The sequence below is a fragment of the Streptomyces sp. NPDC006207 genome (assembly GCF_040613835.1).
Lineage (GTDB): Bacteria > Actinomycetota > Actinomycetes > Streptomycetales > Streptomycetaceae > Actinacidiphila.
In genome coordinates, this window is record NZ_JBEXSX010000009.1 from 112,580 (window position 1) to 163,671 (window position 51,092).

The following is a 51,092-nucleotide window of genomic DNA, read 5'->3' on the forward strand; positions in this document are numbered from 1 at the left end:
CTCGCGGGCGTAGTCGTCGAGGGACGCGGTCAGGCACTCGGGGTCGAGGCCGTACCGGCCGGCGATCTCGGGGACGCGGGTCCACGCCCCATCGAGGAGCCGCCACTTCTCCACGCCGTCGGCGTCGACCGGCAGGGCGGTGTGGAGGGCTGCGGCCTGAATCTCGCGCGCCTTGGACCTCTCCGAACGGGGACAGGCCGGGGTGCGCTTCAGCTTCTCCCCCGCTGCGGACAGCGCGGCCCAGATCAGGCCGTCCGCTGCGGCGTACAGGGCCGTGTGGTCGGGGCGTGCGGCGGAGGCGGGGAGGTCTTCGGCGGGCTGGTTCGGCATGGTGTCGGGCTCGCTGGTGGTCTCGTCGACCGGCAGCTCCGGGTCGACGGGCTGCTCCTCCTCGGCGGCCTGCTCTTCCTCGCGCTCGGCCTTCTCCTCGTCGGAGGGGGCGTCGGAGTCGTCGAAGCCGGTCTCTCGGCGCAGCGCCTCGTCGGAGATGACCCCCCGGTCGTAGACCTGCAGCGCGGTCTCGGACCGGTTGGCGCGCACGCGCAGGGGGCTGCTGTCGTACCAGACGAGCCACCGGTGCCAGTCGTCGACGCCTTCGGCTTCCAGCAGGGGGCGGAGCCACTGCTGTGTCAGGGCGTAGGACATGGTGGCGAGCTTCGGTTCGATGCCGAGCCGGATCGCTTCTTCCGTGAGGCTCCAGGCACTCCAGTGGTTGACGTCGCCGAGGCCCAACAGGATCTCGGCGGGGATCTCCAGGCCGATCGCGAACCTGCGCACGGCTTCCTCGCGGAGCTTCAGCGCGAGGTCGTCGAAGTCCGATTCGAACGTGAGCAGCTTGAAGTCGCTGATGGACTCGGCGGGGACCTCCAGCACGATCGGCACCGTGGCGGCCGCGCTCTCGGGCTCCTTGATGGCGGTCTCGGCGACTGTCATCAGGATCTCGATCAGGTCGTCCTCGGCGTCGCCCTGGGTGGGGGCCGTCGGGAAGCGGGTGCCTTTGGGGACGAGGAGGAGCCCGCGCCCGGTCAACCGGGACCGGGCGATGGCTTTCACGGCGGCGTTCAGCAGCTGGAGCTCTTCCAGCAGATCCAGCGAGGACCGCACCGGGGAGTCGGCTTCGATGGCCCGCTCCGGGTCGGACTCCCACACGCGGATCGCCAGCGGGGCATCCGAGTCGAGGCTCTCGGGGTCGCCTTCGGGGATGGCGACCTCTTCGCCGTCGATGTCGGCGATGAGCTTCCCGGACTGCTGGCGGACCTCACGCACCGACAGGACCCGCCAGTCGTGGCCGTCTTCGGGGCTGTCGGGGCTGAGGACGTCCCCGTTGGGGCGGACCACGATCCAGCCTTCGCCGGCCACCGTGAGGTGTCGTCCGAACTGGCCGAGCATCTTGGCCTGGCCGTCGGGCCCGCCGGCGATCTGGGTGACGATGTCGGTCGCGGCGTGCCCGTCGGGGGCGCGCTCAATGGTGCCGTCGTCGGCACGGCGGGCCGCGTACAGGAGGGCGCCGGACATGGCGCTTCCGATCCAGTTCGCGGCGAACCGGACCTCGGGCACGGCGTGGTACATCTGCCAGGCCCGGACCTGCCAGGACTGGTCCGGGGTGAAGTTCTTCCCTCGGATCTTGCGGGCGGTGTAGCGGGCGGCGGCCGCGGTCAGGGATGCGGTCACGGCGCCACCCGGCCCATCGTGTCGTCGACCCGGTTCATCAGCACCGCTGCGCCTGCGACGGCCAGCCACTCGATGCCGTGGACGAGGAGCGGCGCATCGTCGAACCGGCCCGTCGCGAGGAGGTAGGTGGCGAGGAGCGCGCCCGCGACCCACCAGCCGGTGCAGTACACGCAGGAGATCAGGGTGATGACGAACGTGCGGGGCTTGGAGTGGGGCCGGTCCAGATGCCAGGCGAACACCTTGTCGCGGGCCGGGTCGAGGATGGCGTCGTGGACGAGCAGCTGGGTGCCGCGGTAGCCCGCGAGCCCCAGCAGGGCGAGTTCAACGGGACCGATCAAGGTTCGCCCCTCTGGTGAAGATCCTCCGGATGTCGGCGGACATCATAGGGCGCGTCCCGATCCGGGCGTTGTGAACAGAATCCGCAGGTCAGGCCCACTATTTCCGATCACGACGGATTGAGGGCGCTACGGGGCGGGTTGTGTAGGCTGCTCGCTCCGGGGGCCGGCGGCATTGCTATGCCGGCGCGGGGGATGTGTGCACCCCGCAGCCGTCGGCCCTCCTCCCCCTCTACGCCGCAGGCCCCCACCGCTCGCACGGTGGGGGCCTGCGTCATGGCGGAGGGCTCGGTGCGGTGAGCCCGCTCACTCCACGACCAGCCTGCGGCCGCCCTCGAGTCGCCGCACCCTGGGACGGCCGGGCGGGTGACCGGGCCGAGCCGTCACGATCCGATCCTCCGCCCGTACGCGGACGCCGCCGCGCCGGGCTGCCTGCCGAACTGGGCCGGCTGGGGCGCGGTCGGCAGCGGGGCGTGGACGATGGCGCCCTTGTTGACCTCGGGGATCAGGCCGTACACCAGGACACAGGAGGCGTCGATGCGGCCGGGCGAGTCCGGGTCGGTTGGCTGCCAGGAACTCCACTCCCCCTCCAGGTCGACGAACGCGCCGCGTAGCCGGACCCTGTCTTCCACCATCTGCTGGGCGATCGGCTCGGCGCGGAGCAGCTTTCCCTGCTTGGCGTGCACGGGGTCGATTAGCGGCATCAGCTGCTTCTTCGGGATGCGGCCCTCGTTCTGCAGGGCCTCCCAGGCCGTGGCGATGGCGAGGGTGCACATGTCGCGGCCGAAGTTCCACTCGACGTAGATCACGGCGGCGTTCGTCTGGTGGGCGAGGAGGCAGGCACGGCGGGACCACTCGGCCGACGACATCGCGGCCGACACGTCGTGCGTGATCCACACACGGTTGTCCTCGCCGAGGAACCCGCCGATGACACCGGCGACGTCGCGGCCGCCGCCGGACGGGTCGATCGACACGGCGATCTTCTGCGGCTCCACCACGGTGATGCCGTCGCGGATCGCGCGCAGCAGGTCCCGGGAGACCAGGGCGCCCTCGGACGGCTGCGGGTCGCCCTGCGACAGGGCGTGCCAGTCACGGACGCTGGAACCGGCCTTGTCGGCCGCCCACCACGCCATCAGCCGCTTCCGGTCCCGGGTGGGGATCTTCGGGTGCGTCAGCGGGTCACCGTCACGCCGGCCGAGCGGATCCGGACCGAACTTGCTGGGGTTGGCGATGGCCGGGAGGTGGACGACCTTCCACTTGCCGCCGTCCTCAATGCGGCCGTCCTCCGCGAGCCGGCGCCCGGCGAAGTCATCAGGGTGCCATCGCGTCTGGATCGCGACCACAGCGTGGCGGTCGGGCTGGAGACGCTTCAGCGCAGCCGACGACCACCAGTCGTGGACGCGTTCGCGCATCTTCTTCGACTCGGCCTCGGCGCGGTCCTTGTGCGGGTCGTCGACGACTAGCAGGTTGACGTCGAAGCCGGTCAGCGAGCCGCCGAGCGGCACCGAGCGGACGCCACCGCCCTGGTTCGTGTCGTAGTCCTGCGCGGCCTCCGAGCCGGCCAGCAGCGACAGCCCGTACTCGCCGCCGTACTCGTTGATGTACTGCCGGATCGCCTTACCCCGGCGCAGCGCCAGGTCATCCGAGTACGAGGCGACGGCCACACGGTCCTCGCCGTGGAGCAGCAGCCACCAGAACGGGAACCACTCCGCCACAGTGGTCGACTTCCCGACCTGCGCCGGGGTGTAGATCAGCAGCCGGTCGTACTCGCCGCGCTCCAGCCCAACGAGCGCGTTGCTGATGACCTTCAGGTGCGGGCGCATCCGGTACCCGGCGTCGAGTCCCCGCGCGAGCGTCGCGGGGTCCTTCAGCAGGTCCTGGGCCGCGGCCGCCTTGGCAGCATGGAGCCGCTGGAACACCGCGCCGTCGTCGAGGTGGTCCAGCTCGCCGGATGCGTGCAGGGTGGTCACTCGTCACCGCTGCGCTCGTCCGGCGCGGGCTCGCCCTCCTCGCCGGCCTCGTCCTCGCCCGCCTCGGCGCCCTCGTCGTCGCCCTCGTCGTCCAGCGGGTACGTCTCCTCACCGTCGTCCTCGTCGTCGGTGCCGTCCATCGCGCGAGCGCGCCGGGCGACGGTCGCCGCCAGCTCGGCCAGGCGGACGCGCCGCTGCTCCGGGGGCATCGCCGCGAACTCCTGGACCTGGACGGCGAGCGGGTCGCCGCCGGGGCCGGTGACCGCGATCGTCTCGGTCGGGTCGCCGAACAGGTTCCGCCGCAGCCGCATGGTCGTCTCGACGAACTTGGTGAACTCGCCGATCGTCATGTTGGCGGCCTGCTGCTGCACATGGGGCAGGGCCTGGCCGACCATGCCCGTCATGATGCGGAGGATCTTCGCGTCGTCGCGGGCGGCCTTGCGGCGCTCTTCCTCGATCTCGGCGGTGTACTGGCGCTGCTGGTGGGCGTCCCAGGCGCTGGCCCTGTCCTGCCAGCGGTACTGCGCTGCCAGGGCTCGTACATGGCTGTACGAAAGTGCAAGGCCGTCTGACGCTTTTGCAAGGGTCCGTGTGAGGCCGAGGTCGCGGAAGGCGAGGAAGCGTTGGTGGCGCTTGGCGGACTCTCCGGGCTGTCGTTCCCAGGGGTCGATGGCGGGGTCGAGGGTGATGCGTTCGGTCATGGTGGTCACGGTCCTGACGTGCAGGTGCGCGGGTTCTGTGGGGGGTTGTCCCCACGCCTTCCTGTGCCGGGGTGGTGTTGGTCGTGTCCGGTTCCGGTGTGTGGGGAAGGCGTGGGGGCTGGGTCAGGCGTGGGCGGGCTCAGCTTGCTCGGCTCGCTCGGCTTCCTCTGCTGCTTGTGCGACTTCGCGACGGGCGATGTCGGTGAGGAGCGCGACCATGGTGGTGAAGTTGCGGACTTCCTTGCACCGGCCGTAGGCGTAGACCGCGGCGGCGAACTCTTCGAATTGGTCGACCGAGGCGACGCCGACCACGTCTGTGCCGGAGGCGATGGCGGTGATGGCGGTCTTGAAGTCCTCCATCTGGTGGGGCAGGAACATGAGGGTGCAGGAGCGCCAGTCGAATTCGCCGTGCGGGATGGCCAGCTTGGTGTCGTCGGGTTCGACGGTGGGGAGCTGGGACTCGTCGAGGCCGGTGGCGATCAGGTCGTCCACGTTGTCGATCATTGCGACGAGCGTTGCGAGGACGTCCTTATCGGGGTTGCCGTGCAGCTCGTTGTGCGCGATCTGCTTGGCGATGACCTCGGAGCGGCGCATGCGGCGGGCGTCGACGATGACGGGGATGCGGGGCAGGCCGGCGGCGCGTGCGGCGCGGGAGCGGTGGTGTCCGGAGATCACCTCGATCGGGCCGGTCAGTCCGGGCTGGTGGCAGTAGGGCAGGGATTCGAGGGCGCCGCGCTTGCGGATGTTGCCGGTGAGCCGCTCGAAGTGCCGGGGCTGCATGACCTGCGCGTTGATGTCCTGCTCTCGCAGCGTGGTGACGTCGACCCACTTGATGTAGAGGTCTTCGCCGATCTGCATGACGTCCTGCGGCGGGTTCTCCGTGCCCCATTCGAGGCGGCCGTCCGTGACGCGGCCCCCGGCCGGCTCCTCCTCGGAGGAGGCCGGGGCGTCGGCGGGCGCGTCCTGGTTCTCCGGCGCAGGGGTGTCGGCGGGCGCGTCCGGGTCCTGGGGGGTCTCGGGCGCCGGGGCCTGGTCCTCGGCGGCCGGGGTGGTCACTTCTTCGCCTTGCTGCGGCTTGCGCGCCATGACTTCTCCTTCTCCAGGAACTTCGTGAGGGTGGTGGGGATGCTGTCGTCGCCCCATCCGGCGCTGTACGACAGCTTGTAGCCGTCCGGGTGCTTGTCGCGGGCGTCGAGCGTCATCAGCCCGCGCAGGCCCTTCGCCTCGGGGTGGCGGGTGTACTCGACGGTGACCAGGCCGTGCGATGCGGCCAGCAGGATCTCCGAGGCGCCGGTGAACACGTGCCGGGCGGTGTCGCGGCGCAGCGCGAGCATCGTTGCCAGGCGGGTCAGCCGCAGCTCGTGGTGCGGGGCGCCGAACGCGAACCGCATCAGCAGGTGGTTCGTGTACTTCGTGGCCCCCGGGTACGGGCGGGTCATCGTCTCGGCGCCGTAGCCGAGGACGCCGGCCACGTAGCCGTCGACGATGACGAGCATGTTGTACGAGCCCGGGGCCGCCGCGAGGCGGTGCATCCACAGGTCGCGGTAGTAGTCGACCTCGGTGCCCTTTGCCGCGACGACCTCCAGGCGGGACCTGTCGGTGACCTGGTGGTCCGGGGGGATGATCGGTAGGGAGGTAGGGCCGGTCGACCGGGCCTGCCCCAAGGCGATCTTGGGGCCTCCGGTGAGCTTGAAAATCTCCTCGGGCCGGTTGCTGATGACGTAGGCGCGGGCGACGTCGCCCAGCGGGTGCGCGAACACCGGGGTGGGGTGGGCGGCGATGCCGCTGCGTTCCTCCTGGAGGAACATCAGCAGGGCGGCTTTGCCCTCCATGTGGTCGGCGAGCCGCTTCATGTCGACCTCGGGGTCGAAGATCGAATAGGGCGGCTCGGACCATTCGACGCGGCCGCCGGTGTCAAAGAACTTCTCGAAGCCCGCCCGGTACGTCGGGGGCGCCGCGATGATGATCGACCCGGGGTCGTCTTCCACCTCGGCGATGTGGTCCCACATGCACTTCGGCGTGAACTTCACGCCCTTGAGGCGTTCGGCGAGCGACGACAGCGAATCGATCAGCCGCTTCTTGTGGTCGGCCTCGCGCTCGACGAGGTCGGTGACGAGGTTCAGCCAGTAATCGGCCTCGCCCTTGGCCTGCATGCGCGCCAGCCAGTGGACGTACAGGAGGTGGGCGGCCTGCTCGACGATCGGCGCGTCGGGGATCTCGACGGGCTCGCCGTCCAAGGTCATGCCGAGGTCGGCCAGGTCGCCGCCTGACACGCAGGTGCCGACGATGCCGGTGTAGAGAGTGACGTCGCTGGTCTCCATGCACGACGGCGGGATGCCCGCGTTCGCGGCGACGAGGGCGGCGGCGAACGAGCCCACCCCCACCTCGACGTAGCGGCGGTACTTGTCGCGGGGGAGCTTGTTGAAGACCTGCCGGTAGAAGGCACGGTCTGGGGCTGAGGAGTTACCGGCGAAGAGCACGCCGGGCTGGGCAAAGCCTGCGGGCATGGGGGTCCCCAGGGGGAGTCAGCGGTCGCTCGGCCCACAACCAGCAGCGTTCGGGGGGACAGGGTAGCCGCTGGGCCGATCAACGAAGCCGGCCCCGCTCGGTGTGACCGAGCGGGGCCGGGTGCGGACCGCGGAGGAGGACTCGAACCTCCAGCCTCCGGCTACGAGAACCGGTGCTCGATCCAATCGAGCTGCCCGCGGAGGGTGCGCGGTGGAATGCTAGCACTTCGCCGGTTTCGTCCCCTGGGCCGTGCCGATGGCCGGGGAGCGGGCGCGCCCCGGCCATCGGCTGGTGGTGATCGGTCGTCAGAACAGCGTCGGCTCGTCCGGCGCGTCGTCCTTCGCCGGCGGGGCCGTCTTGCGCCGCTTCGGGGCCGTGCCGTCGGGGTCGGGGAGTTCGGGGACGTCCCATCCGAACCGCTGCCCGAACCACTCGGCCGCCCACTGCCTGTGGCAGGCCTCGCCCCCGTTGACGTCCTCGAAGCACATCAGGACGCCGGGGGTGTCGGGGTGGCCGTCGGCGACCTCGCGGAGGGCGATCAGGATGTCGTCCTCGAAGGCCCGGAGCCGTTCGCGGTAGACGCGGCGCTCGATCGGCACGTTGTCGATGTTCTTGTACGGGGGCCGAAACAGCTCGTGGGGGGCGAGGACGCTGATGCTGATGTACGGGTAGCGGACGAACCTGGGCTTGCCCACGGTGATCCCGAGCGGCAGGTAACCCGCCTCCTGGCGCCAGTTCTGGTACCGGCTCGTTGCGAGCTGGAGCGGCTGGGGGACGTCGATCCGTTCGGTCGGGGCCTCGGGGGTGTCCATGTCGATCACGGCTGGTTCTCCTTGGGTGGTGGTGGGTTCGGGTGGGCCCCCCGGGGGCCGCGGCTGTCGGGCCGGGCCCCCGGGGGGAGTCTGTGGGGTCATGCGGCCGGGGCCTCGGCTTCGGCGTCGGGGGCCTCGGCTTCGGCGTCGGGGGCGACGCGGAGGGCGCTGGCCTGCACCGAGGCCATCGCGGCGGCCTGGCGGATGTTGTTGGACGCCTTGGCGGCCACGGTCTTGAGGTGGTCGATGCGCATCCGATTGCCGGGGATCCCGCCGTGCGCCCCGGCGAGGAGGAGCGCCAGCTCGGCCGGGTCCATCGCGGCGATCTCGGTGAGGATCTCGCCGGCGTCGGACAGCTTGTGGATCTTCTTGACGAGCTTCTGGCGGTCGGTGGCGATGCGCTCGCGCTCGTCGACCGGGAGGTCGAGGTGGGCGAACATGCCCTCTTGGCTGCCGCTGTCGCCGGTCTCGTGGACCTCTTCGGCGAGGACGAACATGCTGCCCTGGGTGGCCTGCCGCTGCTCTTCGTTCCTGCACATCTGGCAGAACGCCTCGGCGTCCCGGATGGTGGTGAAGAGGCCGCGGGCCCAGCGGGCGAGGAACGCGTTCTGGTTGTCGCCGGACAGCTGGGAGACGTACCAGGCGAGGCCGACCGGGATGTGGTTCTTGAGCAGCGCCTCTTGCATGGCCGGGGTGAGCTTGAGGAGGGACAGGCGCAGATCCACATGATTCCAGGACTTGCCGACCCGCCTGGCGACCTCTTCGGGGGTGTAGCCGTGTTCGGCGATCAGCTCCTGGAAGGCCTGCGCTTCTTCGAGGGGGGTCATGTCGGCGCGGCCGACGTTCTCGGCGACCTGGCGGGCGAACGTCTCGCCACGGTCGGTGAGGTCGCGGAGGACCATGGCGTGCATCTCGGTGAGGCCGGCCATCTGGGCGGCCCGCCACCTGCGCTCGCCCATGACGATGCTGTACCGGCCCTGGCCCTCGTGGCGGACGGTGATCGCCTGGAGCTGGCCGAGCTCCTTCATGGAGTCGCAGAGTTCCTGCAGCTTCTCGGGGTCGAAGTTCTTGCGGGGCTGGCCCGGGTCGGGGGTGATGCGGTCGATGGGGATGGTGCGCTGGCTCACCCGCCCGCCGACGGGCGCCGTCTCGGCCGGGGCCGGGGCCGTCGCTTCGGGCTTCTTCGCCGGGGCCGCCTTCTTCGCGGGCGCCGCCTTCTTGGCCGGGGCGTCGGCCTTCTTGGCGGGCGCCTTCTTCGCCGGCGCCGCCTTCTTGGGCGCCGGGGCCTTCTTCGCGGTCTTCGGGGCCTTGGGGGCGGGCGCCTTCTTCGCGGTCTCGGTGGCCTCGGCAGTGGCGGTGGCGGTGGTGGCGGTCATGGGCTTGCCTCCCGGTTTGTGGTGGTTGGTTGAGCTACCTTCATCCTTGTCCAAACCCACTTGGATACCCTCGGGATCCAAGTGGGATTGGTCAAGGAATCGTCAAGGAAACCGCAGGTCAGAGGCCCTGCGGGGCCGGAAGCTGCAACCGGCGGTGCCGGACGGCGTCCGCGGTCCGGCCCATGTCGGCGGCCAACTCCTCGTCGGACTTGCCCCAGTGGTCGAGCAGCCACCGGTCCTCGCCCGGCGTCCAGCGGAACCCCCGGCCCGTGGCGAGGTGCCGCCGGGCCCAGGCGAGTCCATCGGTCGCGGGCTGCCGGGCGGCCCGCAGGTCGGGCAGGCACTGCGTCAGCACGTGCTCCACGCCCCGCGCCTGGGCCACGAACCATGACCACTGCGTGCCGCCCTGCCAAGGCCGCTCCGGCGAGATCACCGCGCCGCACTCCCAGACCGACAGCAGCCACCGGCAGAGCGCTTCACCGTCGGCCCCGGCGTCCTGGCTGATCCTGATCTTGTAGCGGTCGCCTTGCATCTGGATGGCCGCGCCGCCGTCGATGAGACCCGCGGTGTAGGCGATGGACCGGGTGGGCGGGAGTGCGAAGTGTGCGTACATCAGCTCCCCTTCGGGCTGTGGTGGTTGGTTGATCTGCATTCATCGTTCCGCCGACCCTCCCGGCCAACCTCCCCAGCCAAGGGGATTTGGGCAAGGGATCGTCAAGGAGCCCGCAGGTCAGGCGAGGAACAGTGCGCCCTGTGTCGGCTCGGCGGCCGGTGCGGGCCGGGTCTGGTCGCGGTGGGCGAGGTGGTCGGCCACGCTCCACCCGGTCCACTCCCACTCGGGGAGCAGGGTGCGCCGTCCGGCGCCCACATACTGACGGAACGTCGTGACCCCGGCGGCGACGGCCGCGGCGCGGATCGGGGAGCTGTCGGGCCGCAGGCGGTCGGGGCGGACGCGGTGGACCGTGCCGTCCAGGTGCAGCCACACCTCGCAGGCCGTGGCGTCGAGGGCGGTCAGCATCGCCAGCTGGTGGATGTCGCCCCATCCGGCGTGGAGTCCACCCGGGCTGACCCAGACCCACGTGCCCGGGGCGACGTCGCCGGGTCCGGCCGGTGTGTGCGCGTAGGGCGGGCACTGCTGGCGGCGCCGGCGGGGCTTGTCCGGGTAGAAGTGCGACGGCGGGTAGTGCGGGGCGCGGCCCCGGGCGGCGTCGGCGGCCCGGGCGGCGACGCCTTCGGCGGGGGTGTGGCAGCGGGGGCCGGGGTGCCAGTGCCGGGGGCCGCGTCGTTCCCACCAGGTGCGGGTGCCGCAGGTGCACGTGCCGGGTGTCAGGTGCTCGGCTGCGGTCTCGCATGGCCAGGGGGTGCCGCACTGGCGGCACTGCCACTCGGGCTCGGTGACGTGGGGCAGGTGGGCGTCGGGCATGCGGATCGGGCGGGGCTGCCAGGGCTCGGCCATCATCGGGCTCCTCTCGCGTGGTGGTGTGGTGGACTGGGGCGGGGGCCGGGGAGCGCTGCCTGCTCCCCGGCCCTCGCGGTCCCGCTACTGGATGACCTGGGCGCCGCGTTCGAGCAGAGCGAGGGCGTCGCCGAGGTTGCTCGCGCCGCACACGAACCCGCCGGGCAGGTCGAGCGCGCCGTGCTCGGCGGGGACGATGGCGGTGCGTCGGCCCGCTTCCCGCGCGGCGCGGACGGCGGCGGGCACGTCGCCGCTGGGCCGGACCGTGCCGTCGAGGCCGAGTTCGCCGACGATGGCCACGTACTCCAGCGCTGCCGCCGGGACGTAGCCGGCCGCGGCGAGCGCCGCGCAGGCGACGGCCAGGTCACCGGCCGCGTTCTGTCCTGCCCAGCCCGTACGGACCGTCAGGGCGCCGACCGGCCACTGGATTCCGGAGTTCGCGATGGCCGCCCTGATCCGGTCGCGGGTCTCGCGCGCTGGTGCCCCTGCTGCGTCGGCGATGACGAGCTCGGCCGGGCCGGGCTCGAAGGTGCCGTGCACCTCGTGCAGGGTGCCGCCGACGAGCGTCGCGGCGCGGGCCTCGCCTGCCTGCGTTCCGGCCTCCACCGTCCCGGCGGGGCCGAGGCAGTCGGTGTTGCTGTCGTCGGTGAGCCCGTAGTCGGCGAGGCCGGACCGCTGGCCGAGTTCGGCGAGGAGGGTGGTGACGGCCTCGCGGGCGGTGGCGGCCCACACGGTTTCGATGGCGCCGAGCGCGTCGGCCGCGTCGACCCCCAGCTCTTCCAGGATGCGGGTCCGCTTGTCCGGGTCGGTGGGGGCGGGGGCGATGTCCCACAGGGTGTAGCCGGTCCCCCGGTTCACTCCGGCGATGATGTACTCGCGGCGCTCCCGGGCGTCCGGGGTGCCGGGGAGTTCGAGGTCGTACACATCGTCGTAGGCGTCGGGGTTCGTCCACCCGGCGTCCTCGAGCGCCGTCTCGTGGGCGCCCAGTTCGAGGATGTCCCGCATGACGTCGGCGATGTCCTCGGCGATGGCGTCGGGGAGTCCGGCGCCCGCGCTGGCCGGCGCGTACCAGAGGGCGGAGCGGTCGGCGTCTCGGATGGTGCGCAGCTCGCCGTCGGTGGTGTCGACGCTGATGGTGGTGGCCGCCGGGAAGTGGGGGCGGATGAGGGTGGCGGCGAAGGCTGCGGCGGCGGCCACGGCCGCGCGGCGTCCGTTCTTGGCGTCGGCGTAGGCGTCGTTGAAGGCGTCGGCTGCGGTCGTGCGGGCGGGGGTCGTGGCGGTGTCGGTCATCGTGGGCCTCTCCTTGCTGGGTGGGGGGCCCGCCCCGGGCGGGGCGGGCCCGTTGGGGGGCGGGTTAGATCAGGCCGCCGGTGCGGTCGAGGAAGCGGCGGGCCGCCTCCCGCTCGTTGCGGGCGATGTCGTTGCTGATGGCGGAGGTGGAGGTGGACTCGCCGTACTCCAGCAGCCGCTTGGTCAACATCTGGCGGATCTTGGTGACGGCCTCGGTCACGTCCTCGCCCTTGTCGAGGCGGTCGATCAGGTTCCGCCAGTTCGCCGCGTCGGCCTGCTTCTCGATGACGCCTTCGAGGAGGTAGGAGTCGATGGGCTTGCCGGCGGTCAGCGCCTTGGCCAGCCGGGTGCGGGCGGCCTCTTCGGCGTCGATGGCGTTCTCGGCGAAGATGCGGAGGCCGTGGGCGAGCTGCTCGGGGGTGAGGGTGGTGGCCATGGTGCTGTCTCCCTTGGAGGTGGTGGTTTGTGGTGTTGTGTTCTACATTCATCATTCTCCAAACCCACTTGGATACCCTCGTTATCCATGTGAATTTGGTCAAGGAATCGTCAAGGTGGCCGGGTTGACCTGGGCGTTCCCATCGGGCCGGTGACGAGCCGTCAGGAGGCAGGGAGGGCCTGGGAAAGGTCCCGGCCCCTCGCGCGGCGGTCAGTCGCCGGCGGCCGCGGTGCGGTGCTGGGCGATGCGGGCGGCCACGGCCGCGACGACGGCCCGGGTGTCGGCGCGCAGGTCGGTGTCGCGCGAGCGGTAGATCTCTTCGTGCTCGCCGCTGTAGCCGCCGTCGGGGTAGAAGCAGGCCAGCCAGCCGTGGTGGTCGCCGACCGGGTACGCGACTTCGTTCTCGCGCGGGCCGCCCTCGGCGCCGTTGATCCAGATCGCTGCGTCTCCTCCGAGGTCCATGGCGAGCCATCCCCCGCTGCTGTCGCCGTCGCCCCGCGCGGCGAAGCCGGCGATCCGCAGCTCCCGGTACAGGTAGCTCGCGGCCGTCCCGGGGCGGTGGTCGCCGTACCGGGCCATGTCGGTGGCGAGCAGCAGCTGCTTCACGTCGTCGGTGAGGGCCGTGTCGGTGAGGTCGATGAACGCGCCGCCGTTGAGGCTGTGGTCCCACTCGGCTCCGGCGTACGAGGCGGGGTCGTCGAGCCACATCGGCGCGCCCTCGGAGGTCAGTGCGCTGAGGTCCGGCACGTTCCACGCCCAGGTGCCGGTCCCGCTGGGGAAGCGGTCGTGGGGGACCGTCACGGAGAAGACGGCCCGGCCGTCGGGGTCGTCGAGGACTGCGGCGATCTCGCGGACCATGGCGTCGACGGCGGCCGGGCTGAACCGCATCGTCCAGTCGTCGAGCTCTCCGGTGATCTCAAGGCCGCTGCCGTCGGCGCGGCGGAGGCGGACCCGCATCCACTTGTCGTCCTCGTACACGGTGTTGAAGCCGGCCACGAGGATTCCGGCGGCCTGGGTGAGGGCGGGCATGCCGATGAGGCGCATAGCTGTCTCCTTCGGGAGGGAGGGGGAGGTGGGTGCCGGGGGCGGGCGGTCGCCCGCCCCCGGCGGTGGGGGGTCAGGCGGCGGTGCCGAACCGGTCCTGCGGGGCGTGGCGGTCGATGTCTTCGCCGGTGATGCACTCGACGAGGGCGCAGAGGATGACCTCGGCGGCGGGCGGGGTGACGGCGTTGCCGTACTGGCGGACGCGGTCCCGCTTGGAGCCGAGGACCACGTAGTCGTCGGCGAAGGCCATGGCCCTGCCGATCTCGTGGGGCTGGAGCATCCGGAACAGGACGTCGTCGACCTTGACGGGGCCGGAGACCAGCGCGTACCGGTCGCGGGTGGTCAGGGCGCCGACGGGCTCACCAACGGGGCGGGCCTGGCCGTTGCCGTAGTACGGGACGAGGAGGTGCTGCCAGGTCAGGAGCGACTGGGGGCTCGTCGTGGTCATCGTGCGGAGCGGCTCGTCGACTGTCGTGCAGTGCTCGCCGCCCGCGCCCTTGCTGCCGTTGTTCCGCATGACCATGGCGGGCGTGATGAGGCCGTGGTGGTTGCCGGATGCGGTGACGGTGCACAGGGGGTCGGCGACCGATCGGGCGGTGCTGGCGCCGCCCCGGATCTCGGCCACGAAGGGCAGCCAGGCAAGCCCGGCTTCGGCCCGCGCGGTCTGGGTGCCCATGGGCAGGTACGCGCTCTTGCCGATCTTTCCGTCGCGGCCGTCGCACGGGACGATCAGGGGCGGTACGGCGAGGGCGTCGTTCTCGCGGGTCGTGCGGGTCGGCATCGGCCCGGCCAGGCTGGAAGCGTCGTCCCGCCAGGTGCCGCCGGTGGGCACGACCATCGGCTGAGCGAACTTCTCCAAGCCCGCTTCGATGCGGCGGATCGTCTTCTCCGCGAGCGGGGTGTCACGGTCGCCGATGCGGGTCCCGGCGATGCTCCAGTCGATGGCGACGGCCGCGGGAAGCGTCTCGGGCTCCACGATCTGGTTGCGGCATTTCACCTGCGGGCACCGGTACACGTACTGGGAGCCGTACCGGCCCATGTCGGCGCCGTCCTTCTTGAAGACCTGCACCGCGGACACCCAGGCGTCGCAGCCGGTGCAGTACGCCTTGGGGCGGAGCCACTTGTTCCAGTCGGGGGTGCGGCCGAGGCTCTTGTGCCAGTACGCCACGTACAGGCGGTCTCGGGACTGCGGGGCGCGGTGGACGCTGCGCGGGTCGGCGTGCATCGAGTTCAGGGCGATGACCCGCACGTGATAGCCGAGCTTCTTGATCTCGCCGATCCAGCGGTCCCACTCGTCCCACGCCCGGACGTCGACCACGTTCTCGACGCACCCAGCCTTGACCAGCCCACCGCGCTCCTGGACCCCTCGCAGGTAGAGCGGGATTTCCTCCATGAGAGCGCGCGACTCGGACTCTTCCCGGGTGACGTCGCTGTCCCTCTCTTCGTCGGCCGTCTGGAACTTCTGGGCCTCCATCTCGGCGTACAGGTCGAGGAGATCGCCCTGCAGTGCCTTCGCGAAGTTCCGCGCCTTCCCCTGGGCGATGCTCCACTTGGTGCACTCCGGGCTGCCCCAGTGGAGGTCTGTGACCGGCCAGGCCCACACGGGGGCCTTGCGGATGTCGCCCATGTAGTGGGCCACGCCGGGGAAGTTCCGCTGGTGGGACTCGATCGCCCGCTTCCAGTGGTTCGCCGCCCGGGTCACCTTGAGGCCGGGCACCTTCTCGGCGGCCTGGCTGGAGCCGCCTGCGCCGCAGAACCAGTCCTGTACTGAAAGGAATTCGCCGTCGTGTCGGTAGGCCACTGTTCTGCTCCTTGCTTGCGGTTGAGGGAGGGGAGGTCAGGCGCAGGGCTGGGCGGATTCGGTCCAGCGCAGGTAGCGGCCGGTCGCCGCGAAGTGGGCGCGGCTGGCCTCGGAGTCGAGGTCGTAGTCGCCGAGGGCGCCCTGACTCGGGTCGCACCCGCAGTCGCACGGCTTCTTGGCCGGCTGGGTGTCGCGGGTCAGGTCGCAGTTCCCGCACTGCGTCTCGTGCCAGTCCTGGTCGAAGCCGCAGGCGCACCACCAGCCGGCGAAGGACCAGGCCCAGGACCCGCCGCCGATGTCGTAGAGGCCACGGCTGTCCGGCTGGACGATGTCGGTGACCGCCTCGGGGCCCTCGTCGAAGTACCTCCAGCTGACGATCAGGACGACCGCCCGCGGCTGGCCCTCGCTGTCGGTGCCGCCGTCGATGACGTGCACGGTGTCGTAGGCGTCGCGGCCGAGCTGGGCGGCCACCTCCTGCGTGCGGGCGGCGAGCTGGCGGACGGCGTCCAGCGCGAAGTGCGGGTGGAGGAAGCCGTTCCACCGGTGCGCGGGGTCGACCTGGGCCTCGAAGGGGCCAAGCAGGTCGTCGATGCCGACTCGGGTGGCGATGCGGCCGGTGCGGGTCATGCGCGGTGCCTTTCTGCTGGTGCGGTTGAGGGGGTGCGGGGCGGGCCGGGAGCCCGCCCCGCGCGGGTCGTAGTGGGTACCCACTACGCGGCGAACAGGTCCAGCTGCCGGGGCTGGGCCTGGTGCCATCCGTGGTGGTGGAGCGGGCTGTCGGGGCCGGTGGCCAGGACGCAGAGCACGGTGCGCATGTGAGTGCCGGAGGACTCGAACGCCCTGTCGGGCAGCTTGATCAGTTCGCCGTCGGCTTCTTTGACCAGCTCGCGGAACCGCTCGGTGGGGCGGTCGCTGTTGTACGTGACGTACTCGGGGAGTACGGAGACGAGGAGGGCGTCCGGGCCCATGAAGCCGATGGCGTGGTTGAGGTGGTCGAGGGCCTTGCCGAACGGGGGGTTCATCAGGACCCGGCGGAACCCGGTCTCGTAGTCGAGCGGGTCGATGGTGAGGAAGTCCCGGTGCAGGACCTGGCGGGCGGCGCCCTGTTCGCGCAGGAGATGGGCGCGGCGCTCATCGATCTCGACGCAGTCGACGATGGCGCCTCGTCCGGCGGCCGGTCCGGCGACCGCCCCGGCCCCGGCGGAGGGTTCGAGGACGGTCATGCCGGTGCGGATGCTCGCGATCTCCAGCATCTGGTCGACGACGGCCGGCGGGGTGGGGTACCACCCCTGGTCGAAGCGCGAGGGGAACTCGCCGATCATGAGGGCCTGCCGCACGAAGTCCTCGATGGGGAACGGGAAGACGTGGGCGCGGACCTTCTTGCGGCCGTCCCATTTCCCGCCGAAAGCCTTCAGGATGTGATTCAGGCGCTTGTAGGTGAGGTCGTCGAGGGTGAACGGGATCCGCACCCTGTCGCCCGTGATTTCGGTCCGGCGGTCGGTGAGGACGGCGAGGACGTCGCTGGGGATCTGCATCGGAGGCTCCTTCGTGGTCGAGGGGTGGGGCGCACCGCACTTGCCGTGGTGCGCCCCGGGGCGGGTGGGGTCAGGCGATCCGGGTGTAGGTGCGGCGCCAGGCCCGGAGGCGGTCGGAGTGGAGGGCGGGCCGCTCCCAGCGGAGGGCGATGACGTTGGGGTCGAACTGGCTGACCTGGTCGTAGGCGACCTGGAGGACGGTCGTGATCTCGTCTCGCAGCTCGCTGCCGGGGATCTCGCGTTCCTGGTCGTCGGTGGTGCCGTCGGCCCGCACGATGCGGGTGGCCGCGCGGTAGCGGGCGGTCTCGTCGATGAGGAGCCGGCGGACGGTGTCCGCGATCTGGTCGTAGAACTGGTCGAGGGTGACGGGGCGGGCGATGGTGGCTCGCATGCGGACTCCTTTGTGCTCTTGGGGTTTGGGTGGTTTGTGGTGCTACTTCATTCATTCCGCCGGTCGTCGTGGGTACCCACTACGCAGCCGGTGGTTACCCGGTTGTCACAGTTGGGACGGTTTCGCCGGGCTGCTGGGCGGCGGCCTCGGCCCGCTTCTGGGCCATCTCTTCGGCGCCGATGCGGCCGGTGACGCCGTCGTACGGGAGGCGGGCGTCCCAGGAGTACTGCCGCGTGGCCTGGGTGATGATCTTCCGCGGGTCGGGGCCGCCGGGCACGGTCAGGGTCTTGGTGTTGACCCGCAGGACCTCGTACCAGCGGCCGCCCACGCGGACGAAGTCGCCCTTCGTGAAGTCGCCCTTGCCCCAGACCTTGAAGCCCTCTTCCACGGCCTGGTCGACGATGGCCTGCCAGTACGCGATCTGTTCGGTGTACTCCGCGTGCCGCCGCTCCAGCTCCTCGATGTAGGAGGGGGCGGCGTTGACCTCGCGGGCCCGCTGCTGCTCGCGCTCGTTGCCCCGGACGTCGGCCTGCAGCTTCTCGATGCGGCGCAGGGTGCGGGCCGGGTTGGTGCGGTGCTGCTCGTAGTGGGCGGAGGCGTCCGCGCGGCCCTGGAGGTAATCGGCCTTCTTCTGGCCGTCGATGGAGCGGCGGGCGAGGGTGTCCATGCGGGCGAGGTCCCGGCGGTGCCGCCCCTCGGAGTGGTGGCCGACCTTGATGGGTTCACCCTGGAGGACCTGGCCGAGTCGCCTCCCGGCCGCCCAGTCGGCTTCGGACTGGGAGGCGGCCCGGCCGGCTCGCTCGCCGAACGAGAGCGCCCGGTCGACGGCCCGCTCGTTCCGCTCCTCTTCGGCCTCGGCGAAGCTGCGGGCCTGGGTCTCGTCGATCTCGACGGTGACGGTGTGCCCGGCCGCCTTGAGGGCGTCGCGGGCCGAGTCGATCCGCCACGTCTGGGCGCGCTTGTCGCGGGAGTGCGGGAGGTAGATCTGCCCGAGCGTCCGCGAGTACCGGAAGCCGTACGGGCTCATCAGCTGATAGACGCCGTCGCCCTTGCTGGACCCGTCGACGAGCGTGCCTTCGGCGCGGGTGTGGTTGATCGTGATGTCGGCCATGGGTGGGTGCCTTCCTGGTGGGGTGAGGTGGGGTCTGGGGGCTACCGGGCGTCTTCGATGTGGTCTTCGGGGATACGGAGGAACCGGGCCAGGTCGCCGCGGGTCATGGCGCGGTCCGACACGTACAGGGAGTCGTCGGACAGGCCGGTGATCTCGAAGCCGTCGTCGAAGAGGTCGACGGCGGCGGTCTCGCAGGTGATGGCGGCCCGCATGGCGGTGGCCAGTACTGCCTCGCCGCTGAGCGGCGGGGGCTCGGGCAGCTTGCCCGCCATGTCCGCGTGGACCAGGTCGTCGACCCGCTTTGCGAGGGCCTGCTGCCGGGGGGTCATGTCGAGGTGGTCGAAGAAGGTGGCGACGCGCAGGGCGCGCAGCAGCTCCTCCAGCTCGTCGGCGGTGAAGTGGTGGGCGATGGGTCCGGGCTTGCGGGCCATGGGTGTCCCTTCGGGGGTGGAGGAGGGGCGGCGGGGCCGGGTGGCCCCGCTGGCGGGGGGTCAGGTGGTGGGGGTAGCCGCGTGGCGGGCGTCGAAGGCGGCCAGGTATTCGTCCATCTCGGCCTTGCCCGCGACCTGCAGTGCGGCGAGGTTCGCCGGGGTCGGGTTCGCGCGGTAGGCGGCCTCTGCGGCCTGGCGGGCGGTGGTGGCGGGGGTCTGGGTGCGGGTCATGGCGCGCTCTCTTCCTTCGTCGTGGGTTGAGGGGGGAGGCCGGCGGGCCCGGGTGGGCCCGCCGGGGTGGGTCAGAGGACCCGGGTTGCGGCCATGGCCGCCTCGACGATTCCGATCGTCTGGGCCGGGGTGGCCGTGATGCCGACGAATTCGACGCCGCCCCATCCGTCCCGGTGGGTGACCGTCGCCGGGCCGCTGCCGGTGGGGAGCTGGACCGTCCAGGTGTAGGAGCCGTGCCGGACTTCGGTGACCGGGCCGAGGTTGGTGACCCTCCAGCTGGTGGCGCGGGCGGCCTCGGCGAACACCGCGTCGGTGGTGGCGGTGGTGATGGTGGCCGTCATGGCGGGCTCCCTGGGGGTTGGTGGTTTGTGGTGTGTTGTTCTACTTTCATCCTTCCTGACCCACCGTTAGCCAACCTCGTTTGGCTAAAGAGTTTCCGGGAATTTCAGGCCGCTGACCTGGGGCGATGCCCCACGCGGCTGCCTTGCGTGGGGCGTTCGCTCAGCTCGCTGCGGGCTGCGCGTACTTCTGGGTCGCGGCGAGGAAGTCGCGGATGCCCTCCTGGACCATGAGGCCGTCCGCGACGCCCACCAGGTTGCCGGCGGGCCCGGGGGTGCCGTCCACGAGCCGGTCGGTCAGCGCCGACCGCACCTCGGCCAGCGTCTCGAAGAGATCCACGTTCGCGGCCGCGGCGAGGAGCCTGCGCCACGGCAGGGCGTTGGCGGTGACGCGCATCAGGCGCGTGATCTCGTCGGCGCCGATGACGCGGTCTTCGCTCATCAGGACCGAGGCGATCCGGGCCCGCTCGAACTGCTCGGCCCGCAGCGCCCGGTGGGCGAGGTCGAGGAGGCCGCGCTTGCGGGGGTCGGTCTCGACGTCCGGCGCGGGCGCCTCGTCCACGAAGGCCTGCCCGCTCGGGTTGATCACGAGCGGCTGGCCCTGCGCCAGCGAGTACGAGAAGTCTCGCGTGGTCCAGCCGTGGTTCTCCAGGGCCCACATGGTCTGGACCCAGACCTCGTTGGTGCCGTCGGGGTTGAGGACGCGCAGGTTCTTGCGGGGGCCGAACTCGCGGACGGTGACGCCGCCAGCGGCGATGAGGCGGAGCGCTTCGAGCTGGAGGGTGTTCGGGCGGATCACGTCGGTTCTCCTTGGATCGGGTTCTGCTGGGGTGGGAGGGCCGCCCGCCCGGTGCGGGCGGCCCGGGGTGGTCAGGCGGTGGCGGGGGCGCCGGCCTCGATGTCCATGCCGTCGGTCACGTTGATGAAGCGGCGGAGGCCCATGTCCTCGTGGTGGCGGGCCGCGTTGGTGACCTGGCCGGTGCTCATCGAGAACCCGTAGTGGAGCAGGGCCTCCAGCGCCTCGGCCCGCTGCCTGTCCAGGCCGTCACGGACGCCGTGCCGCTCGATGCGCACCATCAGCTCCCGCCACGGCTTGGCCTGGCCGTCGGCGGCCAGTACGGCGTCCATGAGGCCGTCGACCGGGGAGCCGGGGATCGTGAGTGCGTCGGTCAGGGCCTTGCGGGCGGACTCGGCCTTGGCGAAGGCGCCGTTGGCGCGGGCGGTGAGCTTGGTGAGGGCGGTGGTGGCGTCCATGGCGGGCTCCCTGGGGGTTGGTGGTTTGTGGTGGGTTGTTCTACTTTCATCCTTCCTGACCCACCGTTAGCCAACCTTGTTTGGGTAAAAGATTTCGGGGAATTTCCCGCCTCTGACCTGCGGCGATTCCCCCCGGGGGTCACGTCCGCTGGCCGGGCTCGTGGGTACCCACTACGATCGGGGCGTGGACAGCACACCCCAACTCCCCGAGCCGTTCCGCGCGCTGGCCGACCTGGCGGCCGGGCCGGTCACCATCGACCACGCCAAGGCCCTGACGGACGCCCTCCTGGCGATCCCCGACCTGCAGCGCTGGCTCCGCGCCCAGCGGCAGCAGACGGTGCGGTCCCTCCTGGACGAGGGCCGCACCCGCGACGAGATCGCCCCCCACCTCCAGGTCACCCCGCAGCGGGTCGCCGACATCGCGGCCGGCCACCGAAGCACGTCGGCGCCGCGCCAGAACTGACGGCCTCACGGGCGGACGCCCCACCCGGTCCGGGTGGGGCGCCGTCGTCTCCTGGGTGACTAACACCCACATACCCCGTTGCGGGACGGGACCTGGAAACACCCCATACAGGTCCGGGAGAGCACCGCCGCCGCCTCCTTCCGGTTCTCCTCCCGACCACGTTCGGCCTTCGCCTTCTCCGTCCGGGCGTAGTCCTCACCGGCCTGGGCCATGTACCGGTCGATCTCCCTCTGCTCGGTCGTCCACCGGTCCAGACTCTCCTCCCGTCGTTGGGCCGGAGTGAGGGTCGCCAACCTCGCCTCCTCGACCCGGAGGCGGGCCTGCTCCTCCACCAGGGAGTCGAAGAACTCCGGGGACATGGTCGGGGGACGGTGGGTGAGGTCGAGGTCGAGGATTTCCGAGGAGATGTAACGGTCCATGACGTCCTCCGTGGTGGTGGTTGGTGGTGGAGTGTCGCTCCTCATTCATGCCTGACCCACCTCTGACCAACCTCGTTTGGGTAAAGAGTTTTGGGGCCCTGACCTGCACGGACACCGTCCGGACACGGCCCCCGCCGGACGTCCGGACAGTGTCCGGACACGAGGAGGGCCCGCCTCGGCGGGTGCCGGGCGGGCCCTTCGGCCTGCTGGTCAGGCGGTGGCGTCCACCAGCTGCTGGCGGAGGTCGTCGACGTCGGCGTATTCGATCTCGGTCGACACCGACGAGTGCTTGCCCTCTTCGTCGTCCCATGCCTGGTCGTAGACCGGCTGGTCGGTGCGGAGGAGCAGGTCGCCGTCGTCGGGGGTGACGACGAGCCTCCCGGTGCGGGAGGTGCCCGCCCACGCCTGCCAGGCGTTGTGTCCGGTGACCTGGTCGAGAGCCGCCAGGATGAGGGGGGCGTGGTCGGCGGGGACGCGCAGGGCGTGGGCGTCGACGCGGCGCGCGGCGAACCCCTCGGTGGGCCCGTGGGCGGTCAGGTAGAAGGACTCTCGCCGGACCTCGGTGCGGTACGGGCCCATGGCGGGCGTGGGTTCCTGGATCGCTCCCATCGGCGGGGCTCCTTTTGCTCGGGCTGGCGTGGCCAGGCTAGTGGTGGTGGGTGACAGCGGTCGGGACTCCGCCGAACAGGCCGAGCTGTTCGGGGCCCAGGATGATGTGCTCGGCGGGGGTGCGGTCCTCGGCGATCGGGCTGCGCCAGTCGTCGAACGTGAGCGGGGGCGGCGGGGGCGGGGGGTTCTCGGCGTCGGCGCGCAGCTCGTCGACGAGCTCGGCGGGGATGCGGTGCTCGGCGATCTGCTCGGCGGTGGGCACCCACCCGGCCGGGCGTCGGGCGGTCGGGTTGCGGATGCCCTCGGCCTGCACCCACACCGCGCGCAGCCGGTCCTCGCGCGCTTCAGCGGCCTGGCGCAGCTCGAAGGCCGCGCGCCAGATGTCGTGAGCGGCGCGCCGCAGGGCGTCGTCCTTCCTGGCTTCGTGCGCCCGGCGGGCGGCCTCTTCGCCGCCGAGGAGCGGGCGCAGCGGTTCGGCCTCCGCCTTCTCGTCCTTCTCGGCCGGGGTGGGCTTGTGCCGGGCCCAGACGAGCAGTGCCCGCCGGCCGTCGGCGGTGGCTTCCACGCGGCGCCGTCCGTTGACGTCGGGGGCGCTCGAGGACAGGAGGCCTGCGGTGACGAGCGGGGGGAGGAGGTGAGCGGCGATGCGGTAGCCGTCGCGGCCGGGGATGGGCACGTGGCGGACGGTGCCGTCGGGGTCGATGCGGACCTGGCCGGCCCACGCCCAGGCGGCGAGGGCTGCCTGGCGCCGGGACCAGCCGAGCCCTTCGGCCTGGCGCTGCTGACGGTAGCGCTCACGCCAGTCGTCGGCGGGCTCGGCGGCCGTCGGGGCGACGTCCTCGGTGGGCTCGGGCTCGGGCGCGGGCTCCGGGGTGGGCTCGGGCGCGGGCTCCGGGGTGGGCTCGGGCGCGGGCTCCGGGGTGGGCTCGGTGGGGGCCGGGGGCGGGGTCTGGCGGGCGCGGTCGCACGGGCCGTTGGTGATGATGACCATGGGGCGCCCGCTGGTGCTGTAGGTGACCGAGACGCGGAAGGCCCACCCGGCCTCGGCGGCCAGGCGCTCGATCTCGTCCGCGTGCTGGGCGGCGACCTCGTCGCCGTGGCGGGAGAGGAGGAGGACGGTGGTCGCGTTGCGCTCGCCGTTCCGGTACTCGCCGACCACCTTGAAGTCGCGGCCGGTGCCCTGGGCGAGGCCGAGGCCGCGGAGGACGCGGGCGATGGCTACGGAGGGGGTGCGGGCAGGAGGGAGGGCCATCGTGCGTCCTTTCAGGGGGTTTGGTACTACTTCCTTCATTCCGAGGTGAGCCCTAGTCCAACCTCGTTTGGCTAAGAAAGGCCGGGGGATTTCCAGCCGTTGAGCAGACCGGTCACCCCCCGGCGCGGCGGGGTGAGGTCAGGCGAACCGGGCGGCCGGGCGGGTCAGGCCCGTGACGAACGCTCCGGTGACCTCGCGGAGGTGGTTGCGGGCGCGGACCATCCGGGCCTCTTTCGGGTCGTCGCCGGCGGCCGCGGTCATGCCGCAGGTGCAGTAGGTCAGGCCGCGGTCCGGGTGAGGGGTTCGCGGCCGGTGGTGGTAGGCGAGCAGGCCGAGGCGGGCCGCGAGGGTGAGGCGGACCCGGCCGCCGGGGGCGTCGGTGACCATGCCGAGCTTGTGGAGGGTGAGGCCGGTGACGGCCTCGATGCCGTCCTCGCCGATGATGACGACTCGCCTGCTGCGGGGGCTCTCCCAGCGGGACCGGGAGTGGGCGTCGATGGTCTCCAGGTCGTGGCGGACGGTGCCGCCTCGGAGGACCGAGGTCAGCAGCTCGGTCGGGGTGAGGCGGATCGAGCGCTCCACGGTGTCGACCTGGCCGTCACCGGGGCCGAACTGGAGGCGGGTCCAGGAGATGAGGGCGCCGCCGTCGCGCCGGGCTTCGATGTGGAGGCCGCGGCGGTGGCTGCGGGCGAGCAGGGTCAGTGCGTGCGCCTCGCTGGCGGTTCCGGTGGTGGTGCCGCCCGCGTGGGTGATCGTCTCGTGGAACATCGGGTCCTCCTCGTTGGTCTGGTGGCTGGTCAGGCGGTGGGCTGGAAGCGGTCGGTGGCGACGTCTTCGGTGAGCCGGTCGAACTTGCGGTGGAGGGCGAGGAGCGCGGTGGCGACGAAGCGGACGCTGCTGTCGGTGTCGCTGTCGAACGCGTCGTGCAGGACGGTCGCGATGCGCGCCCGGAGGTCCTGGTCCTGCCAGCGGTGGGCGGGGCGGGCGGGGTTGAGGTCGGGCAGCTCGGGCACGCGGCCGGTGATCGTGGCGGTGATGTACTCCAGCGCCGTGGCGGAGATGTCGTCGCTGTCCTCGGCGATCTCTCCGGCCTCGTGCAGGGCGGCCGCCGCGGCGTCGGGCATGTCGGTGGCGGGCGGTGCCGCCTCGAGGACCGTCGCCGCGGTGTCGAGGAGCGCGGCGATCTCGCGGGGCTCGGGGCGGCTGGTGCGGAGGGCGTTGTGGGCGAGGAGGACGTGGGCGAAGGCGCGGGCGAGGCGGGCGGCTCGCTGCTGGGGGGTGTAGGTGCTGGTCATGTCCGGTCCTTCCGTGGGGCGGTAGGGCCGGGCGGTCGCCCGGCCCCGAGGGGTCAGGCGACCGCGGCGATGCGGACCGCGATCGCGTGATAGCAGGCGTACGGGCGGGTCTTGAGGCCGGCCGGGCAGTTGCACTGGCCGGTGGCCGCCGTGCGGTAGGTCTTGGAGCCGTCGGAGGAGACGACTTCGAAGACCCGCTTGGCGCGGAGGGGGAGGACGCCGCCCTGCTCCAGCAGCTCGACGGCCTTGGCGACCAGGTGCGGCTTGTAGGGGGCGACGACCTCGGAGCGGCTGGCCTTGCGGATGCGGGTGCGGCATTTCGGGCCGTACCCGTCGGGGCTCGGGCAGCGGAGGAGGCGGTTGCACCGGCGGCACCGGGTGGTCTCGGTGGTGGTGTTCTGGGTGCCGTCCATGGCTGCCGCCCTTCGCTGACCTGGTGTTTTGTGGTTTGGTGTGACACCTCATTCATTGACCAAATGCCGTTGGATACCCTCGTTAGCCAAAGGGATTTGGTCAAATGATCGTCAAGCGGGGGCGGGCGGGAAGAGGCCGGACAGCAGGACGCCCCGCCTGCGGCAAGTGCAGGCGGGGCGTCGTCTTGGGGGACGTCAGTCCGCGGGGCGCTGGGCGAAGACGCAGATCCCGCTACCCGTCGGGCGGGTGACGGTCCATCCGGCCATCGTGAGCTTGTCCGCGAGGATAGCCAGCGACGGGCCGTGCCAGCCGTGATCGGCGGACACGGCGCGCCCTGCCTCGATCCAGTAGGCGGCGACCCGGCCGAGGCCGCGGGGTTCGATCAGGTAGCCGTGCAGCTCGGGGTCGGCCTGGTGAGGTTCCGTCACCTCGGTGTCGTCGGCCACGACCGCCGGGCGCAGGGGGCGCAGGGCCTCGCGGGCGGCGTCGATGTCCGGGTGTGCGGCGTGCCGGGGGGCGACGCCCTCGGCGGTCGCCGGCCGCCCGGGGACGACGGCTTCGACGACGGGGCGGGCCTTGATCTGCCGGAGGTCGGGGGCGTGGATGTCGCGCTCCACGGTGACGACGTCCCAGGTGGCGTCTCCGAGGGGCAGGGCCACCTTCCACGGCGAGCGGTAGGTCTTGGTGCGGTCGGCGTCGGTGACGCCGTGGACTTCGGCCCACCAGTCGCACTGGCCGGTCTCTCGGGCCCCGGTGACGCCGGTGTCGTTCACGGTGAGGCGGGCGCCGAAGGCGTGGAGGACGTCGCCCTTGAGGACGTCGGTCCGGGGGATGGAGAGGGTGAGGCGTTCGGTGCCGCTCTTGGCGATGACCTCGGCGTACAGGGGGTCGGCCTGCTCCAGGTACCGCAGGGCCTCGGTCAGCTCGCGCAGCGCCTCGGCCCATACCGGGTCGTTCGGGTCAGGGCTGGTGCGGACGCGGACGGCGGACAGGGTGGCGACCCGGCGGGCCTCGGGGATGCGGGAGGTGTCGACGCGCTGCACCGTGGCCGGGTCGACCATGCCGCCGCCGTCGACGATGACCGCGGTCGGCTGTCCCTTCGCCCGGTACATGCCCTTCACGGTGCGGGCGGCGCCGTCGGGGCAGATGACGCGGTCACCGGCGGCGAACTCGGGGGCGGTGGCGGCCAGGAGCGGGCCGGACAGCTTGCACCGGCGCGGTGCGACGTCCGCCCGGTACTCGGCCGCTGCCTTCTCGGCCTCGGCGAGCGTGGCGTACGTGCCGATCAGGCTGGACTTGAGCGGGCACTTGCAGTTGATGTGGACCGTGGCGAGGGGGCCGGTGTTCCGGAAGGCGCGGACGGCGACCCGGATGACGTCGCCGGCGGCCGGGGCTTCGTCGGCCTCGGCGGGCTCGTCGGCCGCCGCGGGCTCCTCGACCAGGTCGGTGATGCCGGGGTGGACGGGGTAGCCGAGTTCGCGGGCGATCTTGGCGGCCCGGGCCGCGGCCTCCGCGTACTTGCCGTCCCGGTAGTCGCCGACGGGAGTGGTGAGGGCGTGGAACTCGCCGTGCTCCTCCGTGATCGAGTGCGGCCAGGCCTCCACGAGGAAGCCGACCACCTGCTCCTCTTCGACGACCAGCACGTCACCGTCGTTGATGTCCTCCCGGCACTGGGTGGCGTCGTAGGCCGTCGCGGAGTCCCAGAAGCGGTGGATGCCGCTGGCGCGCTCGGCGTCGACCTGCTCGAAGAGGTCGGCGAGGCCGGCGGCCGCTGCGGTCTGGGGGGTGCTGTTGGGGTCGATCACGGTAACTCCCTTTTTGTGGTGAAGTGTTACACATTCATCATTCTCCAAACCACCTTGGATACCCTCGTTACGCAAATGAATTTGGGGAAATTTCGACCGCCTCACCTGCATAAACAGCCGCGCCGCCTTCCTGTCCAAGTCGGCTTGTGCAACCATTTCGGTATGAGCGACGAGTACAGGCCCAGCGAAGAACTCCTGGCAGACGTCCGCGCCTGGGAGGAGTCGGTCAGGGAGGAAAGGCGGCTGCGTCAGGCCATGCGCAAACGCATCGCCGACGAGCTCAAGGCGACGGGCGTCACCAACAGGACCATCGCCCAGCACCTGCCGATGACCGAGGAGAACGTCCGCCTCATCGCCCGCGAGTACGACGTCCCCCACCTCCGCACGCCCAAGGACCCGGAGACGGCCAGCGGCTGACGACACCCCAGGCAGCAGGAAGGCCCGCGCACCCCAGGTGCGCGGGCCTTCGTCGTGCGCGGGTCAGAACCGGATCAGGCACGCCACGACGAGCACGACCGCCAGGACCACGGCGGCGATGCGCTGCTCGCGCGGGAGGTCGAGGAGGCTCATCCGCTGCGGGGCGATGACGTGCTCGCCGTCCGGGATGTGGCCGCCGTGGAACAGGTCGCGGTGGCTGCTGCGGTGCTGGTTCAGCTCGTGGCGGCTGTGGGCCGCCGGGGACGTCGTGCGGCACTGGTCGCACCGGTAGCGGTACATGGCGGTCCTCCTCGTCCTCGTCTGTCCTACTTATGGTGGCGGATCCGCCAGGCATTCGGACCCCGTTCGGGGTCAGGAACGATGCTGAAATCCTGTTCGGACCGCTCCCCGCTCCGCTCTCCGCCCCGCTCCCCGCGACCGGAGAGCGGCGGAGAGTTTGCAGGTCGGCGCCGGTCTCCGCCGCGCGGAGACCGCGAGGGGGCCTCTTCTGGGCCTCCCTCGGGGGAGGGGAGTGGAGGGAGGTCTTTCCGGTGTACTCCCTGCCTCCCCGCAACCCCCCTCGCGCGGAACTTCCTGGAGGGGTTGAAGCCGGCCGCGATGAGGTGCTTACGGAGCTGCTCGTCGGTGGCTTTCTGCAGCCCGGGGAAGCGGGCCCGCATGGCCGGTCGGAGGTCCTGCAGATGCACCCCGTTCTCGGTCCCGATCTCGGCCCGGATCAGGGCCGTCAGCAGGTCCTCTTCCGGGGTCTCGGCGGAGGCCTCTTCCTCCTCCCCGTCGACGTCGTCGGCGGGGGTCTCCTCGTCGGCCTCTTCGGGGTCCGGCCGCTCCGCCTTCCCCTTCCCCTTGCCCTTGCCCTTGCCCTTGCCGCGCTGGCGGCCGCGTTCGGCTTCGGCGGCGGCCCACCGGTCGGCGAGTGCCGCGCCGAGGATCCAGGCCACGGCGAGGCCGAGCAGGGCGCGGAGCGGCCACAGGGCGACCGCGCGCCACAGGCAGTAGCCGACGACGACCGCTCCCCCGAGCCGGTAGACGAGTGAGCCGCCGCTCTTGCCGCGCGTGCCGGTGAGCCAGCCGACGACCAGCTGCAGCAGAACGCCGCTCCCGTTGGGGAAGCGGCGCAGGAGGGCGGCGAGGCCGCGGCCCGCCGCACGGGCGGGACGGCGGCTGACGTCTATGCCGAGCTGAGCCATCTCGCCGGCGGCGCCGCGCGGGTCAAGGTAGGGACGGAGGTCGGGCATGGTGAACGCCCGCCCGGGCGCGGCCTCCTCCCCCGCGTCGTCGACCAGGTCGTGCTCCTGGTCCTCGACGTCGACCAGCTGCTCCCCCGGAGGCTCGTCGCCGCCGGGGTCGGGCACGGCGTGGAGGGCGCTCATGCCGCGCTCTGGGCGATGTCGTGGATGCGGTCGGCGAGGATGCCCCACGCTCCCCCGGCCCCGGCCGCGACGTACCAGAACGCGATGCCCATGATGCTGATGCCGCGCAGCGTCAGCTTCTTCCACAGGATGATGATGACCATGGTGAGGGCGAGGGCGGGCATCGTCAGGCCGGGCATGATGCCCTGCGTCAGGCCGATGCCGTCGCCGACGAGGTCGGAGACGAACGAGAACGGCGGCCCGGCTGCCTTGAAGGCGCTGCCCGCCACCATGCTCAGGACGAGGCACGCGCCCCACGGGAGCGGCTTGAGCCGGCCGCCGGGCTGGGTGCCGAGGAGCAGCAGCGCGGACAGGGCGAGGGCGACGCCGACGGTGCCGAGCGATCCGAGGAAGCTGTTCACGGGCTTGTTCCGTTCCGGGAGGGGCGGTCAGGTGGGGTCGCCGTAGAGCAGGACGCCGACGACGAGGGATGCGGCGGGCACGCGCAGGAGGAGGGCGAGGCCGGGCCACCAGCCGCGGGTGCGCCAGTCCACCCAGGCGATCCCAGCGGCGACGGCGTACCAGAACAGGCAGTTCGGGTCGGCCCATGAGCTGCTGGTGGCGACCAGGTACGCGGTCTCTGCGGTGAAGAACTGAGGCAGACCGAAGGCGAAGCCCAGCGCGAGCGCGCCGCCGTTGTAGATGGCCCACCGGTGGTGTCCGGACATCGTCCGGACCGACATGAGCAGCGACTTGCGGCGCTTCGGGACGCCGGGGGCGGCGAACGGCGGGCGGCGCTGCGGACGTGCCCGCCGCGGCTCCTCCTCGTCCTCGTCGTCGTCCTCGTCGTCGCCCTCCTCCGCCGTCTTCGTCTTCTTGACGGTCCGGGTCTTCGGGCGGCGGGCGGTCCGCTTCGGCTCGTCCTCGCCGTCCTCTTCCTCTTCCTCCTCGTCCTCGGTGTCCGTGTCCGTGTCCGGACGCCGTGTCCGTGGGCGCCGGACAGGCCGCCTGCGCTTCGGCTCCTCCCCCGGCTCCTCCTCTTCGGGCTCGCCGTCCGGGTCTTCCTCATCGCCGTCCGTCGTCGGCTTGGTCTTGCCGAGGATCCAGAGCGGCGGCGGGTGCGGCCACCGGCGGGGCTGCGGCGTGCGCTCCTCGGTCTCCTCCTCCGCGTCGCCGGTCGGCGTGTAGCCGACGCCGAAGTGACGGAGGATCATGCCGATGCGCCGCTCGTCGGCGCCGGGCTCGGTGGTGGTCATCGGGTCACGTCCGTTCGCGGCGGGAGCTTGCGCAGGGCAAGCTCGGTGAGGTGGCGTCGGCTGCTGCGGCCGTGGGGGCGGCCGAGGCGCCGCATGACGTCGCAGGCGCGGTCGGCGGACACGATGCGGACGCCCCGGAACGACAGCTGCTTGTCGGCGACCCGGGCGCCCTGGACGACGACCAGGGGCACCACGGGGACGCCGAGGGCGCGGGCGACGGCGGCGGCCTCGTGGGCGAGGGCGTCGAGCCGGCCGGTGACGATCCGGCCGCCGTGCATCAGGTGCTCACCGGAGACGTAGACCGGGAACCGGGCGTCCCAGCGCTTCGTGTCCGGCAGGATCACCGTGCCCGTGGGGCTGATGGCGAGGTGGTCGACGTTGGCGCGGCCGGTCGGCAGCGCCCGGTCGTGGAGGACCGTCCAGCCGTGGATGCGCAGCCGGTTGATCTGGCGGGCGGTGCGCCGCTCCCCTTCGGCGCCCGCGTCGTAGCGGCGGGCCAGGTGCTCGGCGCGGGTGCTGATGCCGAGGAGCGTGGCGAGCCGTACGGCCGGGGTGCGGAGCTGGCGGGCGCGGGCGGCGGCCGACGCCCCCGCACCACCGCGGTGCTGGAGGCGCCGGTACGCCCACACGGCCAGGCCGGCGAGGACGAGGAGCGTGACGAGGCTCATCAGGCGCGCCGCCTGTTCTTCTGCGGGTTCTCCTGGCGGTGCCGGGTCCGGATCACGGTTCCGGCGAGCTTGCTGTCGTCGCGGTCAGGGTGGGCGGCCCGCACGCGCTCGATCAGGTCCTCGTCGCTGATGTCCTTGTCCTTGGCGAGTTCGGACCGGATGGTGGCCGCGATGGACCCGCCGACCGGCGCGACGGGCGGCACCGGCGTGGGCGGCTCCTCGGCCGTGTCCGGCGCGGTGTCCTCGTCGTGTCCGGACACTGTCCGTGCAGGCTCCGGCGCCGTGGGCGCGGGCTGTCCGGACGGGTCCGGGTCCGGGCGTCCGGACGTGTCCGCGACGTGTCCGGGCACCTCGACGGCCGGGAGCGGCTGCGCGGGCACGCTGAGGATCTCGGCGGCCGTCGACGCCTGCGGCCCGTATACCGCCTCCGCGTATCGCCGGTGCTTGTCGAGGCGGCGGAGCTGTCCTGCCACGGCGAACGTCGCGGCGATCTTCTCCCGCTGGCGGCTCATCCAGAACCGCGTACCTTCGCTGAGCGGCACCGCGTACGTGCGCAGGACCATCCACCACAGGCCCTTCGACAGCAGCGGCACCGCGGCCGCCACGCCACCGGCCGCCCATTGCTCCATGACGCCGCCGAACGCGACGATCGAGCCCATCGAGATGCCCAGCGCCACCCAGCCGACGTTGCGGACCACGCGGGCCCGCTTCGTGTCCCACCGCTCAACGTGCTCCATGCCGATGCTGGCGAGCCAGGCCAGGTCAAAGACCAATGCCACGGTGTAGGCCACGGCGCTGTGCACGACCCGGTGCAGGAGGCCACCGACGGCGGCCGTGGTGCCCGCGATGGCCAGCACCGTCACGCCGACCGCGACCCCGGTCACGCCGCGCACGATGATGTCGTCCCAGTCGCGCGGCGGCACCGGCTCCCAGGTGTCGTACGGCACCTGGCGGGTCTCGGGCACGCCGTTGATCACCGTCGTTTCCTCGCGGTGCCGCGTGACGGGGCGGTACTTCACTCCAGGAATGCGCGGCTGCTGCGGGTCGGGGGTCTCGGTCACGGGTCTCGCCTCTCAACTCGGCGGGGAACGTCACAGGGGCCGGGCCCGCAGGGAAGTCGGGCCCGGCCCAGCGGGACGGGGATTGGTCAGCCTCGGCGGCGGCCTCGTCGGCGGCCGGTCCGCTCGTCTTCGCGTTCGCGGTCTTCCCATGCCTGGCCCTCGCGGGCCGCCTTGGTCGCGCCACCGTTGCGGTGGAACCAACTCCGCTTCTTCGATGCGGGGTCCGGCTCGCCTCGCAGGCTCCAGGTCACGACCGGCCACCTCCCGCCAGGGCGACGGCCACGGCCTCGTTCACGTCGGGACGGCCCTTCGCGCGGGCAATGCCCTCGTCGTACTCGGTGCGGCGGGATGCGCGTTCGGCCGGCGTGCCGTAGTCGGCACGGGCCTGGCGGTGCAGCTCGGCGACCCGCTCCTCGGCGGTCGGCCGGGCCATCACGCCGCCACCTTCGTCTCGGGCGAACGGCGCGGGCCGGGGATCCGGTGCCTGGGGATCGCTGGCGCGTTGTCGTCCCACTCGCCGACGACGAACGGCAGTTCACCGGCCCCGCACTGGGGGCCAGGGAAGGTCAGATCAGTAAGGTGCACTGTGTCAGCTCCTGTGTCAGCAGGTGTCTGGCTGGCCCCGGTCGGTGTGTGAGAGCCCGACCGGGGCCGACTTGTACGCACGAGACCGCTGGGAGGTGGCCCCGTAGTACCAACCCTAGGGATTGTCCATACAAGAGGCAAGCCCTAGGGTTGGTGTTGCTCGGCCACGCTCTCGTGTCGAGAAGGGAGAGCGGACGTTGGCGAGCGAGCCTGAGGAGGTGAGAAGGCTGCGGGAAGCCATCGAGGCGTTCGCTGCCATGGAGGACGACGCCGAGTGCACAGCCGCCGTGTCCCAGGCCCTTCGGGACTGGCCGGACCTTCATGCGCGACTGCGGGAGCTACGTCAGGCCCGAGTGAACGCCCTTCGGCAGGACGAGAAGAAGACGTGGCCAGAGATCGCCGCCATCATCGGCGGGGTCACCCCGGAGCGCGCCCAGCAGATCAGCAAGGGGCTGAGCGGGGCCCAGCGAAAGAAGAACCAGCGGGCCACAGACGAGCGCCCCGAATGAGGGCGGCCGGGCGGCAGTGGCCTTTGCCGCCCGGCCCCGGGGTTGCCCTCAACCGTGGCGGGATCGTACAGGATTGCGGCTTTCGGGACGTTTGCGCTGGTCCGAACGGGGTGCGGCCCCCGCCGGGTGACTGGCGGGGGCCGCTGTGATGAGCTCACGGCCTGACCGTAGGGCCGTGGTGGTCCGGCGGGGTGGGGTGCCGGGCCTGCCTGGTGGATCCAGGTCGAGGGTAGCAGGGAGCGTTCAGCCGTATGCCGAGAGTGACGATCCGGTCGGCTGTCAGTGCCCGGGGTTAGGGTGCGCGGCATGGCCACTCCCACGCCCCAACCTCCGAGGATCGCGAACGGCTCGTGCCGGAAGTGCTTCGAGCCGTGCTGCCGCTACGGGCCTGGTGGCAATCCGTTGTGCGACTCGTGCCTGCAGCAGCAGATGGAGCTGTGGGGGCCGGGTGTCCGGTTGGCCGGGCGCGGGCCTGCGGTGCCGATCGGGGGGTAACCCACACGAGGGGTCCGCGACGGACGGGGTTGGCTGTGCCCTCTCCCCCGCCCTACAGTCGAACGCGTGAGCGATTGGCGTGATGCGGTGGAGGTGCCGCCCCGGCGACCCGGGGACGGCGCCGAGCCGGTCGCCGTCACCGAGGCGTACCCGGAACACAACCGCCCCCGGGTCAAGCTGCAGATCGCCGGGCACCCGTACCGGGCCATCGCCGCCGAGCGCCGTGAGCACCCGGACGGACGGGTCGCGCTCCACCTGACGCTCTGGCCGGCCCTGCCCGACGGCCGCCGCCGCGCCTGGTTCTACTGGGACGACGCCGGGATGCGCATGGAATCCCGCGCGGTGAGCCCGGTCGAGGAGCAGCTCCTCGACGGCGACGTGGTGCGCGTCCATCACGAGGACCTGCCGACGGGCGTGCCGGGCGCGGACGTCGAGGCGTACCCGTCGGACCGGCGGCCGCGGGTGGAGGTGCGGGTCGGCGGCCAGTGGCACCAGGCGACCGTCTTCGTGAAGTTCCGGCACGCCGACGGACGGGTCACGCTGCTCATGCGGGTGTGCTTCCTCGAGGCCGACGGGTGGCCGGTGCACTACTGGCGGCGCTACTGGTGGTCGTCGGAGGCGATCCGCGTACCGGGCCAGCCGTCGGCGGAGCCGGCCGGTCGGGAGCCGGCGGCTGCGGGGTGGAAGCTCGCGCACGTGCCGGTGGACGGTGGGCGCGGCGTCCTGCACCGGGCACGCTGCAGGCTGGCCTCGGGTGGGACGCTCAACCGGCAGGAGGCGCTGGTGGCGCTGGAGGTGGACATCGTCTCGCCGTGCGAGGAGTGCCGCCCCGAGGCGGAGCTCCGGGCGGGCTAGTCCACCGTGCACCGCCCTGCCCCGCATCCCACGCTGTCGGTATGCGCGCGATCTGGACCGGCTACGTGACCTTCGGCCTGGTCAGCCTGCCCGTGCACCTCTACTCGGCAACCGACGAGCACGGCACCGGGTTCCACCAGGTTCATGCGCGCGACGGCTCCAGAATCAGGCACCGGAGGGTGTGTGAGAGCGAGGACGTCGAGGTCCCGCAGTCGGAGATCGCGCGAGGGTGGGAGCGGCCGGACGGCCGGACCGTCGTGCTCCTCGATGAGGACCTGGCCGCGCTCCCCCTTCCGACGAAGCGCACCGTCGACGTCTTGGGCTTCGTCGACGAGCGCGACGTCGACCCGGTCCTCTACTCCAAGCCGTACTGGGTCGGCGCGGCCGGCGAGCAGGGGCAGCGGCCGTACGCGCTGCTGGTGGAGGCCCTGGCGCGGCACGGCACCGTGGCGGTCGCAAAGGTGACGCTCCGAACCCGGGAGCGGCTGGCGGTGCTGCGGCCCCGGCACGGGATGCTCGTGCTCCACACGCTGCTGTGGCCGGAGGAGATCCGCGAACCCGGCGACCTGTCCAGCACGGCGCCGGTGACGGATCGGGAGCTGGAGCTTGCCGAGCTGCTGATGGACCAGCTCGCCGGGGTCGAGATCGCCGAGCTGCACGACGAGTACGCGGCGGCGCTGGAGCAGCTGGTGGTCGCGAAGATGACGGGGGCGGGGCTGGAGGAGCCGGAGGAGCCGGTGCCGGCCGTGGACCTGATGGCGGCGCTGGAGGCCAGCATCCGGGAAGCCGGAAGCCGCTGACCGCGCGCCTGCTGCGCGCTCTGCGGGCATGCGATCGAGCGCTGCCTCCTTCGTGCGGTCCGGGGCGATTCCTCCGCGTCTGCCGGGCTGGCGCCGTTAGGTTCTGCGCTCCCAGAACCACCAGAAAGGCACCACCAGATGCGTACCCGGCTTGCCCTCGCCACCGTGGCCCTGGCCGCTGCGGCGGCCCTCACCGCCTGCTCATCCGACGACGGATCGACGTCGGCGGCGAACGACTCCACCGCGGCAGCGAAGGCTTCGGCTGCCGCGTCGGCGCAGGCGGAGGCTGCGGGCCCCATCGATCACGTGAAGATCGTGAAGACCGGGGTCGAGGATCACGCCAGGGGCGACAACTCCTATGTCGTCCACTACACGATCACGAACCGGGGCGCGGAGACCGCCGACTACTTCGTGAGCCTGGACTTCTTGGACAAGGACGGCGACACGCTCGGCGGGACTGGCGTGACGGCCAACAAGCTCGGCGTCGGAAAGGTCCACACCGGCGACACGACCCCGCTGGAAGTCGAGATCACGAACGGCAAGATCTCCGACATCAAGTCGGTGAAGGTCGTGTCTGTGGAGCGGACTCCGAGCGCCGGCTGACCCGGCGACGGGCTGCGGCCCCCACCTGTGCCGGGTGGGGGCCGCTGTCGTGTCCGGGGTCAGGGCAGGCGGGGCGGGGCAATGCTGGTGGCGGCCGGGCCAGGCTTGATCGCGTCGGCGGTCTTGCGCTCCAGGAGGAGCGTCGCGGCGTCGGGGGCGAGGCAGGTGTTCAGAGAGCAAGTGACATATCCGCCGTCGCCGAGGAACAGCGTGGCGCCGCCGCAGGCCGGGCATCGGCCCTGCACGCGCTGGAAGGCGGTGCCGCCCCGGCTGTCGCTGTTGGCGGCGAGGAGTGCCCGCCACCGGTCGACGGTCCGTACGGAGACGTGTCCGGTCTGCTTGCAGGGTTCGCCGGGGTGGGTGTCGTGGGTGAACTCGCGCAGGACCTCGTCCACGACCGTGGCGAGGGTGGCGGCGCGGCCGCGGTGGTGGGCGATGCGGTCGGCGACCGCGCGGCCGAGGTCGGCGTCTTCGTCGGCCGGGTGGCCGTCGGCGGCGAGGACCTGGCGGACGGCGCCGAGGCCGGCGCGGGCCGTTTCGGCGCGGTCCCACGCCTTGCCCCACGCGCTGATGGCCAGGTGCTGGACGTCGGCGGGCAGGACGGTGCCGAGCCAGCCGACCAGGTCCTCCACGTCGACGCGGTCCAGCTCGGGCACCGCCGTGACCTGCGGGGCTCCGTCGGGGTGGACGACTTCCGGGGCCGGGTCGGGCGGCTCGTCCACCTGGTGCCAGCACTCGCTGGGGTAGTGCCCGGTGGAGGACTGGCAGTCGTCGCACTGCTTGCACCAGCCGCGCGAGCTGTGGTCCCAGTGGTCGTGCCCGCACCGGCACAGGTGGTCGCACGCGTCGTCGGCGGGGGTGTCGGCAATCTCGAATGCGGCATCGATCGCGGCCCGCACTTCGGCACGGCGCTCCCCCTGTCCGGACACTGTCCGGCCGGTGTCCGCGTGTCCGGACGCGGTGTCCGTGCTGGCCGGGGGCGGCGCGACGGGTGCGTGCTCGTTGCGGGCGAGCGGTGTCCGGACACCGTCCGGGGACACCAGGACAGCAACGCCGGACGGTCCGGACACGCCTGTCCGGGTGTCCTGCGCGGCCTGCAACGTGGCCTGGGCGCACCGGTACCAACGCACGTCGTCTTCGGGGTCGTACTGCCAGGGGCGGCCGGCGGGCGCGGCCACGATCGACCAGCCGTAGGCGACGCCGCGCCCGTCGGCGTGAAGGGAGAGGGCCAGGCCGTGGGGGTGGAACACGGTGCGATTGATCAGCCACAGCATGCCGCTGTCGCAGAGCTGCTTGAAGGCCAGGGCTTGGGTGGGGGTGGTCATGATCCGTCCAGGTGGGCTGCGAGGGCGAGGAGGAGGCCGATGCCGGCCAGGACGACAAGGGAGCGCCACCAGGCGCGCCAGGCGGCCCTCACGGGGCGGCCTCGGCCGGCTCGGGCAGCACGCTGCCGGTCGACGGCTCCTCGTCGGGCTGCGACACCGGAGGCTCGGACCGGGGGACCATGTGGAAGCGCTCCAGCAGCCCGAGGGCGATGGCCTCGAAGTGATGGGACGGCACCTTTGCGATCGCGAACTGCAGGGCGTGCACGACCTGGTCGACGCGGAGCTGCTGGACGTCGGCGGCCAGGGCCTCGTCCCACGCGTAGTCGCAGCGCAGGCACTCGCGCTCAAGCCGTTCGGGCAGCGGGCCCTGCTGGATTCCGCTGTCGCGCCGGATGAGCATGTGGGAGGCCAGGGCCCGCCGGTAGCGCGTGATGGCTTCGGTGTACGCGCACTTGGGGCACACGGTGTCGTTGCCGGAGTACGGCGGCAGCGCCGCCGGGACGACCGTGTCGGTGGTGGTGGTCATGGAGCCTCTCCTTGAGGTCGGTGCCCGGCCGCCGTGGTGACGGCCGGGCGGGGGGGTGGTCAGTGGCGGGGCGGTGCGGCCCAGTCGGGGTTGAAGCGCGGCGCGGGGGCGCGGCGGGCGTCGGCTCGCCAGGACCGGACGTTGGCCAGGGAACGGCGCGGGTGGAACGTCCAGGCGTGGGCGAGGGCGACGAGGACGACCAGCGCGGCGAGCGGCGTCAGGGGCGACCACGCGGGCCGGTGGTCCTCGGCCCAGTGCAGGAGGCGCCGCCCGGGCCGCAGTCGACCGGCGAGGTAGCCGCCGGCGACAGCGGCCAGGGCGGCGGCCAGGTGCCCGGCGGTCACTGGGCGCCGTCCCGGCGGCGGAGCAGGGCGCGGAGCTTGGCCGCGACCGGGTGAGCGGCGTCGGGCCCGGAGAGGTCGCGGGCGTCCTCGTCGAGCCGGTCGGCGCAGGCGTGGATCTGCTCCACGGTGCGGGCGTCCGGGGCGGGGTGGTCGGTGTCGGGGTCGCTCCAGCCGAACGGGCTCTCGTCGCGGTCCTGGGGGCACGCGATGGACGCGAGGCGGCGCAGCTCGTCGTCCGGGGTGGGCTGGGTGCTGCTCATCGGGTCCTCCCGTGGTCGTTCTGCTGCTGGCGGTTCTCCTCGTCGACGAGCTCGCGGGCCGCGTGCACGGCCATGTCGAAGACGATGCCGATGGCGTCGCCGACGTGGTTGGTGCGGCCGAGGGCGTCGCGTTCCCATGCGGCGGTGAACAGGGCGTAGGCGGTGGCGCGGTCGCGGTTGGCCCAGGCGGCGACGAAGCGGGCGGAGAACAGCAGCGCGGGCGGCGCCTCCTCCGGCCCTCCGGGGGTGCCGTCGGCGCGGGCCAGCTCGACGCCGAAGTCCGTGCCGGGTTCCTGGTCCCGCATCGCCTTGTAGACGGCGGTCTGGGCGAGCGCGGACAGCATGGCGGCCGTCTCGCGCGGGCCGAGGTCGGCAACGGTCTGCAGCAGCGCCAGGGCGCCGTCTGTGTCGCCGGCGAGCCCGCGGTCGAGCGCGCTGGCGATGGTGTCCGGGGCGGACATGGGGGGCCTTTCGGTAGGTTGCGGGGTGCGGGCCTCCCGCCCCGTTACGGTCGGGGCGGGAGGCTCGTCTGCTGGTGGTCATTCCTCGGCGGATCCGGCAGGGCGTGCCGCACCGCACCGGCATGTGTCCCTGGTCGGGTACTGGTCGTCCTTGCAGTCGGGGCAGCGCCACAGGAAGCCCGCCCTGCGGGCCACGCGCGCCAGGGCATTGATCTCGGCGCTGGTCTCGGCTGCGGCGAACAGCAGGCTGATCGCCCGGGCGCGGGTCTCGTCGTCCATCGGTTCTCCTTGGGTCAGCAGCCAGGGTCGGCCGCGGGGCGGGGGGCGTGGGGGCAGTGGTCGTCGTGTTCGGCGCCGAGGGACGTCCACCACCGGTCGCACTCGGTGCGGGCGACGACCGCGGCGGCCTTCGCGGCGGTGCGGGGCATCGGGCCGCCGACGTCGCCGAGCTGAGGCTGCACCGGCCGGATCTGCGCCCGCTGCATGTCGGCGGCCTCTTCGTCGAACACGCAGCGGATGGCCATCAGGGGCATCAGCGACGCGGCGGCGAACACGACCGCGAACAATCGGGCGTCGTGCTCCGCGCACATCACGCTGAGCCCAGCCAGGACGAGGCACGCCAGGCAGTTGAACAGGACGAGGAACCCGCCGGTGCGGCTCATGTGCGGCCCCCCGCCCGGCTCACTCGGTTGACGATGGCGGGGCCGTAGCCGAGCCACGGTGGTTCGCCGGGGCGCTTCGTGTTGCCGTTCATCTCGGCGGCGAGGTCGACGAACTCGCGGAGCGTCTTGCGGCGGTCGTCGGGGCCTCGGACTCCGGCCTGGACGTCGGCAAGGACGGGGCGCAGCGGGTACGCCTGGATCTCGATGCGGCCCCGGGTGGAGTGCAGGCAGTGGCGGTCGCCGATGTGGAGCCAGTCGGCGGCGTCCAGGCCGGCCGCCGTGGCGAGGCCGTCGATGCGGTCGCCCAGGGCGGTGCCGCCGTCGGTCCACGCGTGCCAGACGCGGGCGCCGCCGTCCGGCTTGGTGAAGACGACCCACAGGAACGTCTCGGGCTCGTGCCCGTCGAGGATGCTGTCGACGGCGGCCCGCTCCACGGGCGCCGGGTCGCCGGTCGCGGTCAGCATGGTGCGGGGTGCGGTGATCACGCGTACTCCTTGGGGTCGTTGGCGGGGCTCACGGGCGGGGCCTCCGGGCGGGGCGGGAGTCGGGTGGGAGGGCGGTCCGGTCACCGGCGGCGAGGCGCTGCAGGCGGCGGACGGACAGGGTCCGCCAGCCGAGCGCGGTCGCCCGGATCACGGCCTCCCTCAGCAGGTCGTCGGGGTCGGTCACTCGAACTCCCTGGGGTCGATGAGGCCGAGCACGATCGCCGACGTGCACGGCCAGTCCACGTAGTCGCGCGGCCACGGGCCGGGGGTGCCGGGGACGAGGCGCATGCAGCGGGCGCACACGTCGCGCTCGACGCGGTCTCCGCAGGCGTCGCAGGCCCCGCACATGCCGCGGTCGATCCGCCGGGGCCGGTGCCCGAAGTCGTCGCGGGACGGCGGGTAGCGGACCAGGTCCTCGGCCAGCACCAGGCGCTTCACGGCTCGGTCCTTGGCAGGTCATGCCGGGCGATCTCGACCCCGTACTCGGTGCCCGTGATCGGCCCGTACCTGGCGATCAGCTCGGCGAGCGGCTTCGGCGTGGCCCAGGGGTCGCCGTCGGCGAGGAACGTCAACTGCCCGTCCTCGTCGATGCCGTACGGCATCCACCAGTCCTGCCCACTGTCCAGGTGCCAGTGCACGGCGCTGTACGCGACGCCCTCGTGCAGCACCTTCGACTTGTGGCAGGCCGCGTCATGCCCGGGCGCGTCGAAGCACCGGCAGTTGTCCGCAGCGCCCTGTGCTGCCTCCAGCTCGGCGACGCGTGCACGCAGTTGCCGGGCTTCCTCCTCGAACCGCTGGGCGCGGGGGGCGTGGGCTGCGAGGGCGATCAGGTCGGCCCACTCAGCACCGTTGCCCTGCCCGAGAGCGTGGGCGAGGTCGTCGTGGCTGTCCGCGAGGTCGGCGCGGGCCTGGGCCGTGGCCCGCTCAAGCTCGGCGATACGCGCCCTCGGCCCGTCCACCTCCGCCGGCTGCGGTGCGGTGTCCTCGGCGGCCTGGATGTCGGCGAGGAGGTCGCCCAGCTCGCGGCGCACGGTGTCGGACATCTCGCCGTGCTTCACGATCACGGCCAGCGCGGAGGCAACGCCTCCCAGCGGGTTCGTCGTCACGCCGCCCCCTCCCGCTCCTCCGGCTCGACCGGCCACGTGTTGCCGTCACCGTCGTCGTGGTCCTCCCGGTGGTCGGGGTCCTCGATCACGCAATGGACCTCCGACCCGATGCCGTTGTGCGTCATCCCGTCGCACCGGGTGGGCTTCTCGGCGGGCGGCTGCACGGGCACCGCGGCGGCCGCCGAAGTGGCGACGTCACCGCCCTCCGGGGCCTCGATCACGCACGACCCGATCGAGTCGTGAGCCACCCCGTTGCACCGGGCGGACACCGCGACGGCTCCCGCCGTCCTCTCACGGACCAGCCGCCGCCGGGCCTTCATGCGCCGGTAGATCTGGTCGGCCGTCGGGTGCTCCCACGTGTGGGGCTTCCCTGACCGCGTTGTCTGCCGCCCGTGGCCGGTCGCAGGCAGGCCGCACCAGCGGCAGCCCATCGGCTGCGGCGGGCAGCAGTCCGGGAACCGGATCGCGCTGCAGCGCATCCCGGTCGGGTGGTGGACGTACGGCAGAGGTTCGAGCTGGCTCATCGGGCCAACTCCTCTCGGTTGTCGGATTGGGGCCGCTGGTGCGGCAGGTGCTTGTGGCTGTCGCGGGCCGCTGTCTGCGAGTTCGGCGGCTCGGTTTTCGTCTTCGTCGCGCGCTCCTGGCGGGCGCGGGCCAGGGCAGCGGCGTGCGTCCGGTCGGCGCTGGATCGGCGGGCGGCAAGGATCGGGCTGTCCAGCTCGCGCGGCTCGTCCGGCATCCGCCACCGGGCGGCTTCGGCCGGTGAGGGCTCCCGGGCAGCGGCGACGCGCTCGGCGGGCCGGTTGGTGTCCGACGTGGCGCCGGTCAGGAGGGCGCCGGTGCGGTTCCTCTCGCCGGTCTTGCCGGACCGGCGGCGGCCGTTACAGATCAGGCAGCTTCCCCAGCCCTCGGGGGCCAGGGGGTCGATCGGGCCGTGTGGGTGGTCGGTGCAGCCGGTGCGGGACTTCTTCCGGGCAAGGTCGGCGGCGATCCAGTACGCCTCGTCCAGGGCCTCCATGACCTTCTCGAAGTCCTCGGGCTCCGAGGTGTAGTCCAGGTGATAGGCGAGGTCGTTGGCGGTCGCCATGCGGGTCTGGAGGTCCTTGAGGCCCACGACGCGGGCGGCGGGGATGCTGCGGGATCGGCGGGATGCCATCAGGGGGCTCCTGGGGCTTGGGCGGGCTGGAGGGCATCGAGGCGGGCTTGCTTCTGCTGCTCGCGGTAGCGGCGGTACTCGCTGCTCGGCGGGGTGGCGCAGTGGTCCGGGTCGGCCTCCTGGGGCTCCTCGGCGGCCGGGGCACCGGTCAGGAAGGCGCGGGCGCGGTCGAGTCCGGCTTGGCAGCCGTCGCACACGAGATCGTCGGGGGCAGTGCCGGGGAACGGCTTATCGCAGACCTCGCACTGCTCCCGGTCGCGGTACAGGCGCGGCGGCCGGTGCTCGGGCACCCACCGCCCGGCTCGGCGGTCGTTGCGCCGCTGGGCGATCCGGGCCTCGCACGTCCGGCACGGGTCGCCGGTGTGCAGGTTCTGGCCGTCCTCGCAATCGACGTCGGGGCAGTACGGGGTCGGGCGCAGCAGCTCCTCGAGGACGCCGAGCGGCGAGCGGAGGACGCCATCGAAGTGGTCTCGCTCGTAGCCGTACGTCGTCCAGCGGCGGGCGGCGCGCTCCCCGAGCTGGTCGGGCGACCGGGTCAGCAGAGCCTGGGCGGTCACCTCGCGGTTCACGTTCGGCAGGTGGCCGTACGGGAACTTCTCGGTAAGAACGGCCCGCAGCGAGGCGGGGAGCAGCGCCTCCGTCGCGTAGATGGCCTGCCGGACCTCGGCCGGGAACGGGCTCTCCTTGTGGGCGGCCCTGCGGGGCTTCGGCACGCTCCCGGCCGCGGTACGGCCCAGCTCCTGGCCATCGTCAGCAACATCAGCAGGACCGGTCTTGTCCGTCGCGGCGCAGCCGCTGGCAGCCTCACGCGCGCTACCACCCGCAGTAGCCCTACGGGCGTCAGCGGCGCTACGCGCCGAAGGCGCTGTGGTTTCTGGGGTCTGGTCCATAGAGGTCTGGTTCATAGAGGTCTGGTTAGTGCCCGCTTTTTGGGGAGATGGGTCCCCCGCTTTTTGGGGGGAGGGGTATCCCTCTTTTTCGGGGGACCCCTCCTGACCTCCTGTCTTGGCAGGTGCCGTCGCCATGGACCAGCCGGCCCAACGGCCTTCAAGCTCGGACTCCTTGACGCCGTAGAAGTCACTCAACGAAGTCGGGCCGGTGTAGCCGGGGGGCGGGTTGAACCGCAGTACGTACCGGTACGCGCGGCCCTTCGGCGTAGCGATCTCCTCGACACGGACCGCGCCCACCGCTTCCAGAGCGCGCGTGTAGGGAGTGACCTTGTCGCTCCTGCCCAGCTGGAGAACACGCGCGATGGACGCCTGGCCGGGGAAGGCGACGCGGCGGCGACCGTCCTTCGGGGCGTGCATCGCCAGGAACGCGTACTCGCGCACTGATTGGGCCTTGAGGTTCGGGTGCAGCGTGATCCAGTCCGGGACCTGGGCAAAGCCGGTCGGCCAGTCATCGCTGACACCGACCTCGTCGGGCGCGCAGTCAGCCATGTATGGGAACACCTCCTCTCTGTGGTCCGGGGTAGGCGGGGCAAATCGCCATGCGTCTGGCGATTTCGACATAGCCAACATACACTTGTACAACCGCATGTTGGCTACAGACACAAGGGTGTGTCCACAGAGGTGTGGCCATGGCGGTGTGGAACGATCAGCGCATGCCAGTGGAGGACGCTTTGACCCGCCTGCAGCAAGCCGCCGCCGTCAGGACCCGCGCCGAGGAAGAGGCCCAGGCCATCCGCGACCGAGCCGCCGCGGAGTTCGCCGACGCAGTGGTCTACGCCCTCACCGAGGGCGGCATGAAGCCCAAGGAGGTCGCCGAGGCGACCGACGTCAGCTACGAGACGATCCGCCGCATCGCCCGCGCCCGGGACATCGAGCGCCTCCGGGAGCCGACCGTCACCAGCCGCAAGAAGGCCGGCGAGCCCGGCCAGTCCTGACCTCACCGGGTGGCCGCCTGTCGGGCGAAGTCGAGCGCGGTCCAGCGCCGATTGAGGGCTCGCCGCTGCCGGTCGGTGAGCTGGACGTACCGGTCGTACACGGTGCGAACGCGGGCGGCTTCGACCGCCCACGACGGGAACAGGTCCTCGGTGGACGGTTCGACGTCGCCGACGGGCTCGACGACGTACAGGTCCCCTCGGGGGAACAGGGACGCGTACCAACGGGCGTACTCGCGGTCACTGGTGAGGTAGACGCGGTCGGGTCGTTCGGTGAGCGGGTCGACGATGCCGAGGCCGGGAACGTGGGGCTGCTGGCCGGCTTTCTTCGCTGTGCAGATCGGGCAGCCGTCGACGAAGTTCGGTTCGTGCGGGGTGAGGAGGTCGCCGGGCCTGAGGCCGGGGATGCCGCCGTGGAAGAACCTTCCGGGCAGCGGTGGGGCGCTGGAGGGCATGGGAGCTTTCCGGGGCTGTGAGGGCGGGTGAGGGCGTGTGGGTGGCCCCCCGGGGAGGCAGGTTCCCGGGGGGGCCGGTCTGGGGGTGGGTCAGCCGCAGGGGCCGACTTCGATGTCGATGTCGATGTCCTTGCGGTGGCGGGGGGCGCTCGAGGACGTCACGCCTGACGGCCGCCTGGTGGTCTGGCGGGGCGGGTCGGCCTTCTTCCACGAGCTGGGGCCGCGGGTGGCCTCGGGGGCGACGGCCGCGCCGGCGAGGCCGAGGCTGGTGCAGTCGGCGGGGGGCGGGTCGCCGTCGACGTGGATGCACCCGGCGGCGAGGGCCGCCATGAACGCGACGGCGACGGCGAGGAGGGCCCAGCCCGGCCAGTACGGGCGGGCGTTCACGCGCCGCCTCCCTCGGCGGCCGTGGTCTTGGGGGCCTTGCGGCGGGTGCGTGGGCGCATCTTCACGCCCATCTCCTGCAGCATTTCCCACGTCGCCCCGTACGACCGGTCGAAGTACTCGGCGACGGCGCGGACCGACGACCCGGCCACATAGAGCTCGGCCATCTTCCCGGCCATCTCTGACCGCTCGTCACCCTTGATCCGTGCCCGGTAGTTCTTGCTGGTCACCACGTTGGCGCCTCCTTCTCTCGTTCTCGTACGACTCGGCTTGCTCGGCGATCTGTCGGGCGATGGCCTCCTCGGCGCACACCTTGTGCGCGGGCTTGCGCTTGGAGTCGCGCAGGTTGGTGAGGCCACCGCAGTAGCGGCACGGTTTCTGGAGGTCGGACCAGTGGTCCCAGGACTTCCAGTTGAGGACGACCCCGGTGACAGGCGGCGCGGGCCGCTGCCCCTGGGGCATGGGAGGTTCCTTCCTTCCGTCGGGTCATGCGGCAGCGGCACGGCTGCTGAGGGCGCGTCGTTCGTCGGGGTCGAGGCCGCCCCAGATCCCCCACGGGTCACCGGCCTCCAAGGCCCGGTCGAGGCAGGACAGGCGGCACGAGCACAGGCCGCACAGCCGCTTGGCCTCCATGACCGCGAGCGGGTCGCTCTCGCGTTCCGCGAACCACATGTCGGGGTCCTGGTGCGTCTTGCATTCGGCGTCGTCGCTCCAGTGCGGAGGACGGGCGGAGGTGTCGGGTGCGTAGCGGCTGGGGCGAGCCATCAGGCGTGATCTCCTCCCGTGAGCCCGGACATGTCCGGGCCGGTGTCCACGGACACGGCCGGAGGCGTGTCCGTGCAGGTCAGAGCACCGCCCCCGGGCACCTCGGGGGCGGTGTCCTCCGCCCTGTCCCCGTGTCCGGGGACAGGTGTTTCGGGTGTCCGGACACCGCGGCGGCGGCCCGTCGGGCGCAGCCGCCACCACACGGCACCGGCCACGCCAAGGCCGACGGGCGGCCCCCACACGAGGACCGTGCGGGCGGCGGCATCGACGGCGGCGCCGTACGCGAAGACCACGTCAAGCCACGACATCGGCCCGCGCCTCCCGCCACCGTGCGACGGTCCGCTCGCTGATGCCGAGCCGCCGGGCAACCTCCTTGTCGTCGACCTCGGCCTGGTACATCAGCTCTGCGGCGACCCGCTGCTCCTTCTCCTGCAGCTCCGGGAGCGGCCAGTCGCCGTTCACGACCCGCCGCACGGCCACGTAGTCGACGTCGCGGTGCCAGGTGTCGCCCTCCATCGCGGTCACCGCCTCGCCGCCGTCAGGGCCCGCAGCCACGTGTCGGAGAGGTGGGCGCCGGCCACACAGCGCGGGTAGTCGCACGTCGACAAGTGCAGTACCGGCCCCTCGGGCTCCCGCCCGTGGTGGATGGCGAACCCGATCCGGTACGCGGTGCGGTACCGCGCGCCCAGGCCGACCACGGGTGTCCCGCGCGCACTGAGCGACCCGGTCCAGTGCATGTGGCCGCCGTCGACCGCGACCGTCCGCGCCTCGTACGCCTCTTCCCAGGAGCCGGCCGTGCGCCGCCGCCCGCGCGGGTAGGGCGCCAGGCCCATCTCCCGGCGGATCCGCGACACCCGGTCCTTACGGCAGCGCAGCAGCCGGGCCACCGACGCACACGACACGTCCGGCCCGGTCAGGGCCGCGGCGATCTCCTCGTCCGTCGCATGCCGCACCACGAGCACCGAGTCGAGGGCTTCCGCGATCTCCTCGATCGTGATGCCGCCCACGCCGGTCACCCGTCGCCTCCGGCCGCCAACGACCAGACGCGGATCACGGCGCCCGGGCCGTCGAGGACGTCGGGCACCCGGCCGTGGTCGGTGGCGTACCACTTGCCGAGGCGCAGCATCTCCACGACCTGCGCATCGTCCCGGTATGCGCCCCCCTCCGTGAGGGCGTCTTTCGTAGCTCTCAGCACCTTGTCCAAATCGGGCTTGACGTCCGGCCGGACCGGAGCCGACGGCAGTAGCCGGGAGGCGTTCCGGCCCTTGCCGTAATGGGACTTGGGCCGGTCGAAGGTGAACACGACGGACAGCGCCACGGGGCCCAGCAGGGGCCGCCATCCGCGCCGCTTCGTGCGGGCCTCCAAGGTCCGCCACGCCACCTCGGCCCGCCACGGCTTCACCTTCGCCGATGACTCCCGCATGCCGCCGCTGGCGGTGCGCGTCTTGGAGCCCTGCGGCCCGGGCACGCCCCGGGCGGTGATGACGAGGAGCGGTTCCGGCAGGGCCAGCGAGGGGAGGGCCCCCGCCACGGGGGCGGGGACCTCCTCGAACAGCGTCGGGGCGTTCACTCGGCGCCACCGGCCGGACCGGCCCACGACGCGAGCGCCGGAGCCATGCGGATCTCCAGGAGCACGATGTGGTCGGCGTCCTCCACCGCACAGTTCGCGGCCGCGTCGAGGAACTTGCCGGGCAGGTCGCCCGGCTGGAGGCCGCTCGCGCCCACCAGCTGATCGACGTGGACGGTCACGGGCTCGTCCGTCTTCCACGCGGTCACCACGACCTGCGCCGTGCGTGCCCGCTCGTCGACGTCCATGACGACGACCGGGCCCCGCTTCCACTCGTCCAGCCGGCGAGCCGACAGGTACACGTGCCCGAGGTCGGTCGGTTGCGGCCGCAGATCCACGAACTCGACGAGCCATCGCCGCGTCAGCTCCTCCAGCGGCCCGAGCAGCCCGTCCAACACCTCACCGTCGGCGAGGCCGCGCAGCAGCTCCTCCGCCTCCCCAGACAGGCCCTTGCCCATGGCCAGCCGGGTGAGGCTGATCTTCGCCGCGTGCCAGGCCGCGGTGCCCGTCGTGGACTCCGCCGAGCACGGGCAGCCGTCGACGGTCGCCCGGTGCTCGGCTGGCGTCGACCCGGCACAGGCCGACACCGTCGTCCGGCCCCGCGCGCACAGGGCGGCGGTGCAACAGGGGCAGTCGGGGCAGTCCTGCCGTGCGGGTCGCACGTACTCCGGGCCGAAGGTCTCAACACTCATTGGTCACCCGCTGTCTCGTGTCCGCAGCTCCAGCACCGGCGGGACCCGTCGCCACGCATCGCGTGAGGGGTCCGGCGCCCTTCGCGCTGGCACTGCTCGAAGTCGTTGGAATCGGCGTCGACCTCGCCCATCTCGGGGTCGCCGTCGCAGTCGTCGTCGAGGGCACCCAGGTCCTCGAGGAACGTCGTTGTGGCATCGGACATCGCCGCCCGCAGGCGGCCGGCCCGGGCGCGGAGCGCGGCGAGGGGGCTCATACGCGCTCACCCATCCCCACCGGCCACGCCGGGACGATCGGCCAGTCCTCACGGACCCCCGCCGCCAGGTGCTCCCGGCCCGGGGTGCGGGCGAAGTAGGCCCGCAGGTCGACGGCTTGCTCGCGCGCCCATCGGGCCTGGTCCTCGTGCAGGGACTCCAGACTCAGGTCCGTCAGCCAGTCGTGCCGGGCGGCGATCTCCCACACCACCGCGCACGCGGCCTCGGCGTCGGCGTGCGCGGAGTGCGCGTCGAGCAGGGGCACCCGGTAGTGCCCGCACAGGTCGGTCAGGGTCCGGCGGCCGGGCCGCCACGGATCGGTGTGCTTGTCCAGGACTCGCGGGTCCAGGACGTATGGCACGGACACCGAGAACAGGCCCCGCTGCCCGTACCGGACGGCCTCCGCCTCCAGCATCGTCAGGTCGAAGGAGGCGTTCATCGCCACGATGGGCAGGCCGCGTTCCACGGCCTCCGCAAGCGCGATCTTCACCTCGGCCACGACCTCGGCGGCCGGGCGGCCCGCAGAGCGGGCCACCCGGGTCGAAATGCCGTGCACTGCCGTGGCCCCGGCCGGGATCTCGACGCCACCGGCGTCCGAGAGCCACGACCGGGAGTCGAGCGTCTGCCCGTTCTGCCAGTAGACGACCGAGGCCGTCACGATGCGGTCCGTCTCCGGGTCCGTGCCCGACGTCTCGAAATCGACGCCGACAAGGACCCCTTCGTGCCAGGACATCAGCGGCGCCCCTTCCGGATGGCGCGGCGGCGGAGCGTGTTCCGCTTCACCAGGACCCGGCGGGGCTCGTGCGCCGCGCGGGCGGGCACCTGCGGCGCCTCCGCGTCGGCGTCCTGCCGGGCCGCGATCCACGCCGCCTCGCCGGGCGCCGGCGGGGCGTGGAGGATCTGCGGGGTGCCGGAGTCCCCGGCGTCGTCCGCAGCCGCCAGCGCCGCCAGCTCGGGCGACATAGGCACATATTTCGGCAGGCGACGGATAGCCGACTTCGTCCACATGTCGTCGAACCGCAGGTGCCAGAACGAATCGAGCCGCCCGGATTCCTGGGCCCGCTGGTACGCGCGGCTGTGCTCGTCGCGGATCTGCTCGGCGTCCTCCCGACTGAGGACGATCACCTGCGAGCGGGCGCCGCCCTTCATCCAGCAGAACGCGTACGCGAGGATCGGCTCCCCGCGCTTCTCCCGGGGCAGCTCCACGCGCGCCCTGTGCGTGAAGTCGTCCGGCGGCGGCGCCGACGGCTCGTAGTGCCACTCATCGCCCTCGTAGATCAGGCCGACCCGAACCGAGTCGATCTGTCCCGACAGGTGCATCAGCTCGATGTAGCCCTGATACATGGGCACGAACACCGCCAGGCCCTCGTCGGCGACGATCGCCGCCCGGCGCCCGTCCGGGACGAGCCCGAACCGGGCGCAGGCCAACAGCGCCTGCAGCACGCTCGCCGGCGAGCAGCGGGCCAGGGACGGCAGGACCGCCCGCACGGCCGCGAAGAAGCCGTCACGGTCAACGTGCGCGGGCAGGGCCTCCGCGAAGTGCTGCTCATACCGGCGGAGGAAGTCCATCGCCACCTGGGCGGCCTCGGGCTCCTCGGCCTGCTGTGCGGGGATGATGCCCTCCGGCACGAGGCTCCGCGCGGTGGTGCGCTGGGGGTTGGCCGTGGTCGCGGAGCGGACCCGGTCCTTGAGAGAGGTCGTCATGGGTCACAGCTCCTTGGTGGTCGGGCGGAGAACGCGGGCGCGGAACTCGGCGTAGATCTCGGGCTTCTCGGCGGAAAGCCGTTCGGTGTCGAGGACCGGCGCATCGGTGGTGTACTCGGCGGCCAGCTCGGGGTGGGCCTCGCGGAACTTCTTGGCCGCGAAGGTGCCGTTGGCCTTCCACGACCACGCCTGCTTGCCGTCGGCCTTGGCGACCTCGGCCTTACCGGTGAGGAGGCGCATCTCGTTCTCGACCGTGCGCAAGGCGTGGTCGAGGACCTTCTCCTGCGCCTTGAGGTCCGCCCGGCGGGCCAACAGCTCCTTCGCCGTGGCGAGGTCGACGGTGGCGACCTCGTCGGGCTTGACCGACCACAGCTTGGCCAGGAGGTTCGTCGTTGCCTCCAGGCCGTCAGGCGGGGGCGGAAAGCCCTCCACCACGTGCTTCTGGAACCAGTTGCCGCAGTAGTCGACGAGGTAGCCGATCATCTCCTCGTCGCGCGCGATGCGGTGGTAGCGAAGTTTGTTCCCGCCGACGAGCGCGGTCACCCAGGCGTAGTCCCAGCCGCCGACCGCCATGTACCAGTGGGCCTGGAGGGCCGGGGCGTCCGGGACGCCGTCCTCCCAGTCGTCGATCTGGTACTCGCTGCGGTTCTTGCACTCGACGGGGGCGACGACTCCGCCGTCCTCGTCGAGGGCGTACCGGTCCACGTTCGCTCGCATCCACGCACGCTCGTTGTGGACGAGCGTGCCGGGCGGCTTGGCCACGGCCACGCCGGACCGCTTGCTGAACAGGTACGCGATGAAGTCTTCGATCTCCCGACCGACTTCGGCGTACTCGGTGTCGCCGTCGAACGTCGAGCGGCCGTGCTTGGCCTCGAAGACGTGCCGGGGGCTGGAGTACTTCCCGGCCAGGCCGAGGATCGCAGCGACATCCGAGCCGCCGATCCCGGCCCGGCGCACCGCGTGCCACTCGGCCTCGGGCGCGTCGGCGGGGAGGAGGAGGTGAGCGGTCGGCGCTTCGGGCCGACCGGCGGCCGGGGCCAGAGCCCCGGCGCGCTCGGTGGTGATGGTCACTGGGGGACCCTCCTGGTCATGACGAACAGGGCGCCGCGGCAGCTCTCGCAGCGGCAGCCGAGGGGATGGCGGGCGGCCGCGATGCGACGCAGGCCGGCCAAGGCTTCGATGTGGGCGGCGATGTCGATCGGGTCGCCGTCGAGGGAAGGCGGGAACGGCTCTTCGCCGCGCACGAGCGCGTCGGCGTAGTAGCGGGTCGTCCGCAGATACCTCGTGGAGTTCTCCGAGGCGGAGACGCGCCGTCGGGCTCCGTCCACCACCGCGGTGACGCGCGGGTGAACCGGCCTGCTCTTGCGGAGTTCGGTCATCGCGGGCCACCCCCGCCGAGGACGTGGAGGTGATGCGCGGCCTGCTTGGCCGACATCTGGCCCCGGCGACTCTGCAGCTCGTTGCGGATGATCTGGGCGGCCTTGGTGTGCCCGGCCTCT

The 51,092-nt window shown here is 72.2% G+C and carries 74 protein-coding genes and 1 tRNA gene (2 of these 75 running past the window's edge); 7 read left to right on the plus strand and 68 right to left on the minus strand.

Features of this window, described 5'->3' with window-relative positions; genetic code table 11:
• The 24 genes from ABZ312_RS09580 to ABZ312_RS09695 form a co-directional block, all read right to left on the minus strand.
• Positions 1–1,671 carry the 5' portion of a hypothetical protein gene (locus tag ABZ312_RS09580; protein ID WP_500437038.1) on the minus strand. It extends 75 nt beyond the left edge of the window, so 1,671 of the gene's 1,746 nt are visible here — the first part of the coding sequence; it begins with the start codon at positions 1,669–1,671; its stop codon lies beyond the left edge, outside the window.
• Positions 1,668–2,009, minus strand: coding sequence for a DUF1360 domain-containing protein (locus ABZ312_RS09585; RefSeq protein ID WP_500437040.1), 342 nt, complete (start codon positions 2,007–2,009; stop codon positions 1,668–1,670). Before ABZ312_RS09585 ends, ABZ312_RS09580 begins: the two co-directional genes overlap by 4 nt.
• Before the next feature lie 380 nt (positions 2,010–2,389).
• On the minus strand, positions 2,390–3,976 hold the full coding sequence (locus ABZ312_RS09590; RefSeq protein ID WP_500437042.1) for a terminase large subunit domain-containing protein: 1,587 nt from the start codon (positions 3,974–3,976) through the stop codon (positions 2,390–2,392).
• On the minus strand, positions 3,973–4,677 hold the full coding sequence (locus ABZ312_RS09595) for a hypothetical protein (protein WP_500437044.1): 705 nt from the start codon (positions 4,675–4,677) through the stop codon (positions 3,973–3,975). Before ABZ312_RS09595 ends, ABZ312_RS09590 begins: the two co-directional genes overlap by 4 nt.
• A gap of 123 nt (positions 4,678–4,800) precedes the next feature.
• Positions 4,801–5,763: a ParB/Srx family N-terminal domain-containing protein gene (locus ABZ312_RS09600; protein ID WP_500437046.1), complete on the minus strand. Its 963-nt coding sequence runs from the start codon at positions 5,761–5,763 to the stop codon at positions 4,801–4,803.
• On the minus strand, positions 5,730–7,184 hold the full coding sequence (locus tag ABZ312_RS09605; protein ID WP_500437048.1) for a putative antirestriction adenine methyltransferase: 1,455 nt from the start codon (positions 7,182–7,184) through the stop codon (positions 5,730–5,732). Before ABZ312_RS09605 ends, ABZ312_RS09600 begins: the two co-directional genes overlap by 34 nt.
• A 127-nt stretch (positions 7,185–7,311) precedes the next feature.
• Positions 7,312–7,385 (minus strand) — tRNA-Arg (locus ABZ312_RS09610).
• A gap of 105 nt (positions 7,386–7,490) precedes the next feature.
• Positions 7,491–8,006, minus strand: a complete 516-nt coding sequence (locus tag ABZ312_RS09615) for a DUF488 family protein (RefSeq protein ID WP_500437050.1) — start codon at positions 8,004–8,006, stop codon at positions 7,491–7,493.
• 89 nt (positions 8,007–8,095) lie between these two features.
• Positions 8,096–9,373 carry a ParB/RepB/Spo0J family partition protein gene (locus ABZ312_RS09620; protein ID WP_500437052.1) on the minus strand — a complete coding sequence of 426 codons (1,278 nt, stop codon included), beginning with the start codon at positions 9,371–9,373 and terminating at the stop codon, positions 8,096–8,098.
• Between the two features lie 118 nt (positions 9,374–9,491).
• Positions 9,492–9,986: a hypothetical protein gene (locus ABZ312_RS09625; protein ID WP_500437054.1), complete on the minus strand. Its 495-nt coding sequence runs from the start codon at positions 9,984–9,986 to the stop codon at positions 9,492–9,494.
• Positions 9,987–10,103: 117 nt separating this feature from the next.
• Positions 10,104–10,832 carry a hypothetical protein gene (locus ABZ312_RS09630; protein ID WP_500437056.1) on the minus strand — a complete coding sequence of 243 codons (729 nt, stop codon included), beginning with the start codon at positions 10,830–10,832 and terminating at the stop codon, positions 10,104–10,106.
• Positions 10,833–10,913: 81 nt separating this feature from the next.
• Positions 10,914–12,119 carry a magnesium chelatase domain-containing protein gene (locus ABZ312_RS09635; RefSeq protein WP_500437058.1) on the minus strand — a complete coding sequence of 402 codons (1,206 nt, stop codon included), beginning with the start codon at positions 12,117–12,119 and terminating at the stop codon, positions 10,914–10,916.
• Positions 12,120–12,183: 64 nt separating this feature from the next.
• Positions 12,184–12,555 carry a hypothetical protein gene (locus tag ABZ312_RS09640; RefSeq protein WP_500437060.1) on the minus strand — a complete coding sequence of 124 codons (372 nt, stop codon included), beginning with the start codon at positions 12,553–12,555 and terminating at the stop codon, positions 12,184–12,186.
• Between the two features lie 210 nt (positions 12,556–12,765).
• Complete coding sequence (locus ABZ312_RS09645; protein ID WP_500437061.1) at positions 12,766–13,599, minus strand: hypothetical protein; 834 nt, start codon at positions 13,597–13,599, stop codon at positions 12,766–12,768.
• A gap of 73 nt (positions 13,600–13,672) precedes the next feature.
• Entirely contained in the window at positions 13,673–15,400 is a 1,728-nt protein-coding gene (locus tag ABZ312_RS09650) for a DNA cytosine methyltransferase (protein ID WP_500437062.1), read from the minus strand.
• 36 nt (positions 15,401–15,436) lie between these two features.
• Positions 15,437–16,027 (minus strand): hypothetical protein, encoded by a 591-nt coding sequence (locus ABZ312_RS09655; protein WP_500437063.1) that lies wholly within the window; start codon positions 16,025–16,027, stop codon positions 15,437–15,439.
• 83 nt (positions 16,028–16,110) lie between these two features.
• Entirely contained in the window at positions 16,111–16,935 is an 825-nt protein-coding gene (locus ABZ312_RS09660) for a class I SAM-dependent methyltransferase (protein WP_500437064.1), read from the minus strand.
• Positions 16,936–17,005: 70 nt separating this feature from the next.
• The gene (locus ABZ312_RS09665) at positions 17,006–17,326 is read right to left on the minus strand and encodes a hypothetical protein (protein WP_500437065.1); all 321 of its coding nucleotides are present in this window, start codon (positions 17,324–17,326) and stop codon (positions 17,006–17,008) included.
• 94 nt (positions 17,327–17,420) lie between these two features.
• A complete protein-coding gene (locus ABZ312_RS09670; RefSeq protein WP_500437066.1) occupies positions 17,421–18,437 on the minus strand; it encodes a DUF3560 domain-containing protein in 1,017 nt (338 codons plus the stop codon).
• A gap of 41 nt (positions 18,438–18,478) precedes the next feature.
• Positions 18,479–18,868, minus strand: coding sequence for a hypothetical protein (locus ABZ312_RS09675; RefSeq protein ID WP_500437067.1), 390 nt, complete (start codon positions 18,866–18,868; stop codon positions 18,479–18,481).
• 60 nt (positions 18,869–18,928) lie between these two features.
• Positions 18,929–19,099, minus strand: a complete 171-nt coding sequence (locus tag ABZ312_RS09680; protein ID WP_500437068.1) for a hypothetical protein — start codon at positions 19,097–19,099, stop codon at positions 18,929–18,931.
• Between the two features lie 71 nt (positions 19,100–19,170).
• Positions 19,171–19,440, minus strand: a complete 270-nt coding sequence (locus tag ABZ312_RS09685) for a hypothetical protein (protein WP_500437069.1) — start codon at positions 19,438–19,440, stop codon at positions 19,171–19,173.
• 160 nt (positions 19,441–19,600) lie between these two features.
• Complete coding sequence (locus tag ABZ312_RS09690; RefSeq protein WP_500437071.1) at positions 19,601–20,236, minus strand: hypothetical protein; 636 nt, start codon at positions 20,234–20,236, stop codon at positions 19,601–19,603.
• Between the two features lie 71 nt (positions 20,237–20,307).
• Positions 20,308–20,691, minus strand: a complete 384-nt coding sequence (locus tag ABZ312_RS09695; RefSeq protein ID WP_500437073.1) for a hypothetical protein — start codon at positions 20,689–20,691, stop codon at positions 20,308–20,310.
• 184 nt (positions 20,692–20,875) lie between these two features.
• Here ABZ312_RS09695 and ABZ312_RS09700 point away from each other — a divergent pair, with 184 nt between their 5' ends.
• Positions 20,876–21,154, plus strand: coding sequence for a sigma-70 family RNA polymerase sigma factor (locus ABZ312_RS09700; protein WP_500437075.1), 279 nt, complete (start codon positions 20,876–20,878; stop codon positions 21,152–21,154).
• Between the two features lie 59 nt (positions 21,155–21,213).
• Here ABZ312_RS09700 and ABZ312_RS09705 read toward each other — a convergent pair whose 3' ends face one another.
• From ABZ312_RS09705 to ABZ312_RS09735, 7 genes are all read right to left on the minus strand, one after another.
• On the minus strand, positions 21,214–21,573 hold the full coding sequence (locus ABZ312_RS09705) for a hypothetical protein (RefSeq protein WP_500437077.1): 360 nt from the start codon (positions 21,571–21,573) through the stop codon (positions 21,214–21,216).
• 210 nt (positions 21,574–21,783) lie between these two features.
• Complete coding sequence (locus ABZ312_RS09710; protein WP_500437079.1) at positions 21,784–22,182, minus strand: hypothetical protein; 399 nt, start codon at positions 22,180–22,182, stop codon at positions 21,784–21,786.
• Positions 22,183–22,219: 37 nt separating this feature from the next.
• Positions 22,220–23,434 (minus strand): hypothetical protein, encoded by a 1,215-nt coding sequence (locus tag ABZ312_RS09715; protein ID WP_500437081.1) that lies wholly within the window; start codon positions 23,432–23,434, stop codon positions 22,220–22,222.
• A gap of 138 nt (positions 23,435–23,572) precedes the next feature.
• Positions 23,573–24,202: a hypothetical protein gene (locus tag ABZ312_RS09720; protein WP_500324179.1), complete on the minus strand. Its 630-nt coding sequence runs from the start codon at positions 24,200–24,202 to the stop codon at positions 23,573–23,575.
• 29 nt (positions 24,203–24,231) lie between these two features.
• Complete coding sequence (locus ABZ312_RS09725) at positions 24,232–24,729, minus strand: hypothetical protein (protein ID WP_500437082.1); 498 nt, start codon at positions 24,727–24,729, stop codon at positions 24,232–24,234.
• Positions 24,730–24,782: 53 nt separating this feature from the next.
• Complete coding sequence (locus tag ABZ312_RS09730; RefSeq protein WP_500437084.1) at positions 24,783–25,142, minus strand: hypothetical protein; 360 nt, start codon at positions 25,140–25,142, stop codon at positions 24,783–24,785.
• 195 nt (positions 25,143–25,337) lie between these two features.
• Positions 25,338–26,948 (minus strand): hypothetical protein, encoded by a 1,611-nt coding sequence (locus tag ABZ312_RS09735; RefSeq protein ID WP_500437086.1) that lies wholly within the window; start codon positions 26,946–26,948, stop codon positions 25,338–25,340.
• 162 nt (positions 26,949–27,110) lie between these two features.
• On the opposite strand from ABZ312_RS09735, the gene ABZ312_RS09740 reads away from it, so the two are divergent.
• Complete coding sequence (locus tag ABZ312_RS09740) at positions 27,111–27,365, plus strand: hypothetical protein (RefSeq protein WP_500437087.1); 255 nt, start codon at positions 27,111–27,113, stop codon at positions 27,363–27,365.
• A gap of 63 nt (positions 27,366–27,428) precedes the next feature.
• On the opposite strand, the gene ABZ312_RS09745 is transcribed toward ABZ312_RS09740, so the two are convergent.
• The 7 genes from ABZ312_RS09745 to ABZ312_RS09775 form a co-directional block, all read right to left on the minus strand.
• Positions 27,429–27,665, minus strand: a complete 237-nt coding sequence (locus ABZ312_RS09745) for a hypothetical protein (protein ID WP_500437089.1) — start codon at positions 27,663–27,665, stop codon at positions 27,429–27,431.
• Positions 27,666–27,691: 26 nt separating this feature from the next.
• Positions 27,692–28,756 (minus strand): hypothetical protein, encoded by a 1,065-nt coding sequence (locus tag ABZ312_RS09750; protein WP_500437091.1) that lies wholly within the window; start codon positions 28,754–28,756, stop codon positions 27,692–27,694.
• Entirely contained in the window at positions 28,753–29,157 is a 405-nt protein-coding gene (locus ABZ312_RS09755; RefSeq protein WP_500437093.1) for a hypothetical protein, read from the minus strand. The genes ABZ312_RS09750 and ABZ312_RS09755 overlap by 4 nt, the downstream gene beginning before the upstream one ends.
• A 27-nt stretch (positions 29,158–29,184) precedes the next feature.
• Complete coding sequence (locus tag ABZ312_RS09760) at positions 29,185–29,991, minus strand: hypothetical protein (protein WP_500437095.1); 807 nt, start codon at positions 29,989–29,991, stop codon at positions 29,185–29,187.
• On the minus strand, positions 29,988–30,659 hold the full coding sequence (locus ABZ312_RS09765; protein ID WP_500437097.1) for a nuclease-related domain-containing protein: 672 nt from the start codon (positions 30,657–30,659) through the stop codon (positions 29,988–29,990). The genes ABZ312_RS09760 and ABZ312_RS09765 overlap by 4 nt, the downstream gene beginning before the upstream one ends.
• Entirely contained in the window at positions 30,659–31,720 is a 1,062-nt protein-coding gene (locus ABZ312_RS09770) for a hypothetical protein (protein WP_500437098.1), read from the minus strand. Before ABZ312_RS09770 ends, ABZ312_RS09765 begins: the two co-directional genes overlap by 1 nt.
• Before the next feature lie 247 nt (positions 31,721–31,967).
• Positions 31,968–32,153 carry a hypothetical protein gene (locus ABZ312_RS09775; RefSeq protein ID WP_500437100.1) on the minus strand — a complete coding sequence of 62 codons (186 nt, stop codon included), beginning with the start codon at positions 32,151–32,153 and terminating at the stop codon, positions 31,968–31,970.
• A 349-nt stretch (positions 32,154–32,502) separates the two neighbouring features.
• Between ABZ312_RS09775 and ABZ312_RS09780 the strand changes: the two genes are divergently transcribed.
• From ABZ312_RS09780 to ABZ312_RS09795, 4 genes are all read left to right on the plus strand, one after another.
• The gene (locus ABZ312_RS09780; protein ID WP_500437102.1) at positions 32,503–32,814 is read left to right on the plus strand and encodes a hypothetical protein; all 312 of its coding nucleotides are present in this window, start codon (positions 32,503–32,505) and stop codon (positions 32,812–32,814) included.
• A gap of 561 nt (positions 32,815–33,375) precedes the next feature.
• Positions 33,376–34,164, plus strand: a complete 789-nt coding sequence (locus ABZ312_RS09785) for a DUF6233 domain-containing protein (protein WP_500437104.1) — start codon at positions 33,376–33,378, stop codon at positions 34,162–34,164.
• Between the two features lie 41 nt (positions 34,165–34,205).
• Positions 34,206–34,964 carry a non-homologous end joining protein Ku gene (gene ku, locus ABZ312_RS09790; RefSeq protein WP_500437106.1) on the plus strand — a complete coding sequence of 253 codons (759 nt, stop codon included), beginning with the start codon at positions 34,206–34,208 and terminating at the stop codon, positions 34,962–34,964.
• Between the two features lie 165 nt (positions 34,965–35,129).
• Positions 35,130–35,567: a hypothetical protein gene (locus ABZ312_RS09795; RefSeq protein ID WP_500437108.1), complete on the plus strand. Its 438-nt coding sequence runs from the start codon at positions 35,130–35,132 to the stop codon at positions 35,565–35,567.
• Between the two features lie 59 nt (positions 35,568–35,626).
• On the opposite strand, the gene ABZ312_RS09800 is transcribed toward ABZ312_RS09795, so the two are convergent.
• The 14 genes from ABZ312_RS09800 to ABZ312_RS09865 all read right to left on the minus strand — a co-directional run bounded on the left by ABZ312_RS09800 (position 35,627) and on the right by ABZ312_RS09865 (position 42,605).
• Positions 35,627–36,892 (minus strand): hypothetical protein, encoded by a 1,266-nt coding sequence (locus ABZ312_RS09800; protein WP_500437109.1) that lies wholly within the window; start codon positions 36,890–36,892, stop codon positions 35,627–35,629.
• An 88-nt stretch (positions 36,893–36,980) separates the two neighbouring features.
• On the minus strand, positions 36,981–37,418 hold the full coding sequence (locus ABZ312_RS09805; protein ID WP_500437111.1) for a hypothetical protein: 438 nt from the start codon (positions 37,416–37,418) through the stop codon (positions 36,981–36,983).
• A 59-nt stretch (positions 37,419–37,477) separates the two neighbouring features.
• Positions 37,478–37,762: a hypothetical protein gene (locus ABZ312_RS09810; RefSeq protein ID WP_500437113.1), complete on the minus strand. Its 285-nt coding sequence runs from the start codon at positions 37,760–37,762 to the stop codon at positions 37,478–37,480.
• Positions 37,759–38,022 (minus strand): hypothetical protein, encoded by a 264-nt coding sequence (locus tag ABZ312_RS09815; protein WP_500437115.1) that lies wholly within the window; start codon positions 38,020–38,022, stop codon positions 37,759–37,761. The genes ABZ312_RS09810 and ABZ312_RS09815 overlap by 4 nt, the downstream gene beginning before the upstream one ends.
• Positions 38,019–38,483 (minus strand): hypothetical protein, encoded by a 465-nt coding sequence (locus ABZ312_RS09820; RefSeq protein WP_500437117.1) that lies wholly within the window; start codon positions 38,481–38,483, stop codon positions 38,019–38,021. Before ABZ312_RS09820 ends, ABZ312_RS09815 begins: the two co-directional genes overlap by 4 nt.
• Positions 38,484–38,561: 78 nt before the next feature.
• On the minus strand, positions 38,562–38,762 hold the full coding sequence (locus ABZ312_RS09825; RefSeq protein ID WP_500437119.1) for a hypothetical protein: 201 nt from the start codon (positions 38,760–38,762) through the stop codon (positions 38,562–38,564).
• A 14-nt stretch (positions 38,763–38,776) separates the two neighbouring features.
• The gene (locus ABZ312_RS09830) at positions 38,777–39,145 is read right to left on the minus strand and encodes a hypothetical protein (protein WP_500437120.1); all 369 of its coding nucleotides are present in this window, start codon (positions 39,143–39,145) and stop codon (positions 38,777–38,779) included.
• Positions 39,142–39,630, minus strand: a complete 489-nt coding sequence (locus tag ABZ312_RS09835; RefSeq protein ID WP_500437122.1) for a hypothetical protein — start codon at positions 39,628–39,630, stop codon at positions 39,142–39,144. The genes ABZ312_RS09830 and ABZ312_RS09835 overlap by 4 nt, the downstream gene beginning before the upstream one ends.
• Positions 39,631–39,658: 28 nt before the next feature.
• Complete coding sequence (locus ABZ312_RS09840) at positions 39,659–39,814, minus strand: hypothetical protein (protein ID WP_500437124.1); 156 nt, start codon at positions 39,812–39,814, stop codon at positions 39,659–39,661.
• Positions 39,811–40,068 (minus strand): hypothetical protein, encoded by a 258-nt coding sequence (locus ABZ312_RS09845; protein ID WP_500437125.1) that lies wholly within the window; start codon positions 40,066–40,068, stop codon positions 39,811–39,813. The genes ABZ312_RS09840 and ABZ312_RS09845 overlap by 4 nt, the downstream gene beginning before the upstream one ends.
• Positions 40,065–40,736, minus strand: a complete 672-nt coding sequence (locus ABZ312_RS09850) for a hypothetical protein (protein WP_500437127.1) — start codon at positions 40,734–40,736, stop codon at positions 40,065–40,067. The genes ABZ312_RS09845 and ABZ312_RS09850 overlap by 4 nt, the downstream gene beginning before the upstream one ends.
• A complete protein-coding gene (locus tag ABZ312_RS09855) occupies positions 40,733–41,260 on the minus strand; it encodes a hypothetical protein (RefSeq protein ID WP_500437129.1) in 528 nt (175 codons plus the stop codon). Before ABZ312_RS09855 ends, ABZ312_RS09850 begins: the two co-directional genes overlap by 4 nt.
• Positions 41,257–41,892 (minus strand): hypothetical protein, encoded by a 636-nt coding sequence (locus tag ABZ312_RS09860; RefSeq protein WP_500437131.1) that lies wholly within the window; start codon positions 41,890–41,892, stop codon positions 41,257–41,259. Before ABZ312_RS09860 ends, ABZ312_RS09855 begins: the two co-directional genes overlap by 4 nt.
• Positions 41,892–42,605, minus strand: coding sequence for a hypothetical protein (locus tag ABZ312_RS09865; RefSeq protein ID WP_500437133.1), 714 nt, complete (start codon positions 42,603–42,605; stop codon positions 41,892–41,894). The genes ABZ312_RS09860 and ABZ312_RS09865 overlap by 1 nt, the downstream gene beginning before the upstream one ends.
• 890 nt (positions 42,606–43,495) lie before the next feature.
• Between ABZ312_RS09865 and ABZ312_RS09870 the strand changes: the two genes are divergently transcribed.
• Complete coding sequence (locus tag ABZ312_RS09870; RefSeq protein ID WP_500437135.1) at positions 43,496–43,777, plus strand: hypothetical protein; 282 nt, start codon at positions 43,496–43,498, stop codon at positions 43,775–43,777.
• Positions 43,778–43,779: 2 nt separating this feature from the next.
• Here the strand turns inward: ABZ312_RS09870 and ABZ312_RS09875 are convergent, their stop codons facing one another.
• From ABZ312_RS09875 to ABZ312_RS09950, 16 genes are all read right to left on the minus strand, one after another.
• Positions 43,780–44,229 (minus strand): hypothetical protein, encoded by a 450-nt coding sequence (locus tag ABZ312_RS09875; RefSeq protein WP_500437137.1) that lies wholly within the window; start codon positions 44,227–44,229, stop codon positions 43,780–43,782.
• A 90-nt stretch (positions 44,230–44,319) separates the two neighbouring features.
• Positions 44,320–44,616 carry a hypothetical protein gene (locus ABZ312_RS09880; protein WP_500437138.1) on the minus strand — a complete coding sequence of 99 codons (297 nt, stop codon included), beginning with the start codon at positions 44,614–44,616 and terminating at the stop codon, positions 44,320–44,322.
• Complete coding sequence (locus ABZ312_RS09885; RefSeq protein ID WP_500437140.1) at positions 44,613–44,846, minus strand: helix-turn-helix domain-containing protein; 234 nt, start codon at positions 44,844–44,846, stop codon at positions 44,613–44,615. Before ABZ312_RS09885 ends, ABZ312_RS09880 begins: the two co-directional genes overlap by 4 nt.
• The gene (locus ABZ312_RS09890; protein ID WP_500437142.1) at positions 44,806–45,075 is read right to left on the minus strand and encodes a hypothetical protein; all 270 of its coding nucleotides are present in this window, start codon (positions 45,073–45,075) and stop codon (positions 44,806–44,808) included. Before ABZ312_RS09890 ends, ABZ312_RS09885 begins: the two co-directional genes overlap by 41 nt.
• Positions 45,076–45,099: 24 nt before the next feature.
• A complete protein-coding gene (locus ABZ312_RS09895; RefSeq protein WP_500437144.1) occupies positions 45,100–45,378 on the minus strand; it encodes a WhiB family transcriptional regulator in 279 nt (92 codons plus the stop codon).
• A complete protein-coding gene (locus ABZ312_RS09900; protein ID WP_500437146.1) occupies positions 45,378–45,686 on the minus strand; it encodes a hypothetical protein in 309 nt (102 codons plus the stop codon). The genes ABZ312_RS09895 and ABZ312_RS09900 overlap by 1 nt, the downstream gene beginning before the upstream one ends.
• Entirely contained in the window at positions 45,673–45,894 is a 222-nt protein-coding gene (locus ABZ312_RS09905; protein ID WP_500437189.1) for a helix-turn-helix domain-containing protein, read from the minus strand. Before ABZ312_RS09905 ends, ABZ312_RS09900 begins: the two co-directional genes overlap by 14 nt.
• Positions 45,895–45,899: 5 nt before the next feature.
• The gene (locus ABZ312_RS09910) at positions 45,900–46,394 is read right to left on the minus strand and encodes a hypothetical protein (RefSeq protein ID WP_500437148.1); all 495 of its coding nucleotides are present in this window, start codon (positions 46,392–46,394) and stop codon (positions 45,900–45,902) included.
• Complete coding sequence (locus ABZ312_RS09915; RefSeq protein WP_500437150.1) at positions 46,391–46,948, minus strand: RusA family crossover junction endodeoxyribonuclease; 558 nt, start codon at positions 46,946–46,948, stop codon at positions 46,391–46,393. Before ABZ312_RS09915 ends, ABZ312_RS09910 begins: the two co-directional genes overlap by 4 nt.
• Complete coding sequence (locus ABZ312_RS09920; protein WP_500437152.1) at positions 46,945–47,637, minus strand: hypothetical protein; 693 nt, start codon at positions 47,635–47,637, stop codon at positions 46,945–46,947. The genes ABZ312_RS09915 and ABZ312_RS09920 overlap by 4 nt, the downstream gene beginning before the upstream one ends.
• Entirely contained in the window at positions 47,634–47,891 is a 258-nt protein-coding gene (locus tag ABZ312_RS09925; RefSeq protein WP_500437154.1) for a hypothetical protein, read from the minus strand. The genes ABZ312_RS09920 and ABZ312_RS09925 overlap by 4 nt, the downstream gene beginning before the upstream one ends.
• Positions 47,888–48,622: an exonuclease domain-containing protein gene (locus ABZ312_RS09930; RefSeq protein ID WP_500437156.1), complete on the minus strand. Its 735-nt coding sequence runs from the start codon at positions 48,620–48,622 to the stop codon at positions 47,888–47,890. The genes ABZ312_RS09925 and ABZ312_RS09930 overlap by 4 nt, the downstream gene beginning before the upstream one ends.
• Complete coding sequence (locus tag ABZ312_RS09935; RefSeq protein WP_500437158.1) at positions 48,622–49,593, minus strand: recombinase RecT; 972 nt, start codon at positions 49,591–49,593, stop codon at positions 48,622–48,624. The genes ABZ312_RS09930 and ABZ312_RS09935 overlap by 1 nt, the downstream gene beginning before the upstream one ends.
• 3 nt (positions 49,594–49,596) lie before the next feature.
• The gene (locus tag ABZ312_RS09940; RefSeq protein ID WP_500437160.1) at positions 49,597–50,664 is read right to left on the minus strand and encodes a YqaJ viral recombinase family nuclease; all 1,068 of its coding nucleotides are present in this window, start codon (positions 50,662–50,664) and stop codon (positions 49,597–49,599) included.
• Entirely contained in the window at positions 50,661–50,972 is a 312-nt protein-coding gene (locus tag ABZ312_RS09945) for a hypothetical protein (protein WP_500437162.1), read from the minus strand. The genes ABZ312_RS09940 and ABZ312_RS09945 overlap by 4 nt, the downstream gene beginning before the upstream one ends.
• Positions 50,969–51,092, minus strand: the 3' portion of a protein-coding gene (locus tag ABZ312_RS09950) for a hypothetical protein (protein WP_500437164.1). The gene runs 614 nt beyond the window's last position; 124 of the gene's 738 nt are visible here — the last part of the coding sequence; its start codon lies beyond the right edge, outside the window; the stop codon is at positions 50,969–50,971. The genes ABZ312_RS09945 and ABZ312_RS09950 overlap by 4 nt, the downstream gene beginning before the upstream one ends.

Coding starts and splice junctions, on each gene's coding strand:
- ABZ312_RS09695 (WP_500437073.1), bottom strand. CDS start 20,691: ATGGACGCCACCACCGCCCTCACCAAGCTCACCGCCCGCGCCAACGGC.
- ABZ312_RS09760 (WP_500437095.1), bottom strand. CDS start 29,991: ATGACCACCACCGAGCCCGGCGCCGACGAGCGGCGCATCGGCATGATC.
- ABZ312_RS09855 (WP_500437129.1), bottom strand. CDS start 41,260: ATGAGCCAGCTCGAACCTCTGCCGTACGTCCACCACCCGACCGGGATG.
- ABZ312_RS09600 (WP_500437046.1), bottom strand. CDS start 5,763: ATGGCGCGCAAGCCGCAGCAAGGCGAAGAAGTGACCACCCCGGCCGCC.
- ABZ312_RS09875 (WP_500437137.1), bottom strand. CDS start 44,229: ATGCCCTCCAGCGCCCCACCGCTGCCCGGAAGGTTCTTCCACGGCGGC.
- ABZ312_RS09745 (WP_500437089.1), bottom strand. CDS start 27,665: ATGTACCGCTACCGGTGCGACCAGTGCCGCACGACGTCCCCGGCGGCC.
- ABZ312_RS09710 (WP_500437079.1), bottom strand. CDS start 22,182: ATGGGAGCGATCCAGGAACCCACGCCCGCCATGGGCCCGTACCGCACC.
- ABZ312_RS09870 (WP_500437135.1), top strand. CDS start 43,496: ATGCCAGTGGAGGACGCTTTGACCCGCCTGCAGCAAGCCGCCGCCGTC.
- ABZ312_RS09765 (WP_500437097.1), bottom strand. CDS start 30,659: ATGAGCCTCGTCACGCTCCTCGTCCTCGCCGGCCTGGCCGTGTGGGCG.
- ABZ312_RS09815 (WP_500437115.1), bottom strand. CDS start 38,022: ATGAGCAGCACCCAGCCCACCCCGGACGACGAGCTGCGCCGCCTCGCG.
- ABZ312_RS09660 (WP_500437064.1), bottom strand. CDS start 16,935: ATGCAGATCCCCAGCGACGTCCTCGCCGTCCTCACCGACCGCCGGACC.
- ABZ312_RS09715 (WP_500437081.1), bottom strand. CDS start 23,434: ATGGCCCTCCCTCCTGCCCGCACCCCCTCCGTAGCCATCGCCCGCGTC.
- ABZ312_RS09680 (WP_500437068.1), bottom strand. CDS start 19,099: ATGACCCGCACCCAGACCCCCGCCACCACCGCCCGCCAGGCCGCAGAG.
- ABZ312_RS09825 (WP_500437119.1), bottom strand. CDS start 38,762: ATGGACGACGAGACCCGCGCCCGGGCGATCAGCCTGCTGTTCGCCGCA.
- ABZ312_RS09725 (WP_500437082.1), bottom strand. CDS start 24,729: ATGACCAGCACCTACACCCCCCAGCAGCGAGCCGCCCGCCTCGCCCGC.
- ABZ312_RS09665 (WP_500437065.1), bottom strand. CDS start 17,326: ATGCGAGCCACCATCGCCCGCCCCGTCACCCTCGACCAGTTCTACGAC.
- ABZ312_RS09630 (WP_500437056.1), bottom strand. CDS start 10,832: ATGATGGCCGAGCCCTGGCAGCCCCGCCCGATCCGCATGCCCGACGCC.
- ABZ312_RS09620 (WP_500437052.1), bottom strand. CDS start 9,373: ATGACCGCCACCACCGCCACCGCCACTGCCGAGGCCACCGAGACCGCG.
- ABZ312_RS09730 (WP_500437084.1), bottom strand. CDS start 25,142: ATGGACGGCACCCAGAACACCACCACCGAGACCACCCGGTGCCGCCGG.
- ABZ312_RS09800 (WP_500437109.1), bottom strand. CDS start 36,892: ATGACCACCCCCACCCAAGCCCTGGCCTTCAAGCAGCTCTGCGACAGC.
- ABZ312_RS09900 (WP_500437146.1), bottom strand. CDS start 45,686: ATGTCGTGGCTTGACGTGGTCTTCGCGTACGGCGCCGCCGTCGATGCC.
- ABZ312_RS09820 (WP_500437117.1), bottom strand. CDS start 38,483: ATGTCCGCCCCGGACACCATCGCCAGCGCGCTCGACCGCGGGCTCGCC.
- ABZ312_RS09675 (WP_500437067.1), bottom strand. CDS start 18,868: ATGGCCCGCAAGCCCGGACCCATCGCCCACCACTTCACCGCCGACGAG.
- ABZ312_RS09625 (WP_500437054.1), bottom strand. CDS start 9,986: ATGTACGCACACTTCGCACTCCCGCCCACCCGGTCCATCGCCTACACC.
- ku (WP_500437106.1), top strand. CDS start 34,206: ATGCGCGCGATCTGGACCGGCTACGTGACCTTCGGCCTGGTCAGCCTG.
- ABZ312_RS09775 (WP_500437100.1), bottom strand. CDS start 32,153: ATGGCCCGGCCGACCGCCGAGGAGCGGGTCGCCGAGCTGCACCGCCAG.
- ABZ312_RS09750 (WP_500437091.1), bottom strand. CDS start 28,756: ATGAGCGCCCTCCACGCCGTGCCCGACCCCGGCGGCGACGAGCCTCCG.
- ABZ312_RS09860 (WP_500437131.1), bottom strand. CDS start 41,892: ATGGCATCCCGCCGATCCCGCAGCATCCCCGCCGCCCGCGTCGTGGGC.
- ABZ312_RS09685 (WP_500437069.1), bottom strand. CDS start 19,440: ATGACGGCCACCATCACCACCGCCACCACCGACGCGGTGTTCGCCGAG.
- ABZ312_RS09805 (WP_500437111.1), bottom strand. CDS start 37,418: ATGACCACCACCACCGACACGGTCGTCCCGGCGGCGCTGCCGCCGTAC.
- ABZ312_RS09890 (WP_500437142.1), bottom strand. CDS start 45,075: ATGCCCCAGGGGCAGCGGCCCGCGCCGCCTGTCACCGGGGTCGTCCTC.
- ABZ312_RS09655 (WP_500437063.1), bottom strand. CDS start 16,027: ATGACCCGCACCGGCCGCATCGCCACCCGAGTCGGCATCGACGACCTG.
- ABZ312_RS09705 (WP_500437077.1), bottom strand. CDS start 21,573: ATGGACCGTTACATCTCCTCGGAAATCCTCGACCTCGACCTCACCCAC.
- ABZ312_RS09720 (WP_500324179.1), bottom strand. CDS start 24,202: ATGTTCCACGAGACGATCACCCACGCGGGCGGCACCACCACCGGAACC.
- ABZ312_RS09645 (WP_500437061.1), bottom strand. CDS start 13,599: ATGCGCCTCATCGGCATGCCCGCCCTCACCCAGGCCGCCGGAATCCTC.
- ABZ312_RS09830 (WP_500437120.1), bottom strand. CDS start 39,145: ATGAGCCGCACCGGCGGGTTCCTCGTCCTGTTCAACTGCCTGGCGTGC.
- ABZ312_RS09925 (WP_500437154.1), bottom strand. CDS start 47,891: ATGAGCCCCCTCGCCGCGCTCCGCGCCCGGGCCGGCCGCCTGCGGGCG.
- ABZ312_RS09605 (WP_500437048.1), bottom strand. CDS start 7,184: ATGCCCGCAGGCTTTGCCCAGCCCGGCGTGCTCTTCGCCGGTAACTCC.
- ABZ312_RS09595 (WP_500437044.1), bottom strand. CDS start 4,677: ATGACCGAACGCATCACCCTCGACCCCGCCATCGACCCCTGGGAACGA.
- ABZ312_RS09945 (WP_500437162.1), bottom strand. CDS start 50,972: ATGACCGAACTCCGCAAGAGCAGGCCGGTTCACCCGCGCGTCACCGCG.
- ABZ312_RS09635 (WP_500437058.1), bottom strand. CDS start 12,119: ATGACCGACACCGCCACGACCCCCGCCCGCACGACCGCAGCCGACGCC.
- ABZ312_RS09905 (WP_500437189.1), bottom strand. CDS start 45,894: ATGGAGGGCGACACCTGGCACCGCGACGTCGACTACGTGGCCGTGCGG.
- ABZ312_RS09920 (WP_500437152.1), bottom strand. CDS start 47,637: ATGAGTGTTGAGACCTTCGGCCCGGAGTACGTGCGACCCGCACGGCAG.
- ABZ312_RS09740 (WP_500437087.1), top strand. CDS start 27,111: ATGAGCGACGAGTACAGGCCCAGCGAAGAACTCCTGGCAGACGTCCGC.
- ABZ312_RS09935 (WP_500437158.1), bottom strand. CDS start 49,593: ATGACGACCTCTCTCAAGGACCGGGTCCGCTCCGCGACCACGGCCAAC.
- ABZ312_RS09895 (WP_500437144.1), bottom strand. CDS start 45,378: ATGGCTCGCCCCAGCCGCTACGCACCCGACACCTCCGCCCGTCCTCCG.
- ABZ312_RS09930 (WP_500437156.1), bottom strand. CDS start 48,622: ATGTCCTGGCACGAAGGGGTCCTTGTCGGCGTCGATTTCGAGACGTCG.
- ABZ312_RS09670 (WP_500437066.1), bottom strand. CDS start 18,437: ATGGCCGACATCACGATCAACCACACCCGCGCCGAAGGCACGCTCGTC.
- ABZ312_RS09640 (WP_500437060.1), bottom strand. CDS start 12,555: ATGGCCACCACCCTCACCCCCGAGCAGCTCGCCCACGGCCTCCGCATC.